Source organism: Sphingomonas phyllosphaerae (assembly GCF_036946485.1).
GTDB lineage: Bacteria > Pseudomonadota > Alphaproteobacteria > Sphingomonadales > Sphingomonadaceae > Sphingomonas > Sphingomonas phyllosphaerae_E.
The window spans coordinates 114,858-172,528 of the sequence record NZ_JAQIJA010000006.1; the positions used below are offsets into that span (position 1 = coordinate 114,858).

The 57,671-nt window shown below is 64.1% G+C and carries 50 protein-coding genes (1 of these 50 only partly in view); 22 read left to right on the forward strand and 28 right to left on the reverse strand.

The window, feature by feature from the left end; all coding sequences use genetic code 11:
• A protein-coding gene (locus tag PGN16_RS16395; protein WP_335310973.1) for an aldo/keto reductase crosses the window boundary here: on the reverse strand, positions 1-9 show its beginning. Its footprint begins 195 nt before the window's first position; only the first 9 of its 204 coding nucleotides appear in the window; its start codon is at positions 7-9; the stop codon falls past the left edge of the window.
• A 176-nt stretch (positions 10-185) separates the two neighbouring features.
• Here PGN16_RS16395 and PGN16_RS16400 point away from each other — a divergent pair, with 176 nt between their 5' ends.
• On the forward strand, positions 186-1,247 hold the full coding sequence (locus PGN16_RS16400; RefSeq protein ID WP_335310446.1) for an energy transducer TonB: 1,062 nt from the start codon (positions 186-188) through the stop codon (positions 1,245-1,247).
• Between the two features lie 125 nt (positions 1,248-1,372).
• Here PGN16_RS16400 and PGN16_RS16405 read toward each other — a convergent pair whose 3' ends face one another.
• On the reverse strand, positions 1,373-2,017 hold the full coding sequence (locus tag PGN16_RS16405; protein ID WP_335310447.1) for a ZIP family metal transporter: 645 nt from the start codon (positions 2,015-2,017) through the stop codon (positions 1,373-1,375).
• Positions 2,018-2,954: 937 nt separating this feature from the next.
• Between PGN16_RS16405 and PGN16_RS16410 the strand changes: the two genes are divergently transcribed.
• The 3 genes from PGN16_RS16410 to PGN16_RS16420 all read left to right on the forward strand — a co-directional run bounded on the left by PGN16_RS16410 (position 2,955) and on the right by PGN16_RS16420 (position 6,027).
• Complete coding sequence (locus tag PGN16_RS16410; RefSeq protein WP_335310448.1) at positions 2,955-3,161, forward strand: TOBE domain-containing protein; 207 nt, start codon at positions 2,955-2,957, stop codon at positions 3,159-3,161.
• A gap of 1 nt (position 3,162) precedes the next feature.
• On the forward strand, positions 3,163-3,534 hold the full coding sequence (locus tag PGN16_RS16415) for a winged helix-turn-helix domain-containing protein (RefSeq protein ID WP_335310449.1): 372 nt from the start codon (positions 3,163-3,165) through the stop codon (positions 3,532-3,534).
• A 99-nt stretch (positions 3,535-3,633) separates the two neighbouring features.
• Positions 3,634-6,027, forward strand: a complete 2,394-nt coding sequence (locus PGN16_RS16420; protein ID WP_335310450.1) for a TonB-dependent receptor — start codon at positions 3,634-3,636, stop codon at positions 6,025-6,027.
• Positions 6,028-6,100: 73 nt separating this feature from the next.
• Here the strand turns inward: PGN16_RS16420 and PGN16_RS16425 are convergent, their stop codons facing one another.
• The 10 genes from PGN16_RS16425 to PGN16_RS16470 all read right to left on the reverse strand — a co-directional run bounded on the left by PGN16_RS16425 (position 6,101) and on the right by PGN16_RS16470 (position 13,831).
• Complete coding sequence (locus PGN16_RS16425; RefSeq protein ID WP_335310451.1) at positions 6,101-7,891, reverse strand: thiamine pyrophosphate-requiring protein; 1,791 nt, start codon at positions 7,889-7,891, stop codon at positions 6,101-6,103.
• Positions 7,892-7,980: 89 nt separating this feature from the next.
• Positions 7,981-8,169, reverse strand: coding sequence for a lysozyme inhibitor LprI family protein (locus tag PGN16_RS16430; RefSeq protein WP_335310452.1), 189 nt, complete (start codon positions 8,167-8,169; stop codon positions 7,981-7,983).
• Positions 8,166-8,333: a hypothetical protein gene (locus PGN16_RS16435; RefSeq protein WP_335310453.1), complete on the reverse strand. Its 168-nt coding sequence runs from the start codon at positions 8,331-8,333 to the stop codon at positions 8,166-8,168. The genes PGN16_RS16430 and PGN16_RS16435 overlap by 4 nt, the downstream gene beginning before the upstream one ends.
• Positions 8,334-8,450: 117 nt before the next feature.
• Positions 8,451-9,980, reverse strand: coding sequence for an FAD-dependent monooxygenase (locus PGN16_RS16440; RefSeq protein ID WP_335310454.1), 1,530 nt, complete (start codon positions 9,978-9,980; stop codon positions 8,451-8,453).
• A gap of 450 nt (positions 9,981-10,430) precedes the next feature.
• The gene (locus tag PGN16_RS16445) at positions 10,431-10,628 is read right to left on the reverse strand and encodes a hypothetical protein (protein ID WP_335310455.1); all 198 of its coding nucleotides are present in this window, start codon (positions 10,626-10,628) and stop codon (positions 10,431-10,433) included.
• Positions 10,629-10,814: 186 nt separating this feature from the next.
• Positions 10,815-10,970 (reverse strand): hypothetical protein, encoded by a 156-nt coding sequence (locus PGN16_RS16450; RefSeq protein ID WP_335310456.1) that lies wholly within the window; start codon positions 10,968-10,970, stop codon positions 10,815-10,817.
• A gap of 251 nt (positions 10,971-11,221) precedes the next feature.
• The gene (locus tag PGN16_RS16455; protein ID WP_335310457.1) at positions 11,222-12,124 is read right to left on the reverse strand and encodes a dihydrodipicolinate synthase family protein; all 903 of its coding nucleotides are present in this window, start codon (positions 12,122-12,124) and stop codon (positions 11,222-11,224) included.
• Positions 12,125-12,140: 16 nt separating this feature from the next.
• Positions 12,141-12,755, reverse strand: coding sequence for a LysE family translocator (locus tag PGN16_RS16460; protein WP_335310458.1), 615 nt, complete (start codon positions 12,753-12,755; stop codon positions 12,141-12,143).
• 10 nt (positions 12,756-12,765) lie between these two features.
• Positions 12,766-13,083 carry a DMT family transporter gene (locus PGN16_RS16465; RefSeq protein ID WP_335310459.1) on the reverse strand — a complete coding sequence of 106 codons (318 nt, stop codon included), beginning with the start codon at positions 13,081-13,083 and terminating at the stop codon, positions 12,766-12,768.
• Between the two features lie 124 nt (positions 13,084-13,207).
• Entirely contained in the window at positions 13,208-13,831 is a 624-nt protein-coding gene (locus PGN16_RS16470; protein WP_335310460.1) for a LysE/ArgO family amino acid transporter, read from the reverse strand.
• Between the two features lie 53 nt (positions 13,832-13,884).
• Between PGN16_RS16470 and PGN16_RS16475 the strand changes: the two genes are divergently transcribed.
• Positions 13,885-14,793: a LysR family transcriptional regulator ArgP gene (locus tag PGN16_RS16475; protein ID WP_335310461.1), complete on the forward strand. Its 909-nt coding sequence runs from the start codon at positions 13,885-13,887 to the stop codon at positions 14,791-14,793.
• 287 nt (positions 14,794-15,080) lie between these two features.
• A complete protein-coding gene (locus PGN16_RS16480; RefSeq protein WP_335310462.1) occupies positions 15,081-15,833 on the forward strand; it encodes a B3/B4 domain-containing protein in 753 nt (250 codons plus the stop codon).
• A gap of 102 nt (positions 15,834-15,935) precedes the next feature.
• Here the strand turns inward: PGN16_RS16480 and PGN16_RS16485 are convergent, their stop codons facing one another.
• A complete protein-coding gene (locus PGN16_RS16485; RefSeq protein WP_335310463.1) occupies positions 15,936-17,618 on the reverse strand; it encodes an alpha-L-fucosidase in 1,683 nt (560 codons plus the stop codon).
• A gap of 181 nt (positions 17,619-17,799) precedes the next feature.
• A complete protein-coding gene (locus tag PGN16_RS16490; protein WP_335310464.1) occupies positions 17,800-18,663 on the reverse strand; it encodes a GDSL-type esterase/lipase family protein in 864 nt (287 codons plus the stop codon).
• Between the two features lie 143 nt (positions 18,664-18,806).
• Here PGN16_RS16490 and PGN16_RS16495 point away from each other — a divergent pair, with 143 nt between their 5' ends.
• The 3 genes from PGN16_RS16495 (at position 18,807) to PGN16_RS16505 (ending at position 27,000) form a co-directional block, all read left to right on the forward strand.
• Positions 18,807-21,671: a TonB-dependent receptor gene (locus PGN16_RS16495; RefSeq protein WP_335310465.1), complete on the forward strand. Its 2,865-nt coding sequence runs from the start codon at positions 18,807-18,809 to the stop codon at positions 21,669-21,671.
• A gap of 561 nt (positions 21,672-22,232) precedes the next feature.
• Positions 22,233-25,241: a TonB-dependent receptor gene (locus PGN16_RS16500; RefSeq protein ID WP_443019672.1), complete on the forward strand. Its 3,009-nt coding sequence runs from the start codon at positions 22,233-22,235 to the stop codon at positions 25,239-25,241.
• A gap of 73 nt (positions 25,242-25,314) precedes the next feature.
• Positions 25,315-27,000 carry a GH35 family beta-galactosidase gene (locus tag PGN16_RS16505; protein WP_335310466.1) on the forward strand — a complete coding sequence of 562 codons (1,686 nt, stop codon included), beginning with the start codon at positions 25,315-25,317 and terminating at the stop codon, positions 26,998-27,000.
• A gap of 246 nt (positions 27,001-27,246) precedes the next feature.
• Here PGN16_RS16505 and PGN16_RS16510 read toward each other — a convergent pair whose 3' ends face one another.
• The gene (locus tag PGN16_RS16510) at positions 27,247-28,029 is read right to left on the reverse strand and encodes a FadR/GntR family transcriptional regulator (RefSeq protein ID WP_335310467.1); all 783 of its coding nucleotides are present in this window, start codon (positions 28,027-28,029) and stop codon (positions 27,247-27,249) included.
• Positions 28,030-28,519: 490 nt separating this feature from the next.
• Here PGN16_RS16510 and PGN16_RS16515 point away from each other — a divergent pair, with 490 nt between their 5' ends.
• Genes PGN16_RS16515 through PGN16_RS16530 form a run of 4 tightly spaced genes read left to right on the forward strand, consistent with a single transcriptional unit; the run spans position 28,520 to position 32,571 of the window.
• The gene (locus tag PGN16_RS16515) at positions 28,520-30,250 is read left to right on the forward strand and encodes a tryptophan-rich sensory protein (RefSeq protein WP_335310468.1); all 1,731 of its coding nucleotides are present in this window, start codon (positions 28,520-28,522) and stop codon (positions 30,248-30,250) included.
• Complete coding sequence (locus PGN16_RS16520) at positions 30,247-30,609, forward strand: thiol-disulfide oxidoreductase DCC family protein (protein ID WP_335310469.1); 363 nt, start codon at positions 30,247-30,249, stop codon at positions 30,607-30,609. The genes PGN16_RS16515 and PGN16_RS16520 overlap by 4 nt, the downstream gene beginning before the upstream one ends.
• A complete protein-coding gene (locus tag PGN16_RS16525) occupies positions 30,606-31,100 on the forward strand; it encodes a DUF427 domain-containing protein (protein ID WP_335310470.1) in 495 nt (164 codons plus the stop codon). The genes PGN16_RS16520 and PGN16_RS16525 overlap by 4 nt, the downstream gene beginning before the upstream one ends.
• A gap of 55 nt (positions 31,101-31,155) precedes the next feature.
• Complete coding sequence (locus tag PGN16_RS16530; RefSeq protein ID WP_335310471.1) at positions 31,156-32,571, forward strand: deoxyribodipyrimidine photo-lyase; 1,416 nt, start codon at positions 31,156-31,158, stop codon at positions 32,569-32,571.
• 216 nt (positions 32,572-32,787) lie between these two features.
• Here PGN16_RS16530 and PGN16_RS16535 read toward each other — a convergent pair whose 3' ends face one another.
• The 5 genes from PGN16_RS16535 to PGN16_RS16555 form a co-directional block, all read right to left on the reverse strand.
• Positions 32,788-33,549 (reverse strand): SDR family NAD(P)-dependent oxidoreductase, encoded by a 762-nt coding sequence (locus PGN16_RS16535; RefSeq protein ID WP_335310472.1) that lies wholly within the window; start codon positions 33,547-33,549, stop codon positions 32,788-32,790.
• Positions 33,550-33,630: 81 nt separating this feature from the next.
• A complete protein-coding gene (locus PGN16_RS16540; protein ID WP_335310473.1) occupies positions 33,631-34,716 on the reverse strand; it encodes a catalase family protein in 1,086 nt (361 codons plus the stop codon).
• A gap of 11 nt (positions 34,717-34,727) precedes the next feature.
• The gene (locus PGN16_RS16545) at positions 34,728-36,758 is read right to left on the reverse strand and encodes an L-dopachrome tautomerase-related protein (protein WP_335307769.1); all 2,031 of its coding nucleotides are present in this window, start codon (positions 36,756-36,758) and stop codon (positions 34,728-34,730) included.
• A 172-nt stretch (positions 36,759-36,930) separates the two neighbouring features.
• On the reverse strand, positions 36,931-38,013 hold the full coding sequence (locus PGN16_RS16550; protein WP_335310474.1) for a catalase family protein: 1,083 nt from the start codon (positions 38,011-38,013) through the stop codon (positions 36,931-36,933).
• A gap of 60 nt (positions 38,014-38,073) precedes the next feature.
• Positions 38,074-39,036: an alpha/beta hydrolase gene (locus PGN16_RS16555; protein ID WP_335310475.1), complete on the reverse strand. Its 963-nt coding sequence runs from the start codon at positions 39,034-39,036 to the stop codon at positions 38,074-38,076.
• Positions 39,037-39,294: 258 nt separating this feature from the next.
• Here PGN16_RS16555 and PGN16_RS16560 point away from each other — a divergent pair, with 258 nt between their 5' ends.
• Entirely contained in the window at positions 39,295-40,041 is a 747-nt protein-coding gene (locus PGN16_RS16560; protein WP_335310476.1) for a Crp/Fnr family transcriptional regulator, read from the forward strand.
• Positions 40,042-40,385: 344 nt separating this feature from the next.
• On the opposite strand, the gene PGN16_RS16565 is transcribed toward PGN16_RS16560, so the two are convergent.
• Positions 40,386-40,781: a response regulator gene (locus PGN16_RS16565; protein ID WP_335310477.1), complete on the reverse strand. Its 396-nt coding sequence runs from the start codon at positions 40,779-40,781 to the stop codon at positions 40,386-40,388.
• A gap of 15 nt (positions 40,782-40,796) precedes the next feature.
• Positions 40,797-42,152 carry a sensor histidine kinase gene (locus tag PGN16_RS16570; RefSeq protein WP_335310478.1) on the reverse strand — a complete coding sequence of 452 codons (1,356 nt, stop codon included), beginning with the start codon at positions 42,150-42,152 and terminating at the stop codon, positions 40,797-40,799.
• Between the two features lie 788 nt (positions 42,153-42,940).
• Between PGN16_RS16570 and PGN16_RS16575 the strand changes: the two genes are divergently transcribed.
• From PGN16_RS16575 to PGN16_RS16585, 3 genes are all read left to right on the forward strand, one after another.
• Positions 42,941-43,420 carry a nuclear transport factor 2 family protein gene (locus PGN16_RS16575; RefSeq protein WP_335310479.1) on the forward strand — a complete coding sequence of 160 codons (480 nt, stop codon included), beginning with the start codon at positions 42,941-42,943 and terminating at the stop codon, positions 43,418-43,420.
• Between the two features lie 35 nt (positions 43,421-43,455).
• Positions 43,456-43,998, forward strand: coding sequence for a TetR/AcrR family transcriptional regulator (locus tag PGN16_RS16580; protein ID WP_335310480.1), 543 nt, complete (start codon positions 43,456-43,458; stop codon positions 43,996-43,998).
• A 104-nt stretch (positions 43,999-44,102) separates the two neighbouring features.
• Positions 44,103-45,125, forward strand: coding sequence for a VOC family protein (locus PGN16_RS16585; protein ID WP_335310481.1), 1,023 nt, complete (start codon positions 44,103-44,105; stop codon positions 45,123-45,125).
• A gap of 79 nt (positions 45,126-45,204) precedes the next feature.
• Here PGN16_RS16585 and PGN16_RS16590 read toward each other — a convergent pair whose 3' ends face one another.
• The gene (locus PGN16_RS16590; protein WP_335310482.1) at positions 45,205-45,756 is read right to left on the reverse strand and encodes a TetR/AcrR family transcriptional regulator; all 552 of its coding nucleotides are present in this window, start codon (positions 45,754-45,756) and stop codon (positions 45,205-45,207) included.
• A gap of 153 nt (positions 45,757-45,909) precedes the next feature.
• Here PGN16_RS16590 and PGN16_RS16595 point away from each other — a divergent pair, with 153 nt between their 5' ends.
• From PGN16_RS16595 to PGN16_RS16605, 3 genes are all read left to right on the forward strand, one after another.
• The gene (locus PGN16_RS16595; RefSeq protein WP_335310483.1) at positions 45,910-46,332 is read left to right on the forward strand and encodes a nuclear transport factor 2 family protein; all 423 of its coding nucleotides are present in this window, start codon (positions 45,910-45,912) and stop codon (positions 46,330-46,332) included.
• On the forward strand, positions 46,325-47,167 hold the full coding sequence (locus PGN16_RS16600; protein ID WP_335310484.1) for an NmrA family NAD(P)-binding protein: 843 nt from the start codon (positions 46,325-46,327) through the stop codon (positions 47,165-47,167). Before PGN16_RS16595 ends, PGN16_RS16600 begins: the two co-directional genes overlap by 8 nt.
• A 65-nt stretch (positions 47,168-47,232) precedes the next feature.
• Positions 47,233-48,384, forward strand: a complete 1,152-nt coding sequence (locus tag PGN16_RS16605) for an epoxide hydrolase family protein (RefSeq protein ID WP_335310485.1) — start codon at positions 47,233-47,235, stop codon at positions 48,382-48,384.
• Positions 48,385-48,647: 263 nt separating this feature from the next.
• Here the strand turns inward: PGN16_RS16605 and PGN16_RS16610 are convergent, their stop codons facing one another.
• Genes PGN16_RS16610 through PGN16_RS16620 form a run of 3 tightly spaced genes read right to left on the reverse strand, consistent with a single transcriptional unit; the run spans position 48,648 to position 52,976 of the window.
• Positions 48,648-50,423 (reverse strand): methyl-accepting chemotaxis protein, encoded by a 1,776-nt coding sequence (locus PGN16_RS16610; RefSeq protein WP_335310486.1) that lies wholly within the window; start codon positions 50,421-50,423, stop codon positions 48,648-48,650.
• Between the two features lies 1 nt (position 50,424).
• Complete coding sequence (locus PGN16_RS16615; RefSeq protein ID WP_335310487.1) at positions 50,425-52,470, reverse strand: TonB-dependent receptor plug domain-containing protein; 2,046 nt, start codon at positions 52,468-52,470, stop codon at positions 50,425-50,427.
• Positions 52,470-52,976, reverse strand: a complete 507-nt coding sequence (locus PGN16_RS16620) for a YfiR/HmsC family protein (protein ID WP_335310488.1) — start codon at positions 52,974-52,976, stop codon at positions 52,470-52,472. Before PGN16_RS16620 ends, PGN16_RS16615 begins: the two co-directional genes overlap by 1 nt.
• 293 nt (positions 52,977-53,269) lie before the next feature.
• Between PGN16_RS16620 and PGN16_RS16625 the strand changes: the two genes are divergently transcribed.
• Both PGN16_RS16625 and PGN16_RS16630 read left to right on the forward strand, forming a co-directional pair.
• Positions 53,270-53,800: a YfiR/HmsC family protein gene (locus PGN16_RS16625; RefSeq protein WP_335310489.1), complete on the forward strand. Its 531-nt coding sequence runs from the start codon at positions 53,270-53,272 to the stop codon at positions 53,798-53,800.
• A 3-nt stretch (positions 53,801-53,803) separates the two neighbouring features.
• Positions 53,804-55,855: a TonB-dependent receptor plug domain-containing protein gene (locus tag PGN16_RS16630; protein ID WP_335310490.1), complete on the forward strand. Its 2,052-nt coding sequence runs from the start codon at positions 53,804-53,806 to the stop codon at positions 55,853-55,855.
• 44 nt (positions 55,856-55,899) lie between these two features.
• On the opposite strand, the gene PGN16_RS16635 is transcribed toward PGN16_RS16630, so the two are convergent.
• Entirely contained in the window at positions 55,900-56,250 is a 351-nt protein-coding gene (locus PGN16_RS16635; RefSeq protein WP_335310491.1) for a hypothetical protein, read from the reverse strand.
• Entirely contained in the window at positions 56,250-57,659 is a 1,410-nt protein-coding gene (locus PGN16_RS16640) for a methyl-accepting chemotaxis protein (RefSeq protein WP_335310492.1), read from the reverse strand. Before PGN16_RS16640 ends, PGN16_RS16635 begins: the two co-directional genes overlap by 1 nt.
• Positions 57,660-57,671 lie beyond the last annotated feature (12 nt).

Sequence of the window (57,671 nt, forward strand, 5' to 3'; positions counted from 1 at the left end):
ATTTCTGATCTAAGCACGGGCTGCCGCATATCCGCTTTATGCAGGCTGGCCGGGTTGCTGGGCATAGCGCCCGTCGATACGCTTAGGCTCTAAACGCGCTGTTGAGCGGCGTGCGGGAGTCGAAGATGCTTCTTAGGCAGTTGAGCGCTGTTGCAGCGGCGTCAGTCGCAATGCTGTCTAGTGCAGTGGTCGCGACCGTGCCGGCACCTTTCCAGCCCGGCGATGCACCGAGGCCCGATTTACAGAGCTGGTCACCCGGCGACGTCCGTTGCGGCGACGTCGTGCTCCCAGCCAATGCCGTTAGGCGACCTTACACCGCGCTACGTTGGGACACCTCGGCCGCGCCGCCGCGAACCTATCGCTTCCGTCTGGATGCACATGGCGCGCCCTTCTCCATCGATGGTCCGGCGGGCACCTACGAGCCCAGCGTTTCAGACATCACGCCCTCTTTGGCGGCGACCCGGTTCACGGTGTCCGGCCCGCTAAACGGCTGCGAGGTAACCTACACCTCCAAGACGACGTCCTTCGGCGACGCTCCGATTGGGGACCTGATCTCCTACAGCATCACGCCGCAAAACGGGCCGCTGCCAGACGCGGGATGGGCGCGCATCAAGCCAGTAGGGGGCGACTGCGACCGAGAGCCAAGGGCACAATGGCTGCGCGCCGTGTCACCGGACTACATCCATCTCGGCGGTGAGCCTGGGGCACGGGACTGGAGCTTGGTGTCCTATGACCTGGACGCCAAGGGGCGGCCTACCTCGGTCCACACAGCGGAGAGCACCCGCAATCTGGCTTTGGACCGTGCGGCACTCAAAGCCATGGCTGATTCACGGCAGACGGAAGGTCCTCGGCGAGGCTGTCTTAATCCTTTCGTTCGGATTGCGACCCGACTCCCCGCGCCCGCAGAGGTGAACCTTGACACCCTTCGCCCAGCGGGTTCGACCTGCCCAAAGCAGCTATCTTGGAAGACGAAGCCGGCGCTCGTGTATCCAGACAATTGGCGTCGGCGCGCCATCGAGGGCTGGGCAGTGATCGCCTTCGACGTCGCTCCTTGGGGCGCGGTCGGCAATGCGCGTGTGCTCGCAGCCGAGCCGTCCAGCGAGTTTGGTATGGCGGCAACGCAGATCATCTCCGGAGCGAAGATGCCGGCTTCGCAAAGCGGTTACGCCGGTTGCATCGAGCGGGTAGAATATAAGATGGGACCGGGCACCCCCGAGCCTTCATCTCCCCCCAGAACAGCGACATGACACAAACGAAGACTCGGGTCAGGTTGCGGACATTGCCCTGACGCTAAGGTACGATGCTTGACGCACGAGAACGGTTGATGACAGAGGGTATCGTCGCCTTGCTCCGGGCATGGGCTCCGCCGCGGTCACCCGCTCTTCGTCAGGACGAACGCAATGAGGAAGCCGACGACGGCGATCAGACCCGAATAGTCGTGCGTCGCCTCCGTGGCTTCCGGGATCATGGTGTCGACCAGCATTGCGAGGATGGCACCCGCCGCGACCGCGGTAACGCCCGCGATCAGATCTGGACTACTGCCCGCCAAAGCGATGTTCCCGACCATGGCGGCGATGGCGGACGCGACAGCTATCCCGCCCCAAACGCTGAAGATATAGGCCGGCGATCGCCCCGCTGCCTTCATACCCGCAGCACTCGACAGCCCTTCCGGCACGTTCGAAAGGAAAACGGCGGCGACAGTTACCGCGCTGACGCCAGCGCCGCTGAGCAGGCTGATGCCGATCACGACCGACTCCGGTATGCCGTCCAGCAACGCACCAATCGCGATCGCTGCGCCAGAATCGCTTTTCGCGTCGGGTTGACTCTCGTGCGGGTTCGATCCCGAGCGTTTCCGATGCTTCGCGCCGCGACGAGACACGATGATGTTGGCGGCTGTGTAGACCACAGCGCCCCCGAGAAAACCGGTCGCGGTGGAATCGAAGCCGCCCCGATGGAATGCCTCTTCCATCAGATCAAACGCGACTGCTGAGATCAGGACGCCCGCGCCGATCGCCATGATGGAAGCAATCAGGCGCTGCGGCAGTTTTGCGAACCAGGCGATGGCAGCCCCAAGGACTAAGGCCGATCCACCGACAAGCCCCCAAAAACCAGCCGCCCAAACACCTGACATCGCACGCCTCCCTTGTGGCTGAGGTAACGTGATCAGAGGTCGGGCGCTCCGCGCGAGCCTCTAACAATTCGATGCATCGATCCCGATCTTCGGTCAGCGCCCGCCAACTCTCACGATCGCAGAACCGCCATGATCGCCTTGCTTATCCAAGTTGCCCTCGCGGCCCAATGCACCCCCGCGGACTACCTCTGCAATTTGGGTCGAGCACCCACTTACAGCGAGCAAGAGGCGGGCCGGATGGAAGTTCAGCGTCAGCAAGCGGAGCGGGAGCTAATCGACCGGCAGGTTGCCGCCACGAGGTCCGCGACTAATAGCCAGGCAGAGGCTGCGCGCGTGCTCCCGAACAGGGTTGACGGCCTAATCGCTGACGATCGCTGTGAGGCTGCCGCTGATGCGGCCCTTGTTGGCGGCGATGCAGGTATGGCTCAACAGGTTCGCACGCGCTGCAGGCGGTAACGGCTTCGTTGCGAAGCCCGCCGACGCATTGAGCAAGCGCCATATTAGACGCTTACCGGCGCCAAAAGTTATCTAGCATGTCGTGACAAATCGGGTGCCGCATCATGCCGCCATCAAACCGCCTCAGCGCGTTGCCGCCCGACTTCGAACATAAAAATGAACGAACGGCGGCAATTGGCAGGCGCATACGGTGCGTGGAACGTCCGAGTATGGGTCGACAAGCCTGCTGGGTCGCTCACAGCGGGCGTGACACTCTAGATCCAGCAGAAGGCAATTAGGACACCGTGCTGCGGGGCGGCGCTAGCCGTTTGTAGCCGTGGGCGGCTTAGCGAGATAGAATAGGGAGCAACCCACCCGAGAGGCAAGAATGAAGCTCAGCGCCCGCAATCAGATTTCCGGCACGATCGTCTCGATCACGCCGGGTGCCGTCAATGGCTCGATCAAGGTCGACATCGGAGGCGGCAACATCGTCACCGCCAGCATCACCGAGGAGGCGATCGCCGAGCTCGGCCTGGCAGAAGGCGAGACCGTCACGGTCATCGTCAAGGCCAGCGACGTGATGATCGGCAAGTAACATGAAGCTCGGCCCGCTCTGGCTCAAGATCCAGATCGCCTGCGGCGACGCCCTGGCGATGGGGCCGGGCAAGGCCGACCTGCTCGAAGCCATCATTACCGAGGGTTCGATCAGCGGCGCAGGTCGTGCCCTTGGCATGAGCTATCGCCGCGCCTGGCTGCTGGTGGACGAGATGAACCGCTGCTTCGACCCCGTGCTCGTCGAGACCCTGAAGGGCGGTGGGCGGGAGCGGGGCGCCAAGGTCAGCGCCGCTGGTCTCGAGGTGCTAAAGGCCTATCGCGAAATGGAGCGGGACGCCGTCAAGATCGCCGATCGCGCGGCCTATGCACGCCTCAGCGCGCATCTGCGTGCGGCACCGCTGGCGGTAGAGTGACACCACGATCCTCGATCAATCTCTATATACGATCGAATATACCGTCGATATACGCCCGAACATAGAGCGGTGACAGGGCCGTCAGTTGGGGTATCGTCGATGTCGAAGCGGTTCGCAGTCCTTCTGTGCGCAACAGTCATGTCCGCGATCAGCGCGCCAGCCTCGGCGCAGACCGCCGCAACCCCGAGCCGCGACGATGATCGAGATCAAGTCTCAAAGGATGGTTTGCCCGACGTCATCGTCACCGCGCGCCGCCGCGCGGAAAATGCGCAGCGCGTGCCCGCAGCATTGTCGGTGGTCGGCGGCGCGCTGATCGACCAGAGCTACACGGTCAACACACAGGGACTGACCACGCTCATCCCGACGCTCAACTACAGCTCGGCCAACCCGCGAAACACCGCCTTTACAATCCGCGGGCTGGGATCGAGCGTCGTCGCGGTCAGCCAGGCAAACGACGGTCTGGAGCCGGGCGTCGGCTTCTACGTCGACCAGGTCTACCACGCCCGGCCGGCCACCGCCGCGTTCGACTTCGCCGACATCGAGCAGGTCGAGGAATTGCGTGGACCGCAGGGCACGCTGTTCGGCAAGAACACGACGGCGGGCGCGCTCAACATCACCACCCGCGCGCCGAGCTTCACCCGCGAGGGCTTCGCCGAGTTGTCCTACGGCGAACATAATTTCGTACAGGCCCGCGGCTGGGCGTCAGGTCCGATCACCGACACGGTCGCCTATCGGATCTCTGGTGTCTCGACGCGGCGCGATGGCGTGCTCGATAACGTGCGCACCGGGCGCGCCGCCAACACGATCGGGACGCAGGCGGTGCGTGGGCAGCTGCTGTTCAAGCCTGACGACACGATCCAGTTGCGCGTCATCGCCGACTTCACCAACTTCCAGGCCTATTGCTGCGGACAGGTGTATCTCCGCACAGGCACGTCGCTGCGCACCGCCAATCGGCAATTCGGCGGGCCGAACGGGCTGGCCGCGCAGTTCGGCTATGCGCCGCCCAGCACCAACGTCTACGATCGCAAGACCGACATCGACGGCCCTCTCGGCGTCGATACCAACGAAGGCGGCGTTAGCGCGATCACCGACTGGAACCTCGGCCCGGTCACGCTGACATCGGTCAGCGCGTGGCGCTTCTGGAACTGGGATGCCGAGAATGATCGCGACTATACCGGTATCCCGGTCCAGCTGTCGCAGCACATCCCTTCGCGACAGGATCAGTACAGTCAGGAGCTACGGCTCGCGTCGAACGGCACCGGGCCGCTCTCCTATGTCGTCGGCCTCTATGGCTTTCGCCAGCGGCTGACCGGACGGCCGATCAGCATCTATGGCCCGGCCGCGGCGCGGTATCTGATCGGCGCGGTGACCGGCACGAACAACACGCCGGTCCCGTCCAATCTGCTCGACGGCTATGGACAGGACGGGCGCACCGACTTCCGCAGCCTGAGCTATGCCGCGTTCGGCGAGGTCAATTACCGCTTCTTTGATCGCCTGACCGCGACGGTGGGTCTGCGCTACACGCAGGAGGACAAGGACGGCTATTACACCACCACCGTTTCCGGCGGCCCGGCGACGACCAACGCCGCGCTGACCAGCGCGCGCCTTGGCGTGCTCCGCCCGCAGAGCTATGAAGCGCACGACAGCGATGGCAGCCTGTCAGGACGTGGGAACCTGGCGTGGCAGGTGACCGATCAGACGATGGCCTATGCCAGCTATGCGCGCGGCTTCAAATCAGGCGGGATCAACATGTCGGGCTTGCCGCTCGACAGCAACAACCGTCCGGTGCTGGCGACCGCCGTGGTGCGCCCCGAACGCAATGAGACCTATGAGACTGGCCTGAAGAACACGCTGTTCGACAACCGGCTGATCTTCAACATCGACGTCTTCTACACAAAGGTCCGCGACTTCCAGGCAACCGTGGTGGAAAACTCGCTGACGCAGACGGTGCAGCTGCGAGGCTACCTGTCTAACATCCCCGAGGTGACGGTGAAGGGGATCGAGGCCGATGTGACTGCGCTGATCCTGCCCGGGCTGAGCGCGCGCACCAGCTTCGCCTATTCGGAGGGCGAGTACACCAACTATCCCGCTGGTCCGTGCCCGCTGGAGGTGCAGACGGCCGCGACCACCCGGTGCAGCCTGACCGGACGCCGCCTTGCCTCGTTGCCGCGCTTCGCGCTTACCGCCGGTCTGGACTACGAGACGCCGGTGGGCGACGGGGCGCTCTTCATCCATGTCGACACCGCCTCGCGCAGCGGTTTCAACGGCGATCCCAGCCTATCGCGGTTCACCTACATCCGCGGTTACAATTTGACCAACGCCAACATCGGCTACCGCTTCCACGATGGGCTTGAGCTGATCGTCTGGGCACGCAACCTGATTGATGCCGACTACATCCAGAACCTGACGATCCAGGCGGGCAACTCGGGCCTGATCGTGGGCACGCCGAGCGACCCGCGCACCATCGGAGGGACAATCCGCTTTCGCATCTGATCTTTGTCCGGGAGGATGAACGAACGGCGGAAGTGGGGAAGCCGACGTTAGGTCACGAACGTTCGGTATTGGGTCAAAGCCGCTCGCGTAGCCCGCCGATGATCTGGCGTGCTGTATCCGCGACGACCTGCGCCGTGCCGCGATCCCCCTTGGCCATCGAGGACAGGAACGCCTTGGCCTGTTCCATTGTGACGTGCGGAGGCAGCGGGGCGACGTTGGCATCGGTCTTTACCTCGAGCACGACCGGGCGATCGGCGGCGAGCGCCTCGTCCCAGGCAGCGCCGATGCGATCGGGATCGTCGACAAAAATCCCCTTCAACCCCAGCAACTCGGCGAAGCGGGCATAGGGTACGTCAGGCAACGACTGTGTGGTCGGGAAGCGCCGATTGCCCTCCATTACGCGCTGCTCCCACGTCACCTCGTTCAGATCCTCGTTGTTGAAGACGCAGATCACCAGCCGCGGATCGGACCAGCGTTGCCAGTATTTCTGGATGGTGATCAGTTCGGCCATGTTGTTCATCTGCATCGCGCCGTCGCCGACCAGCGCGATGACCGGCTTCGTCGGATGCGCGAACTTGGCGGCGATCGCGTAGGGGACCGCCGCGCCCATCGAGGCGAGCCCGCCCGAGAGCGAGCCACGCTGCCCACGCTTCACCTGCCAGTCGCGCGCGTACCAGTTGGCGCAGGACCCGGAGTCCGACGTAACGATGGCATCGGCCGGTAGCCGCGGCGACATTTCATAGACGACGCGCTGCGGATTGACGGGGAAGGCATGGGCGAGCGCACGCCCCTTCAGCGTATCGTGCCAGGCGGTCATGCCTTGGGCGATCCCGTCCTGCCAGTCGCGGTCCTCCTGCTGCCGCAGCAACGGCAACAATGCGCGCAGCGTCTCGCCAGCGTCGCCGTGCAGGTTCACCTCGACCGGGTAGCGCAGCCCCAGCATCTCGGGCGCGATGTCGATCTGGACGGCGCGCGCCTGCCCGTCGGCTGGCAGAAACTCGGCCCAGGGAAAGCCCGTGCCAATCATCAGCAGCGTGTCGCAGCCTTCCATCATGTCCGACGACGGCTTGGTGCCGAGCAGGCCGATCGCGCCGGTGACGAAGGGCAGCTCGTCGGGCAGCACGTCCTTGCCGAGCAGCGCCTTGGCCACCCCGGCGCCCAGCCGCTCGGCGACCGCAACGACCTCGTCCGCCGCGTCGCGCGCGCCCGCGCCGATGACGATCGCGACCTTGCGGCCGGCGTTGAGTACCTCGGCCGCGCGGGCGAGATCGATGTCGTGGGGCACGATCCGCGGCTTTGCGTAGCCCGGACCCGATCGGGTGAAGCCGTGCGCGCGCTTCGGCTCCTCCCAAGGCATATCCTGCACGTCCTTCGGCAGCACCAGCACCGTGACGCCGTTCCTTGCGGTCGCGACCCGCAGCCCGCGATCGACGAGATGACGCAGCTGCGCCGGGACGGCGGCCTCCTGCACGAAGTCGGCGACGTCGGCGAACATTCGGTCGAGGTTCAACTCCTGCTGATAGCTGGCGCCGCGCACCGTCGTTTCCGCCTGACCGGCGATGGCGAGCACCGGAACGTGATCGCTTTTCGCATCGTAGAGGCCGGTGATAAGGTGCGTGGCACCTGGACCGCCGGTCGACAGGCAGACGCCGAGCTCGCCGGTGAACTTCGCATGTGCAGTGGCCATGAAAGCCGCCATTTCCTCGTGGCGCACCTGGATGAATTCGATCCCGGCGCCGGTTCCCTCGACCCTCTGGAGAGCGCCCAGCACGCCGTTGATGCCGTCGCCCGGATAGCCGTAGATGCGCGTGACGCCCCAGGCTTTCAGCCTCTCGACGAAGAAGTCGCTGGTGAGCTGCGCCATCGTCAATTCCTGTCGTTGATCGTTAGGCAACATGGAACGCGTCGATGGCGCTTGGGTTCGCTCGGCGGCTAGTGGCGATATCGAGGCGGTCAGTGAAACCGGGTGAGCCACGTAATGCGGAGCCTGGTCTGCTTGGCCAGGCATGCCGGATGGTTCGACATCTCGATCGTCCCCGCGCCTTCGCTGGTGTCAAGCGGGCACGCGCGGTCGCGCCGGATCAGCCAGGCGCGCTGCGACCTCCGCAGGGCTGCCTTGCGCGCGGCCGGAAGGCGCTTCATCGTCGATCGATAGAATCGTTCAGCCGAGCGTCGGCTCGTCGGTAATCAGCGACGAAGCACGCCGACATCGCCGAAGTGACTCCGCGCGCCGCTTCGCCGGTGTCAAGGCAGCGGCCCAGCTGGTCGAGCGCGGCAAGCGCCAGGACAAGTGCGATCATCAGCAACCTCCACTTTGTTGGCCAACGTGGCTGGCATCGGGAGGTTGCCGGTGTACGGCGGACGATCCCTTGCGTTCAGCCGGGCTGCGGAGATGCGGTGCATCGCCGGGTCGATGATCGATCCTACGCAACGAGCTGAGGATCGAGCAGACGTGCAACGGCTCCGCCAACTGCGGCGTGGTCGCTGGTCGAATCCGCCCAGGCGACGATGCCATCCGGGCGGAAGAGCAGCGCGGCAAGCCCCGGATCGAAGCGCATTCCGGCGATGGCGTAGTCGAGACGGGGAAATCCGCCGGCGATCTCGGCTAGGGAATCGGCGGGATCGAAGTCGACCAGCAGCGGCCGGCCGCTCCGCAGTGCCTCATTGAGCCTACGCCCATCCGCCAGCATCATGTCGGGGGCGCTGTGGCCGATGAGAGGATGGGTGGCAGCGAGCGACGCGTAATGCAGCCCGACGCCCCAAACGCGTCCGGCGAAATAGGTCGAGCCATCACAAGTATCCATCAGATCGCGAACGACGTCCCGCAGTGCCGCCGCGCCGGCATCCGGTCGGAGCAGCGGCACCTGCGCTCGCGACCAGTCGAGCACCTGTTCCGCCACCGGGCGGCGTTCCTGGCCGTAGCTTTCGAGCAGCGACGAAGGCCCTTTGCCGTGGATGACCGCGGCCAATTTCCAGCCGAGGTTCATCGCATCGCCGATGCCCAGATTGAGTCCTTGTCCGCCAAGCGGTGCGTGAACGTGTGCGGCGTCGCCGGCGAGGAGCACGCGCCCTTGCCGGTAGCTGGCCGCAATAAGCGCGCGATCGGTCCAGGTCGTGGCGAGCTCCACCGCGTCGACCACGACGTCGGTGCCGGAGACACGCCGCAGCACGGCCTGTACGTGATCGCAAGCAAGCGGTGTCGTGCGGTGGCTCGCGCCGCCGTCGAAGTCGATCATGGTGACGGTGCCAGGCGGCGCGTAGGTGTACATGCCCGTCGCGGTATGCTGGCGGCCGGGGCATAGCGGGTTCGTTTCGTCGAGGTGCAGCGCCATCGAATAGCCGGTAAATTCCGGCTCGGTCCCGGCGAAGCCGATCCCTGCCGCCTTGCGCACGGTGCTGCGGCCACCGTCGCAGCCGACCAGCCAGTCGGCCTGGTGCAAAACGCCGCCGGCATCGACCTGGACTCCGTCGAGGGACGCGGCCACGCGAGCGACGCCGCAATTGTAGAGGATCGCGACCCCCAACTGGCTCGCCCGCGCCGTCAGAACATGCTCGACATCCGCCATGGTGACGGCGAGCATCTCGGTCGCGCTGTCCGCGCGCCACGGCCACGCATCTTCATCCACCATGTCGCGGAAGAACTGCAGGCCGGCGAAGTGTCCCGCGGGGCGCCGCGCGCCGTCCACCCAGGGCACCGTGGCCGACGCGTCGCTTGCGCCCATGCGGGCTCGGAGCGGTTCGAGCAGGTCGCGGCGATCCAGGCTCTCCATCGTCGGCAGGTTCAGCCCGCGAAGGCCGAACGGCAGCCTCTTGAGCACAGACGCGTCGGCGTCGCCTTGCTCGAGCACCAGCACGCGACACCCGGCAAGTCCGAGTTCGCACGCCAGAAACAGGCCAACGGGCCCGGCGCCGGCGATAATGACGTCGTAGGTGGAACGGTGATCGGGTGACATGGCAACGGCTCCTTCAGTCGATTGTTCGACCGGAGCGTTCCTCAAACAGGCACCCTCGCAGACGAACGGCCGGGCGCCGCAACCGGCGTCCTCTGTTCGTCGTGGGGATCCTGGCTAAGGCCAAAGACCAGAGCTTCCGTTACCAGAAGGGCTTGGGCTGACCACACCAAGCCTGCCTTTTCCGACGATGTCAGCCTAGACGATCTTGATAGTCGGGGGAAGATAGGCCGACGCCTGGAAGCGGACACGGTGATAGCCTGTCGCGGCAAGTGTGGACCGACCGCTTCGCCGCGCCGAGCGGCAGCGAAAATGAGCGGCGGTTCCATGCGCATGTCAATCAACGGGGTACGATGAACGAATGTCCGCTTGCGGGGAGCGGCGAGCGTTATTTTGGCGACCGCTTCTGGGGCGATGCGGCCCAAAAGCTGCCGGACGTCGACGAAAATTGGATCACAGGTTCGAGACGAACCATAGGACGAACGCCGCCACTCCCACCACGATAAGCGCGAGGGCGGCACGTACCACCGGCGGATCCTGCCGTGCGATATCGACGGGCCAAGGGACCGTGAGGGCGCGCAAAGGAGCAACGAAGGCGGCAGCCGCGCCCGCTACCCGGAGCCAGTCAAGCGCAATCCAGCGCTGTGCCATCGCGATCGACTAAGCGTCAGTTATGGTGTTCTTCGACGAATGGATGCCGTGATAGTAGAGCGCAGCGTTCATCGGCCAGAATGCAATCACCGTCATGATGAGCAGGAGCAGGATGCCGACGGAGGGCAGACAAAGAAGCCAGCGATAGCGCCAGGGAGTTCGCCATCCAGCTACAAGCGCTCCAAATCAAGCGACGAGCATGGCTGCCGAGAACGGGATGAAGAACACGCCGGTATCGACTGGCCAAGCCTTGCCGTACGGCATCATCGCGAGAGACGCGGGCGGATGAGCGCTCCAGGCGCCGGCAAGGACGAGGAGGTCGAACAGCTTGGCCCCAAGCAAAGGTCCGCCTGTTAGAACGGCCAGCCAAAGGAATGCCCGTGTGATACGCGCTCTATTGTCCATTCTGTGGCCCCGCCCGAGTTCCAAACTATCCGCTTAGACGGATCATCGCCCCGACGCTGGCAGACTGCAATCCACCACTCCCTCCGTTCACGCCGCGCAGCAACGCGCAAACATCCTTCTTTCAATCCCGACGAATGGGCGGCCGAAGTTGCGGGCTGCTCGGAAGCCGCCGAACGGCGGATCACGGGTCAATTCAAGTAAACACCCAGATGATCTAAGGCTGCATCGACGGTTGCCGTGACGTCTGTCCGCGCGCGCATGATGGGCGGTGGCGGATCACCGACTGGCAGCGAAAGACGATCGCCAATCGTGTACATGAGGCGCAGACTGCCGTGTGTCTTGAACAGCGCCCATAGCGGCGCGAAGGCTGCATCGATCGCTGTCGCCTCGCTCGCATCGCCACCCTGCGCAGCGCGGGTCAAACGCAACGCCAGGTCTGGCAGTACACCGGCGACGGCGCTGTACCATGCGTCGCCCCCCGCCAGAAGTGAGGCAGCAGCGCCCCAATCACCGCTGTAGCCGATCGCGAATGTCTCTGGTGTCGTGGCGCGCAGCCGGGCCAGTTCGCCGGCATAGTCATCGTCCGCCGGCAGTGGCATCTTGATCGCAGCGATGCCGGGCACTGTCGCCAGATCAGCGATCAGCGCCTCGGAGAAGGTAAAGTGGGTGGTGCCGGGATTGTTGTAGATGCACAGCGGCAGCGCTGTGGCGCCAGCGACCGCCCGATAGTGCGCCGCAGCCTCGCCCTTGGTCAGCGCCGCATAGGAGACTGGCGCGAGCAGCAGCCCGGACGCCCCCGCACGCTCCGCGTCTCGCGCAAGATCAGTTGCCCAGCTCGTTCGAAGCGCGCCGATACCGACCATCAATGGCACACGACCACCCGTCGCCTCCATCGCCGCTGCGATAGCCCTGCCGCGCTGGACGCGATCGAGATAGGCGTAGATGCCCGTGCTGCCGAGCAGCCCGATCGAGTCCACACCCGCCGTAACCAAGCGGTCGACCAACGTGCCGAGGGCGGCAGTATCGACAATCCCGTCGGGATCGGCCGGGGTCAGCGGAAAGGCCGACAGGCCGGTGAAGAGCTTTGGCATGAGCAGGTCTTTCAGATCAGCGGACGGTCAGGAGCTTGAGGCCAGCACCGGCGAAAACCACCGCCAGCGTCCCCTCAATCCAACGGCGAGCGCGCGCGTAACCGCGCACCATCGGCGCGGTAGAGAACAGCAGCGCATAACCGCCGAATAGGACGACGCCTAGCGCTATGCAGCCCAGGAAGGCCGCCGCAACATGCCCCGTTGAAGCTCGCGCGCCGACACCGAGCGTCATGATCGCCAGCCAGGACAGCACGGACTTCGGGTTGCCGAGGTGCATCAGCACCCCACGCCGGTAAAGCGCCTTCGCACTCGGGCGCTCGGGCGGATCCGATACCGCAGCGTTATCGCCGCGCAGCGCCGACCGCGCAGACTTGGACGCCAGCCACAGGAGGTAGATGCCGCCCGCGATCTTCAGGATGACAAGCGCTTGCGCATAGCGCGCCAACAGCGCCGACAGGCCGGTCGCCGCGACCAGCCCCCACACGAACGACATGGTAATGACGCCCGCCGCCAGCGCCAGCGCCGGACGACGCCCCTGTCCCATCGCGACCGACATGATCGCCATCGTGCTTGGGCCAGGACTGCCCGCGGCGATCACATAGGCGACATAGACCAGCAGCAGCTCTTTCATCGTTTCCCCTTCATGGCGTCGCCAGCTTCATCATGACGAGGCCGCTCAGGATCAACAATGCCGAGACAAGCCGCATCGCGTTGGCCGGCTCGCCCAAAATCACGATGCCAACCGCGAAGGCACCGATTGCGCCGATCCCGGTCCAGACCATGTAAGCCGTGCCGAGTGGCAGCGTCCGCATCGACCATGACAAAAGCCCGAGGCTCAGGATCACGCCAGTTACCGCGATCATGCTCGCCCAGAACCGGGTGAAGCCATGCGACTGCTTCATCGCATAGGCCCACACCACCTCGAACAGACCGCCGACAAATAGGACCACCCACGCCATGACAAACTCCACACTGATGCTGCCGGGCCGTCCCGGTCTTGAGGCTCCAGGTGGAGGCGGGAACGTGGTCACCGCTCGGTGGTCGTCTTCGACTGTGTCATCGCCGGACACGCCCGGGTCAGGATTATACTGGCAGCGCGTGCAGCAGCAGCGACGCAGCCAATGTCAGCATGACGATGCCGACGAACGCATCCAGCACGCGCCACGCCGTAGGCCGCGCAAACACCGGCTTCAGGAGGCGCGCTCCGTAGCCAAGTGCTGCAAACCAGGTGAAGCTCGCGGTGGCCGCACCCGCCGCGAAGATCGGCCGGACAGCGGAGGCCTGTGTCGAGGCGGCGGTTCCCATCAGCAGCACCGTGTCGAGATAGACGTGCGGGTTGAGCAGCGTGAACGCCGCGGTTGCGGTCAGCGCCCGCCCCAGTGTTACGCTGGCGCTGTCACCGACCACCATCGCGTCTGGCGCTGCCATGCGTCGCAGTGCCTTAACCCCGTACCAACCGAGGAACGCGGCTCCGCCCAACGACAGGGCAAGCGTGAGCTGGGGAATGGCGGCCAGAAACGCGCCGACACCTGCGACGCCGGCGATGATGAGCAGGGCGTCAACGCTTCCGCAGAACAGCACGACAGGACCGACATGTTCCTGCCGCAGCCCTTGGCGCAGCACGAAGAGGTTTTGCGCACCGATCGCCATGATGAGTGCGGCTGACAGGGCGAAGCCGGTGAAGAAGGGGGTGACCGCGTTGACCATGCCCCTCAATGACTAGCCACGGCGGTTCAGTGAAGCTTGTTTGCCTTAACGGGATGAAGCACAACTTCATGATGTTGGATTATGCTTCGATCGCGGCGGTTGCCGCCATTGTTCGGGAAGGGACATTCGAGCGCGGCGCAGCCTCACTCGGCATCACCCCATCTGCCATTTCGCAGCGGGTGCGTGGCCTCGAGGAACGGCTTGGGGCAATCCTGATTGTGCGAGGTCAGCCGTGTGAACCCACCGAGCTGGGACGCACGCTTTGCGCCCACCTCGATCGGGTTCGCCTCCTTGAACATGACCTTGCGCCTTCACTCGGTCGTGGTGCGGCAGAGGCCGATGCACGGATGACGCTCCGGATCGCGGTGAATGCTGACAGTCTCTCTACCTGGTTTCCGGCCGCCATCGCGGCGTTCGATCCCGGATCGGGCATCACGCTTGAACTGACGCTCGACGACGAGGCACGGACGGCCGACCGGTTGCGCGCGAACGAAGTGCTAGCGGCCGTCACCGACGATCCCGAGCCGGTGCAGGGTTGCAAGACCATCGCGCTGGGCGCCCTGCAATATGTCGCCTGCGCAACGCCGGCGTTCGTCGACCGCTATTTCAATGATGGGGTGAATGCCGAAGCCCTCACCCGCGCACCGCACATGAGGTTCGATCGACACGATACCATGCAGGCGCGTTGGACGCGCGAGGCGCACGGCGTCGACCTCACCAGCCCGATCCATTGGGTGCCCTCAACCCACGGCATGCTCGATTTCATCCTTGCCGGTGTCGGATGGGGAATGAACCCAATGCAGCTCGTTGCCGACCATCTGTCGTCAGGGCGGCTTGTCGAGTTAGAACCTGCCTTGCGTCTCGACGTGAAGCTCTACTGGACGGTTGCCCGTCTCCACGCCGCGACGCTGCGCCGTTTGACCACGGCTATACGAGAGGCTGCAACAAGCGACCTGCAATGAAGCTTGGCTTCATTGGATAAACAAGGATGAGTTTAACTTATCCGGCTCTAAGGGCCAGATAGCGGATGACTCGGTATGGGCTGCACCCTGACCCGGAGTTTGCAATGTCTGCCACTACCTTCCGCACATCGAATAGCCGCGTCCAACCAGCGCCGTCGCGCAACGTGAAGCCGGACGGATTTAGGAAGACGATGTTGCGGACGTCAGAGGCCGCAGTCAGGCACAACTATGCAGCGCTGTGGCGCAATGACGCCCGCAAATGAGCATTTTCGTTGAAAGAGCCATCCATGTTTCCGCGCCCGATTATTGATCCGCTAATCTCGACGATCGCACCCGGCTTCAGAGCGGTCAGCCTGTTCGTTGATGCGCATGGCGTGGCCACGATGCCGCTCGACCCGGCGGTTCTCGCGGATGCGTGCCGTGTGGTTCAGGAAGGCGTGCCGACATGGGCGGAGGCGCACCTTTCAAGCTGGTCAGATGTCTATGCCGGGTTCGGGGCGAAGCCGAACCGCACGCCCTGTTCAGCGCAGGCGCTTCGCAAGCGGGTGCTGAAGGACGGTGCGCTGCCGACGATCAATCCCGTCGTCGACCTCTACAATGCCGTATCGCTTCGCTTCGCCGTGCCGGTGGGCGGCGAAAACATCGACGCCTATGTTGGCGCGCCTCGGCTCACGGTTGCGGATGGCACAGAGCAGTTCGACACGATCGCCAACGGCGCACCTGCGATTGAGTATCCTGCGCCCGGCGAGGTTGTCTGGCGCGACGACGTTGGCGTGACGTGCCGGCGCTGGAACTGGCGGCAGGGCACCCGCACCCGTCTTGATAGCTTTACCGGGCGAATGTGGTTCGTTCTCGAGACCCTGCATACCATGCCGATCGACGGGCTGAATGAGGCCGCGACGGCCCTTGAGGCAGGACTGCGGACGCTGATCCCCGGCTGCTTGATTACGCTCGATACTATAGCGACCGCAAAACCATTTCGAAAAAGCTTTCCTTTTTTGCAATGCCGAACGGAAGCAGGAAGGACCGAGGCTCAGTAGCTGCTCTGCTGCTAACATGAATGGATGGCAGAAGTTGGGGAGCCAAAACAAGGTCGCGGACGACCGCAACTGGGTCTGATCAAAATCAGCTGCATAGAGAGCCTAGGCCACAAGGCCGTCACCTTCGATCACAAGCGCGAGTCCAATGCGATTGTGCAGGCTGTCAGGCAAACGCACTTCAAGAGCGTCGGCCGAGCGCGTAAATGGCAGTGGATCTGAACTTCCCGGGAAGGTCACTTTGCTCACTGTGCCTCTGCCGATCGGATTACCACGTCCCAACAACGTCAGTCGGACAGCGCCATCAGCGGGCCAGCCCAGCACCAGGGCATGCACCGCAAGGTCGCGTTTCACGTAGCGTATATCTGTGGCAGTGTAGGTGGTGTCCTGCCCACCTTCGGAGAACGCGCCTCCTGCTCCGTGGCTCGATCCTTCTCCGTTTATGCGCCATGGTCTGGTGCCGTAGATCGCCTGGCCGAACGTCTGCATCCACACGGCAATCTCCTCGACGATCTGTCGTTCACGATCGTCGATTGTGCCATCACCGCGCAGCGGGACGCTGAGCATTAGGTTACCGTTCTTCGAGACGACGTCGCACAACGTGTGCAAAACCTTCGCTGGCGTTTTATACCGGTTCTCGCGGTAATATTGCTCGCCGTAGAACCAGTTGCCGAGGCAGGTCTCCGTCTGCCACGGGAAACGGTCGATGTAGCTCTTCTGTCCGCGCTCGACCACGTCAACAAGACCCATGCGCCGCTGGGGAGCCGTTTCCTTCGCCGTGACCACTCCCTCTAGGCGGCCATTATGCCACGCCATGTTGCGATTATAGAAGTAGGCCGCCATGTCGAGACCAGCCTGACCGAGCGGTAGATCGTGGTTGTCGAAATAGAGCATGTCGGGCCGGTATTTGTCGATCAGCTCGCGGCAGCGCAGCGACCACCGCCGCACGAACGCCGGGTCTCGCGGCGCGCCCTCATCCCAAAGTGCATCGGTTGCCGCATGCCACGCGTTTGCTTCCGCAAGTGATCCGATCCCGTCGGGCATTGCCATGCTGCGCCCAGTATACAGGTCCTGCGGGTCAAGCCCCTCCCACCATCGGCCGCGACCGTCCGATTGGCTTAGACGGAAGGCATCATAGCGCTGACCCTGTCGTGGGCCTTCCGGGTCATAGCCGTACGCGACCTGGTTCCAGTGCCAGGCGTGACCCGAGTGGTTGGAAACAGCGAAACGCAGTCCGCGGTCGCGCGCGAGCTTCTCCCATGTTCCAACGATATCCCGCTTCGGCCCCACCCTCGTCGAGTTCCAGGCATGATGCGACGAAGCGTAGCAATCGAAATTGTCGTGGTGGTTTGCGATCGCCATGAAATAGCGCGCTCCAGCTCGCTTGTAGAGATCAAGCAGTTCGGCAGGATCCCAGCGCTCGGCACGCCAACGGTGCTGGATATCCATGAAGCCGGTATCCGCGGGATGCCCGTAATGCTTGAGATGATGTTCGTAGGAGGGATGACCTTGCAAGTACATGTCGCGCGCGTACCAATCGTCTCCTACGCCCGGCACGGAAGCTGCACCCCAATGAGCCCAAATTCCGAATTTCGCGTCACGAAACCAGTCGGGTGCGCTGTAGCCGCTGGTGAGCGAGTCCCAATTGGCCTCGAAATGCCGGGGTGGCACGACCGTAACGGGCCGAAGCTCGCTTTGCCGAAATGGCCCACTGGCACGCACGGAAGCCGCCGACGTTGCGGCGGCTGTCAGCCCGCCGCGAAGAACTGTTCGCCTCGACATGTACATCGTTCTGTCTCCGGTTACCGCTCTAGCCTACGTTTGGCGATCGGGCACATGCACCGACAGTCGGCGGATGGGGTTGGCAGGCCGGTCGATCAAACTAGGTATACGTTTCGCTCGAGGAGGAACGGCCACTCGCACTTGGGCTCTGGCAACGTCTGGTGAGCGCGCCAAAACCGTCGATCGTTCAATGTGTCTCTTCATGGTGGATCGGAGTTGCCAGCGCGGCGGCGATCGCCTGCTCTGCCACAGGAGCCATACGCGCATACCCGGCGGCGAGCGGATGAACGCCGTCGTCTGTGTAGCGGGCGTCGAGCAGACCATTTCGATCGACAAGCGCCGCGTAATAATCGGCGTAGGCATAGCCGCGTCGCTCACAGAAGCTCCGTAGCCAGTCGTTCAAAGCGCGTAGCGTTGCCGGCTTGCGCTCGCGAACGACGTTCCGGGCGGAGGGTGTGTAATCGTTGACCGGCAGCAGCGATCCGAAGACCACCTTGACCCCATGTGCGTCCGCTAGGTCTGCCATGGCTTCCCAGTTGGTTTCAATTTGCTCCGGGGCTTCTTGCTGCAGGAAGCCTTGCACATCGTTGACGCCAGCCAGGATGACGACCGCCTCCGGCTGAAGCGCAATTACGTCCTGATGGAAGCGCAGGAGCATCTGCGCAGTCACTTGGCTGCCAATGCCCCGGTTGACATAGGGCCGGCGCGGAAAGCTTCGCGTTAGATCCCAGCGATCTGTGATTGAATCGCCAAGGAAAACGACCCGCCGCTCATCACGTAATGGTGGACCCAGCAGACGGTTGGCGGGCTGGTAGAGGTAGCGCTCTCCAAAATCGCGCATTAGGCTGGGTACCAGTCGTGCGCGGAAGGGGCCCAGCCATGGTCCCCAATCGCGTTCGGCCATCACCCGCCGATCTGCAGAGCTCTGGTATGGAGCGGGAGCTTCGGCATAAACCGGAGCGATCAACGTCAAAAACGCGGCGGCGCTAAGGCCCATTTTTGACCTCTGCACGTGTCGCCATGACCGCTTGCCAATCAGGCCGCCGACCATTCGCCTCTCCCGTCTCTGCTTCGCAGCGCAGGATCGCCGCAACACCCCGATAACGCTACCAAATTATGCTGGTAAAATACCATTTTATATTTCACAACCCTCGGCAGGGCTCGAGACAGGGTCGTTCGAGGAGGGAATTCGATATGGTCAACACCATCTTGCTGCGTCGGCGGTTTGCAGGCGCGTCGACTGCCGCGTTGCTCTTGGGCTCCGGCGTTCCGGCGTGGGCGCAGACTTTGCCGGCTGGTGCTTCTCAAAGCGGTGTCGTCTCGCCGAGCGGCGATCAGGGTAGCGGGAGCGAGGTGTCTGATGCCGGAGACGACGAGATTGTTGTCACAGGCACGAGGGCGAGTCTGTCGAGCGCCCAGGCAATCAAGCGCAATGCCGACCAGATCGTCGACTCCATCGTGGCCGAGGATATCGGCAAATTGCCCGACCGCAACGTCGCGGAAGCATTGCAACGCATCACCGGTGTGCAGATCCAGCGTAGCTTTGGCGAAGGCAGTTCGGTTGCAATCCGCGGTCTCAGCCAAGTCCGTACCGAGGTTAATGGTCGCGACATTTTCACGGCCAACAACGGCCGCACACTGAGCCTGGAGGACGTCCCCTCCGAACTGCTAGCCGGAATCGACGTGTACAAGAACCCATCGGCGAACCTGATCGAAGGCGGGATTGGCGGATTGATCAACCTGCGCACCCGCAAGCCGTTTGACTTTGACGGTTTCCGCCTGTCGGCAAGCGGCAGTAGCAATTATTACGACCTGTACGATACCACCAAGCCACAGGCGAACCTGTTAGTGTCCGATCGCTGGAACACTGGGATCGGCGAGATCGGCGTGATGGTCGATCTGGCATATCAGCAAACCGCGTTTCGGCAGGACCAGATTTCCAGCCAGCCAATGTTCCTGCTGCAGGACGGGCTGAATGCCGACGGCACGCTGGTCAACGCATCCGATCGACAGGTCGCAACCGGGCTGAACCGGCTCGGCACGCCGACCTATCTGGCGCACGGCGTTGGGATTGGCCAGTATCTGGGTGATCGTCGTCGCCTGGGCGTCGATGCCGCGGTGCAGTGGCGCCCAACCGATACGGTTGAGGTGACCGCCGAGTACATCCGCTCGGACTACAAGTTCCGCTACGGCGACTACAGCTTCTTCGCCTATACCGGCCTGAACCCGATCATCCCGGACTACACGCAGCCGTTCACCTATGACTCGGAGGGCAATTTCCGCAGCGGCACATTCGTTGACGTACCGGTCAACGCCAATACGAGCCTCGAAAGCCGCCGCTCCGTCACCAGCGACTACTCGCTGAATGTGAAGTGGCGTCCGTCAGATAGAGCCACGATCACTGCCGACGCGCAGTACATCAAAGGCACCACCGACGGCCAGCGCTCGATCGTGATCCTGGCGTCAAGCGCGGAGCGGCTCTACCATTCGGTCGCCGAAGATGGTCCGCCGACCTTCTTCATCACACCCGACGGCAACGCCGGCAACGGCAATGGACTGGTCACCGATCCAGCGAACTACGGAAGCGGCGCGGGATACCTCGACCACATCGACCGCTCGGTTGGCGACCAGTACAGCGCGCGTCTTGATGGCGAGTACAAGTTCGACGGTAGCTTCCTGAAATCTGTAGCGGCTGGCTTGCGCTATACCGATCGCTCGGCGACGACCGACAGCTCGACCTATGCCTATTACGGCCTGAACCGGCCGCTTGCCGCCGACTTGCTGGAACTCCGGCCGTTCCGCGGCAACCTGTACCGTGGCTTTCAAGGCGTTCCAGACGGTGCGATCTTCTTCAATCGGGGGGTCACGCTCGATTACGATCGTACACGTGCTGTACTTGCCGATTACGTCGATCCCTCACAGCGTCAGTCGTTGTTGGACGGCGTCGGCTACGGTCCTAACGACCGCAATGTACAAAGCGAGACAACCTACACCGCTTACGGTCTTGCGCGGTTCGGCACCACCGACTTCGCGCTGCCGTTCGACGGCAACCTTGGCGTGCGCGTCATCCGAACGCAGACCAGTTCTGCCGGCTTCCGCGGTGAATCTCCGCGCATCCAGACCGGCGTCGATACAACCACAGGTCTGCCGATCTTCGGCAACGGTCCGGTCACCTTCGTGCCTGTGGCGGTCGACTCCTCCTATACCAAGGTGCTGCCCAGCCTGAACCTGACATTTCACCTGACCGAGCCGCTGCAACTGCGCCTCGCGGCGTCCAAGGCGCTGACGCGTCCCGGCTTCGATCAGCTTAATCAGAACATCACGATCAACCAGAATGTCCCCACCAACGGCATTCCGACCGCTTCGTCGGGCAACGCCAACCTGCGCCCGCTTACCGCAGACCAGCTCGACGCCAGCCTCGAATACTATTTCTCGCGCACTGGCTCGCTGTACGCCGCAGCGTTCTACAAGAAGGTTGACGGCTTCATCACCAACGGTGTCTTCGACGAAAGCTACACTTTCGGCAACGAGACTGTGACCTATCAGGTAAGCCGTCCCGTCAATGGCGACGATGGCCGGATTAAGGGGTTCGAGGTTGGGGGCAACACCTTCTTCGACTTCTTACCGGGCTGGCTCTCGGGCTTCGGAGCGCAGGCCAACTTCACTTATGTCGACAGTAAGGCTCCGTCGCCGGATGCACAGGACACCTCCGGCGCAAGTCTTTCTGTGCCATTGGAGCAGCTGTCGAAGTACAGCTACAACCTCGTAGGAATCTACGACAAGGGGCCGCTATCGGCGCGCGTCGCGTATAACTGGCGATCGAAATATGTCGTGACGACGCGTGGTAACGGGTCTGGCAACCTGCCGATCTTCAACGATGCGCGCGGGCAACTGGACGCGTCGATCACCTATACCGTCGCACCGCATTTCGCGCTGACTGTCGATGGCACCAACCTGAGTAATTCTGAGAACCGAACCTATTACGGGGTCGCAAGCCGCCCGCAGTCTGCGGTTCTCAACGATCGGCGCATCAGTGTAACAGCTCGATTGACCTACTAAACGGGCAATTTATAGTTGTAGAGGGTAGAAGAGCTTGCCCTCTACCCCTCATCACCTGCAACAATTTTTATTTGGCGTTCCGCAAGGTCGTGTTTTCGGCCGGCCTTATGCGGCAGGTAGACGTCCTCAAAGACGGAGGATCGTCCGGTGTTTGATGATGGTGAACGAGCGTCCGCTTGGGAGATGAGGTTTAAGGCTCCCGATTTACCGGTTGTGAGTCGCCGTACTAATACCTGCACTAGAAGGGTGGTGTTGATACTGACCCGCCCCATCATCACCTCTTCTTATTTGTCGGACGGCTGAGGCAAAGCCGATCCAGCGGTCGTTTAAGCAACGCCGTCTCACGGCTTTAACTGCGGAGGGCGTCAGTTCTGCAATCGTTTGCTTGCATTGTCTCGACACTGGGAGACATTTAGGTGGGAGTTCCGCCATCTTGTCAGGCCAACCCTGCACAATCGTCTTGACCGATTGGCTAAGGTGTCATACAAAAGGCGGTGTTAGCGCTACCGGCGCGATAGAACCTGCTGGCACCAAGCAGGCGTTATTTGGAGGAGAGGCATCGTGCTCGTTAGCCATCATCGTACCGTTCGTCTTTCTCTGCGCGCTGCTGTGGCAGTTACTGCTCTCATTGCCGCCCATGCACAGGCGCAAAGTGCTGCCGCCTTGGGACCAGAAGGCCAGCAGCGTTCCCCAGCAACGCAGGTCGACACCGGCGCGAACTCCGATGCGCAAGTGCCGCAGAGTTCAGTGCAAAGCGTCGAACAGGCGACCGACACTGGCCAGCCTGCCAACGATATCGTGGTCACCGGCATCCGCGCCTCACTGCAGAGTGCGACCAATGCGAAACGGAATTCGGTCGGCTTCGGCGACTCGATCTTCGCGGAGGACATCGGCAAGCTGCCGGCGACCAACCTCGCCGAGACGTTGAACCGCATCCCAGGTGTGCGGCTGAACCGCGACATCAGTGGCGAGGGCACGCAGGTGTCGATCCGCGGTCTCGGACCCAGCTTCTCCAAGGTGCTGCTCAACGGCACGCAGTTCGCGGTCGCATCTGACGGCGGCACCAACGGCGGGCAGGGCGACAACCGCCAGGTCGATCTCGACTTCTTCCCCTCCGAGCTGTTCACGCGGCTCGACGTCGCGAAGTCCGCGACCGCCTCGACGCTGGAGGGTGGGATCGCCGGCACCGTCAACCTTCGCAACGCGCGGCCGTTCGACAAGCCGGGCACGCACGTCACGGTGGTGGCGCAGGGTGCCTATACCGACAGCAACGACAAGGTCGGGCCGCGGGGCGCGCTGGTCGCCAGCCACACCTTCGGCGATACGTTCGGTATCCTCGTCGGGGTGGCAGGCGTGCGGCAGAAGACGCGCATCGATGGCTACGACACCGTCGGCTTCACCGACGCCAACCTGGCGTGCGGCAGCGGGTGCAACGTCTCGCCGCCGGAGAGCAACGGCTTCAGCTTCGCCAGCACGACCCCGGCCAATGTCGGTCGCGGGCTGGTGACCGGCGCGCCCATCGACCTCACCGCCACCTCGGGGCTAACGCTGTCGCAACTGTCCAAGGCGATCCTGCCGCGGCTGGCCCGGCCGACGCTGACCGAGGGCACGCGCTCGCGGATTTCGGCGATCGCGTCGATGGAATGGCGCCCGTCCGACACATTTCACTTCGCGCTCGACGGCATCTACGCCAAATCTACCCGCGATTACGTACGCTCGAACATGAACTGGCAGGTCCGCAACTCCGGTCCGGGGACGTCGCCGCAATCGACCGGCGGCATGGTCCCGTTCGACGTCACTGTCGACCAGAACAACGTCGTCACCTCGGGCACGTTCGCCAATTCGTCGTTCTTCTCGGAAAACAGCCTGTTCAACCAGCGCACCGAATTCTGGAACGTCACGCCCAGCGCGTCGTGGCGCCCGACCGAGCGCGTCAAGGTCGACTTGTCGGCCAATTGGGGAAAGAGCAACTTCTTCCGCGAGCAGCCAACCTTCGCTTTCCAGACCGCGCCCAATTCGGGAGTGGAGGTCAGCTACGACAACACGACCGGCAGCCCGCAGCCGATCATTTCCGCCAACCGCGACCTCGGCGATCCCAATCTCGGCTGGCAATGGTATCGCGTGAACGTCCAGAACATCCGCCGCGAAACCGAGACCAAGGGCGCGCACCTCGATTTGTACGTCGGCGACGACCAGCTCAACTTCAAGGCGGGGGCCGCCTATGACGAGGCGCAGCGGAGCATCCGCGCGTTCGACAACACCAATGCCTATCAATTGTCAGTGTGCGGCAGCCCGTGCACGGGCAACACCGGGACGGTGCCGACCAGCGCATTGTCGCAATATCTGATGCGGACGCCGGTCACCAATTTCGGGCATCTGTCGGACGGCAAGTTTGGCGTCACCAGCTTCATCATGCCCGACTTCGATGCGTTGAAGCGCGCCACCAACTATGCATCCTTCCGCGACACTGCGCCCGAGGCGCGCGGTTCGGTGACCGGCGGCGCGACCGGCGACATCTACGAGACCGTCTGGGGCGGCTATGCCGAGATGAACGGCGTGTCCGAGATCTTCGGGCGCGAGCTGCACGCCAACGCCGGCGTCCGCTATACCTATACCCGCCAGAAGGTGGTCGGGCCGAGCCAGATCGGCACCGCGATCGTCGACATCACCGCGCGTTCCAATTACGTGCAGGTGCTGCCTTCGGCCAATTTCGCCTACGACCTGTTCGACAACCTCAAGCTGCGCTTCGCGGTGTCGAAGTCGATGACGCGCCCTGACGCCAACCTTGTGCTGCCCGGAGTCACCTTCTCGGACCCGAGCGCGCAGATCGCGAGCGCAGGCAACCCGGCGCTCGAGCCGTACACGTCGGACAATATCGACCTTGGCGGAGAATTTTACACGGGCGGTGCGGGCTATGTCGGCGTCTCGTTCTTCCGCAAGAACATCAAGGGCTTCACCGCGACGGTCCAGCAGCAGAGCCCGTTCGGCGACCTCAACATCCCGCTCGATGCGCTGCAATCAACGCAGCGGCAGGCGCTGCTCGACCGCGCCGCGGCGGCCGGCGTCGCTCCCGCGCAGGTGGCGATCACCGTCAACCGTCCGGTTAACCTCAACAACCTCACTATTCAGGGCGTTGAGGGGACGTGGAACCAGCCGCTCGACTTCCTCTTCAAGGGGCTGGGCTTCCAGGCGAATGGCACCCATATCACGCAGGATTCAGACAGCGGGCTGGTGGCGCCCGGGGTGCCCAAATGGGGCTATAACGTTCAGGGCTATTACGAGAATTACGGCCTCTCGCTCAGCCTGAATTACGTTTGGCAAGGCGCGGTGATCGCCGCCAACGCGCCGCAGAACAATCTGCCCCTCGGCCTGTTGGCTGATGCGCGGGGGCAACTCGACCTGTCGGCCGGCTATCAATTGCCGTTCCTGAACAAGGCGATGCGGCTGACGCTGGACGTGCTGAACATTACCAACGCGCCGATCCGCACCACCTTCGGCTACGATAATGCGGCGTACAGCGTCTATTATCCGGGGCGGCAGGTGCTCTTCGGCCTGCGCGCCAGCTTCTGATCGGATGCGGCACGTCGGCTTCCCGACCGAGGCCGGCGCTTTGCCGAAAACGCGACTTACTTGGGGAGCTGCGATGATCAGCCTGTTGTCCGCCGTCCGAATGATCCTGACCGGGCTCGCCTTGCTGGTAGGCACGGCGGCACACGCGCAGTCGGCGGGCACGCCGCACCTTGAGCGGCGCGGGAAGGCGACGCAGTTGATCGTCGACGACAAACCGTTCCTCGTTTTGGGCGGCGAACTGCATAACTCGAGCAGCAGCGATCTCGCTTACATGGCGCCGATTTGGCCGCGTATGAAGGCGATGAACCTGAATACCGTGCTTGCGCCCGTCGCCTGGGAGACGATCGAGCCGCGGGAGGGCCAGTTCGATTTTAGCAATGTCGATGGCCTGCTGAAGGGGGCACGAGCCCAGCACTTGCGCCTCGTGATTCTCTGGTTCGGGGCGTGGAAGAACACCTACTCAAGCTACGTGCCGGGATGGGTGAAGCGCGATCAGCCGCGCTTCGCCCGCGCGCAAACCAGCGACGGGCGCGGGACTGAGCGGCTCTCGCCCTTCTCGACCAATACGCGCGATGCCGATGCGCGAGCCTTTGCCAAACTGATGCGCCACCTGCGCGATGTCGACGGAACGCAGCACACCGTGTTGATGGTGCAGGTCGAGAATGAAGTTGGCGTGATCCCGGAATCCCGCGACCATTCGGCTGTGGCCGAGGCTGCGCTCGCCGCGCCTGTACCGGAAGCGATCGTGCGCTACCTCGCCGCGCATCGCACCACTTTGCACCCAACGCTGCGCACCGCATGGGAGAATGCCGGCGCCCGCACCGCAGGAACGTGGCGCGAAGTGTTTGGCGAGGCGGGCATAACGGATTCACTGTTCATGTCCTGGGCGTACGCCACCTTCATCGAGAAGGTGGCGGCGGCGGGAAAGGCGGAATATGTGCTCCCGATGTTCACCAATGCCGCGTTGATCCGACCTAATTACGAACCCGGCCAGTATAATTCGGGCGGTCCGCTGCCGTTCGCGATCGACATCTACAAGGCTGGTGCGCCGTCGCTCGACTTTCTGGCGCCGGACATTTATTTCGAGGATTACGGCAATTGGGCTTCGCAATATACTCGTGGCGACAATCCGTTGTTCGTGCCGGAGGCGCGCGGCGGGGCCGTCGGCGCCGCAAACGCTCTCTATAGTTTTGGTTCGCTGGCTGCGATCGGCTTTTCGCCTTTCGGGATCGATGGCGAGGGAGTCGTGCTGCAGGGCGACGCGAGTATCGGCCTGAGCGCCGCGGGTGAAGGCGATCCGGCTATGACGGCGCTTTATGGTCAGCTTGCATCGATAGCGCCGCTTATCCTCGAGAAGCAGGCGCAGGGGGGGCTAACGACCGTACTGATGGAAGGCGGAGCGCAGCGCGCCGGGCGCGGCCGTATCGGCGACTACATCGTCAACATGACGCGCGCCAGCGGCTCGAAGGGCGACGTCGACCAGAGCAGTCGCATCGCCGCAATGTTTCTGCAGAACGGCGCCGACGAGTTCCTGGTGATCGGCAGCGGCGACGCCCAACTCAGCTTCACCACCGATCGGCCGGGTGCTCCCATCGTCGGGGTGGAAAGTATCGACGAACAGTTCTTCCGGAACAATCAGGCGGTGACCGGGCGGCGACTGAACGGCGACGAAACCGGACAGGGGCAGTCGCTGCGATTGTTCTCGAAGGATGCCGCTGACAACAAGGCATACCGGGTCCGACTTTATCGTTATCGCTAGCCTTCGCTGAAGCGTATGCGCTATTAGGCAACGGATGGTCGAAGACGATGCAGGCCAGCGATGCGGTCACCTACATGCATGCGACTGCAGCGATTGCGATTTGCTTGCCTCCACGATCAATCTGGGTGCCGCAAAATTTTGTCGGCCGAGGCGAACGGCTTCGCGCGGGCAGTTGACATGGGCAGAAACAGCACATTGGCATCATGCCGGGCAAACGTCGCTGTGGGGGCTAGTGCTTCGCGTCAGTTACCCGGCGAGTTCGGACACGCCGGCACGCCGCGCGAAAACATGACGGCGTTCGTCCATCTTCAGCCTCGTTCGCTCGCGGGCGTCGTGCTCGGTCGCCAGGTAGAGGCTTTCCGTGACACGCTTCAGGTGATCTCGCATCGCCGCGCGGGCCCCGTCCGCGTTCCGGGCACGTAGCGCATCGAGAATGCGTCGATGATCCTCCACAGCGGGCTGGATCCCGAGCTGACGCGCGAGCGAGAAGAGGTAGCTGCATAGCGGGGAACTATATCGCTTGTCCCAAAGCGTTCGAACGACGCTCACGATGGCTTCGTTGCGCGTTGATCCGGCCAAAGTTAGATGGAACGCCCGATCAGCCCGTTCTCGAATAGTCTGATCCAAGTCGTTGTCCGCCATTTTCGAAAGCAGGCTTTCAAGCTCGGCCAACTCGTTCCGGTCAATTGTAGCGGTTGCTAAAGCCGCGGCCTCGCCTTCAAACAGGCGACGTGCCTCAGTGACTTCAAAGGGGCCGACATTATCAGTCAAGTACGACGCATCCGCTTCGCACTCAGTGGCGACCACATAAGCCCCGGCCTTGTGACGCATTTCAATAAGGCCACGCACTTCAAGTACAATAGTAGCTTCACGAACAGTGGGCCGGCTGACCCCAAAGCTATCCGCGATCTCACGCTCAGATGGTAGCCGGCTATTTACGGGATAGTGCCCCAACCTTATTGACTGTTCGAGACGTCTTGCGACATGCATATATAGGCGTTCAGGTTCGACCTTTGGCTGATCAGTCATTGGCGTCGCATCTTCCTACTTACTTTGAAGCGACTACTCTGGCAACTAGAGTGCCGCTCACATCTATATCGATCCCGTTGGCCTTACCATGCATGCTGACAATGCCACAAACGATCGTTCGCGACCAGCAACTGCATCGTCGGGAGATACGCGAAGATGTCAGCGGGTCCGAGATCGTCCCACGCAGACTGTATGACGCAAGGCCCTTGGATTGCTGTTCCTGAGTGATGCGATGCGCGTCGACGGTACGCTGACGGCTAATCGTTGTGATGAAGATGAACAAACGTCGGCTGTTGGGAAGCCCCGCAAACCGATCGAATGTCCAGAATTGGGTCAAGGCAGCAAAAGGCTGGGGCTTGGTGCGCTAGAGCCGGGACCACATTCATCGCGAACATCGAGTCTCGTACCATCGATCGATGGCAGGCGGGAATGACTCGGCTGGGCGACTTATCCGCTCCCGATCGTTGTACGGGCGAGGAGAAGCCTATCCATGTCCCGTCGCATCCTGATCACCGGCGCGAGCGTTGCCGGTAACACCGTCGCCTGGTGGCTGGGGCGCGCGGGCTTCGACGTCACGGTGGTCGAACGGACGCCTGCTTTCCGCGATGGTGGTCAGAACATCGACGTGCGTGGTGTCGGTCGCGAAGTGCTGCGCAGGATGGAGCTGGAGCAGGTGGCGCTCGAGCAGGGCACCGGCGAGGAGGGCACCGCTTGGGTCGAGGAGGACGGCAGAGTCGCGGCGCAGTTCCTCACCGCCGACACGGGCGCAGACGGGCCTACGGCCGAGATGGAGATTCTGCGCGGCGATCTGGCGCGACTGCTCTACGAACCCGCCAGGGAGCGAGCGACCTTCCGGTTCGGCGACAGCGTCGCGAGGGTCGAGCAGGACGGTGACGGCGCGACCGTGACCTTCGCGAGCGGAGCCGTCGAGCGATACGACGCGGTCGTCATCGCCGAGGGGGTGGGATCGAAAACGCGGGAGCTGGTCTTCCCGGGCGAGAACGAGCCACGCTGGATGGATCTGACGATCGCCTATTTCACCATCCCGCGCCGTCCCGACGACGACCATCTGTGGCGCTGGTACAATGCCCCCGGCGGCCGCAGCGTATCACTCCGTCCCGACCGGCACGGCACCGCGCGCGCCATGCTCTCGGTGCAGCAGCGGCCGGGCGGCGAGCAGGACTGGGACGTCGAGCGACAGAAGGCGTGGCTGCGCGACCGCTTCGCCGACGCGGGCTGGCAGAGCGACCGCGTGCTGGCCGGGATGGCGACGTCCGACGATTTCTACTTCGACGTGCTGCGCCAGGTGAGGATGCCGCGCTGGTCGAAGGGTCACATCGTGCTCACCGGCGACGCGGCATGGTGCGCGACGCCGATTGCCGGCTACGGCACGACGCTGGCGATCACCGGCGCCTACGTCTTGGCGCAGGAGCTGATCCGCTCGACCGACGTGCCGGCTGCCTTCGCAGCCTACGAGATGGCCATGCGGCCGATGGTCGAGGACGCGCAGGGCGTGCCGAGGATCGCGCCGCGGCTGGCGAATCCGCACAGCCGCCTGGGCATCCGGCTCCTCCACGGCGCGCTGAGCGTGGCGAGCCGCCCTGCCGTGCGCGGCGCCGTGGGCAAGCTGTTCGGTGGGCGCTCGAAGGACGTCGACCTCTCGCGCTACGACACGCCAGCGTCCGAGAGAATTCCGGCCCTCTCAAGAGCATTATCTCCGACGGGCCTGCCGCCCCTGCTGGCGCTAGGCGCGGTCGGCGTGGTGCTCGGTGCCAGCGCACTCGTCGGGCGGCGCAATGCGCCCGACCCGTCTCACCCCGGCATCCGTGGCTGGTACCGCCGGCTGGACAAGCCGGGCTACACGCCGCCCGACGCGGCATTTGGCGCGGTTTGGCCAGTGCTGGAAACCGGCCTAGCGGCTGGGGGCTACCGACTGCTGCGACAGCCGTCAGGGAGCGCGCGCAATGCGGCGGTTGGCCTCTGGCTGCTGAACACCGCCATGGTCGGCGGCTGGACGCGCCTGTTCTTCCGCGAGAAGCGGCTGGGCGCGAGCGCAGCCGCGTCCGGCGCGATGGTTGTCACAGGCGCAGCCTACGTCGCCACCGCGGCCAAGGTCGATCGGTTGGCCGCGGTAGCGGCGGTGCCGTTCGTCACCTGGCTCGGCTTCGCGACGCTGCTGGCCGAGCGCATCTGGCGCGACAATCCGGAGAAGGGTCGTTGAGTAGGGTCACGGTCTGGCACGACGGAAACTGCCCGCTCTGCCGTCGCGAGATCGCGCTGATGCGCAGGCTGGACCTTCGCGGCGACATCGAGTTCGTCGACGCGACCGGCCCGTCCACGTGCCCGCTCGACCGTACCGAGATGCTGGCGCGCTTTCACGCGCGAGAAGCGGATGGACCCCTGTTGTCGGGTGCGGCTGCCTTCGCCGCGATGTGGCGTGCCATCCCCGTGCTGCGGCCGCTCGGCGAGGCGGCCCGCAACCGGTTGATCCTTTCGGTGCTCGAACGCCTCTACCTCCGCTTCCTTCGCATGCGACCGCACCTGAAGGGGGGGCTGTCACGGCGGGAGGCGCGGGCATGAGGCCGACGCCCAATCCCGTCGCCCCCGGGCAGGAGAGCGTGTGGCGCTACCCCCGTCCCGCCATCGCCAAGCCGAGCGATCGGCATGTCCGCATCGACCATCGCGGCGTCGTCGTCGCCGACACGCGCGCGGCGATCCGCACGCTGGAGACCAGCCATCCACCGAGCTGGTACCTGCCGACCGCCGACCTCAATTCCGGACTGCTCCACCGTTCTGAGCGACGGTCGTTCTGCGAGTGGAAGGGCCACGCGGTCTACTGGCACCTGGCGGTCGGCGACGAGCTGCTGCGCGATGTGGGGTGGAGCTATCCGGAACCGACACAGGCCTTCTCGATCCTCCGCGATCACGTCGCCTTCTACGCCGGGCCGCTCGACCGATGCACGGTGGATGGCGAGCAGGTCCGCCCGCAGCCCGGCGGCTTCTACGGCGGATGGATCACGTCCGATCTCGCCGGACCGTTCAAGGGCGTGTCGGGCAGTATGGGATGGTGACGGCGGCTCTCCCTCCGGGCTTCATGACTGGCGCGAGGCGCCGCGCGTTCGCGTGATGAACGACCGCGTGCCGGTTCCCGACGGCAGCTATGTCCTGTGCTGGCTCCAGCAGGCGCTGCGGGCCCGCGACAACCCGGCGATCGACGCGAGTGTCCGCCTTGGCAACGCCCTTGACCTGCCCGTGCTGGTCTACCACGGCGTGCGCGAAGACTATCCCTACGCCTCCGACAGGCTGCACCGCTTCATCTTGGGCGCGAGCGTTGACCTCACCATCGGCTGCCGCGAGCGCGCGCTCGCATGCGTGCAGCACCTTGATCGCGCCGAGCGTCGAGAGAAAGGCCTCGTCTACCGCTTGGCCGCAGAGGCCGCAGCGGTCGTGCTGGAGGATCAGCCAACCTTCGTCGCTCGCTGGCAGGCGGAGCGCGTCGCTGCACGGGCGCAGGTGCCCGTCTATGCGGTTAACGCGGCCTGCCTGGTGCCGCCGGCGCTGATTGGCGACGAAGTCCGTGGTCGATCCGGCTTCCTCCGGCGGCACGAACCGGAGCGCGCCGCTTGGTCGGAGTGGAAGGACGAGCAGGCCAACGTGGCGCCGTATGCTGGCGAACTACCGTTCACGCCCGACCGGCTTGAGGAGCTCAACCTCGACGCACTGGTCGCGACCCTCACTATCGACCACTCGCTTTCCGTCAGCACGATGCATCCGCCCGGCCGTGCCGCGGCCGAGGAGCGGCTCGCGCGCCTGGTCACCGACGTGCTGCCCGGCTACGCCTCCGCACGCAACGATGCCACGCGGAGCGAAGGCGCGAGCGGCCTCTCGCCTTACCTCCACTTCGGCGTGCTCGGCCCCCGCGAAATCATGGCCGCGGTAAACGGCGCGATCGCCGGAGGACAGCACAAGCAGAAGTTCGCCGACGAGCTGCTCGGCTTTCGCGAGTGGTTCCACTACCAGGCGACGCAGCTGGCGGCACCAGAGCGGTACGACCGCATCGCGGGCTGGGCTCGTCAGACGCTGGCCGATCATGCTTGCGATACGCGATCCGAGCAGGAGACGCTCGCCGCCATGCTGGCGGGCGAAACGCGCGACGAGACGTGGAACGCGTGCCAGCGCCAGTTTCTCATTGACGGCTGGATGCACAACAACCTTCGAATGTACTGGTGCAAGCGGCTTATCGCATGGACGCCGACCCCGGAGGCGGCATGGGCGACCGCCTGCTACCTCAACGATCGTCTCAGCCTCGATGGCCGCGATCCGAGCACCTACGGCAACATCGCCGCGATGTTCGCCGGATCGCCGTCTGACCGCGAAAGAGAAATCTACGGTCGGGTGGCGAAGCGCGGCGATGGCTCCACGCGTAACAGGGTAGGCGGCGAGGCGTGGCTCGCAGCAGCGGCTTCGCGGCCGGCGCCGCAGCCGTCGATCCCTGCGCAGGTGCCGGTCGACCCGTACTTAACCGGTGAAGCGACCGTCTAAACTGTCAGGCACCCGGCGTCTCGGATCATGCATCTGGGACGGCTGAACGGATGTCTGCTTTCGGGAAAGTGGTTAGGGCCGCTGAATGTCGCCTTCTGGGTCAAATTGCTGCGACGTGACTCCACGGCTTGAGCAATTCGCCCGTGATGAATCTGGTACCCGCGGCATGGTCCGATCCCGAACATTGGGCGGGCGCAAGGGCCCACCTCACATTCATTAAGACAGCGGCGGTTGCCCGTTTGACGCGGTAAGGCCGCCATCGACCGGCAGATTCACACCCGTCACGAAATGCGCATCCTCGCTCGCCAGGAACGCGATCACCCCCGAGATGTCGGCGGGCTCGGCGCCGCGACCCATCGGGATGCGCTCTTCGAACTTGGCGATCAGCTCAGGCTGTTCCTTCATGCCCGCGGTCAGCGCGGTGTAGGTGAGCGACGGGTTGACCGCGTTGACGCGGACGCCGTGCTTCGCCTCGTCCATCGCTAGCGCACGGGTGAAGTTGCTCACCGCCCCCTTCGCCGCGCAGTAGAAGCTGTGGTTCCAGTCGCCGCCCAGCCCGGACACCGACGAGACGTTAACAATGCAGCCCTTCGACCGGCGCAAGTGCGCGATCGCCGCGCGGCTCATATGGACCACGCCGTACAGGTCAGTTTCGATGACCTTGGTGAATTCGGCGAAGTCGCCCTCGTCGACCTTGCCCAGATGATCGACGCCGGCGTCGTTGACCAGCACGTCGATCCGACTAAAGCGATCGACCGCAGCCTGGACGAGCGCCTCGCATGTCGCGCGGTCCGACACGTCGGTCTCGCGGGTTTCGACTGTGCCGTGCAGCTCGCCCGCCAACTTGTCGAGCGCGGCCTTGTCGATGTCGCCTAACACCAGCGCTGCGCCTTCCTCGGCGAAGCGGCGCGCCGCGCCCTCACCGATCCCCGAGGCGGCACCGGTAATGACGATGACCTTGTCGGAAAAGCGCGCCATCACGCGTTCTCCGCCTGAACGGTGTTCCTGCCTTCAAGCTTCATAACTGTCCTTTCATCATCAGCAGCACTGGCGTTCAGCTCAGGCTGGAATGTCTTGGATGGTGGCGGTGTTCGCAGCGGCGATGCCGTTTTTGCGGTGGCGGAAGTCACTTAGCGCCTGGTAGACCTGCATGCGTGCGCGCATCACGCCGCCCAGCGGGCGATGCACTTCCAGGCTATGGGCCGGGCGGAACGTCATCACCTCGTCGAAGTAGCGGACGCGATCGGGACTATATGCCGACTGCCGCGGCAGTCGGATCGTGGCGACGGTGCGGTACGCGCTTTCGTTCGTCGGCCAGTCGACGGAGGTGTCTTCGATGGGCTGCGTCCCGGCATCGGTCCATAACTGCGCCCGAAGCTCGAACACCGCATCGTTGCCCTCGAAGTAATCGACCGCGGCATGGCGAAAGCCATCCTCATCCTGATGCGGGTCGAGCTGCCAATCGGCGAGCGCCCGCTGCTCGGTTGAAACGGGAAAGGCCCCGATCTTGGCGACATGGTCGCCGAAGCGCACCGGGCACTGGCTGAAATATGCCTCGACCAACGGGTGGCTGAAGGGGTGGCCATAGAAGTCCAGCGTCGGGCTTGGACCCGCGCCGACCGCATCCAGTACCTTGTTGATGTTGCGGGCGACAGAGGCGGCCGCGCTCTTCACGCCCTCGTGCATGGGAACCGCCAAGCCTATCTTCTTGGCTTGCGAGAGAAAACCCGCGGCGGTCCCCGCAGGGAAGGTCGTGCCACTGGCGAGGACGAAGTTCTGCGTCGGTGCATCATGGCCGGGCAGCTTCGCGCCCTCGACGCCGAACACCTTGATCGACATGCCACGATGGGTCGAGACGCGATCGCCGAGCTTTTCACCGGGTCCTTGCGCGAAGCGGACGGCAACATCGAACGCGCCGGGTTCCGCGAATAGGCCCTGTGCGAGTTCGGGCGGCAACCCGGGCGCGACGATGAGCTGGCCGATCACGCAAGCCGTGCTCTTGGCATGGCTCGCCCGCACGGCGTGCCCGTCACGCTTTTCGACCGTCTGGCTCTCCTGGGTCATGCCCTGGATGATGCCGTCGATGTTCTCCTGTTCGTCGGGCTCTGGTGTTTCGATGTCGGGCGAATAGCGCAGGTAGGTCATGGGATGTCCGATCACTTGGCGGGCGCGAAGGAGAACAGTTGCGTCCTGATCGACGGCGGTGCGCCGGGCGTGAACCAGTTCGTGTCCTGGATATGACTGGCGGTGACGTACATCGTCCCGTCGCGCCCTTCGGAAAAGGTGTCGGGCCAGCGCAGGCGGCGATCGGTCAGCACCGTCTCGACGGTCGTGCCGTTCAGCCGCTTGATGGCATAGTCAGTGGGCGAGGTTAGGTAGAGCACGCCTGCCTTGCTCATCCATAGGCCATCAGCGACGTGGGTCTGCGCGACCGTCTTCACAGCTGCCGCCCTGTCGGCCTCACTGATGTCCGACCCCAGCTTGGCGGTGTCGATCGCGTACAGCGTCTTTCCGGTCAGCGCCTGGTAGTACAGCGTCTTGCCGTCTTTGGAGATCGCGATGCCATCGGCGGCGAAGGCTGGCTGGCGGCCATCGGGACGGACGAGCGGCTTGCCGTCGAGCGTGACCTTCACCGTCTTGTCGATCTGCGTCGAGGCGTGCCCGTCGAGCGCGCGGTGGCTCTTGCCGCTTTCCAGGTCGACGACGATGATCGCGCCGCGCGTGCCGCTGTCGGTGATGTAGCCGGTCTTGCCGTCAGGCGAGAAGCGGATGTCGTTGAGGTAGGTGCCCTGCAGGGCGACGTCGCCGGGGACCAGGATCGTCTTCGTCACCGTGTTCGATGCCAGATCGATGCGGACGAGTTTCGGGGCACCTTCGAGGATCTTCTCGTTGCCCGGCGCACCGGGATCCAGCACCCAGAGGTTGCCATGGCCATCGGGGACGATCGACTGCACGCAGACGAAATAGTCGCCGACTGGCAGTTCGTTGGCGCGGGCGTTGCGCCAACTGTTCCACTTGGCGTTGGGATAAGGGCGCAAGCTGCCGTCCTTCATTACCTCGGCAACCGAGATCGGTGCGTCGTCGGTCCAGCGGGGGAAGTTGACGAAACGACGGCCATCCTCGGTCACGGCGACGCCGGTCGCCTGATGGTCGAACTGCGCCACCTGCGTCAGCTGTGCGCTGCGTCCTTGGGCATGGGCGACGCCGGCTGCGGCAGCGGCAACCAGGCCGATGGCGGCAATCCCGGCGGCATAAGGTGCGGCTTTTTTAATGGTCAGGCTCCTGTCGATCGTATCGGTGAGCGCGGCGGGATCGCCGGCGAAGAGGGTAAGGAGGTGGCGCACCACCGCTTGTGGGTTCTCGCGCTGCGGAAAATGGCCGACCCCGGTCATGGTCATGCGCGCGAACGGGCCGGCGAATTTCGAGGGTACGTCTTCAGCAGTCGAGGGCGGATTCACGCCATCGGCATCGCCATGGATGTAGAGCGTCGGCAGCGACAAGGTCTTGGTCGCCTTGACCTTGTCCTCCAGCCAGGCGCTTCGTGGATCGGGTTCCGCTTCGTCCCAGCGTGCACGATAGCTATGGAGCGTCACGTCGACCCAGTCGAGATTGTCGAACGACCGGGCGACACGGTCGAATGTCACCTCGTCGAACCATCCCGGTGGCGACCAATTGACCCAATGCAGATGGGTGAACCCGCGCCGGTCTGCACGTATCGCTTCTGCCCCGCGCGCGGTCGCCATGAACCAGTGATACCATTGCCGCTGAGTCTGCTCGAATGGTGGCGTCGGCATGCCGCCGAGCCGGGGCGGGGTCGACAGCATCGCCATCCGCTCCACCCGATCGGGCCACCCGACCGCAAGCGCCTCGGCGGTGTTCGATCCCCAGTCGTGCCCGGCGACCATGAAGCAGTCGATGCCGAGCGCGTCGAGCAGCGCGATCATGTCGGTCGCCAGCATCGCGCTGTTGCCGGTGCGGGGGATATCGTCGTCAAGGAAGCGGGTGGCGCCGAACCCACGCAACGTAGGGACGATGACGCGGAACCCTTCCGCCGCCAGAGCGGACGCCACCTGATCCCACGTCGACGCATCATCCGGCCAGCCATGGATGAGGAGCAATGGTTGTCCCTGCTCCGCACCGTGAAGCGACACCTCCATGTTGAGGTCGCCAGCGGTAATCATCGGCATTCGTCAGCCTCCTGGCGGTTCAAACCTTTGCGGACGTTTCGTCGGCTCCGCCGCTTCACCTCTGGTGTGCAAACATCGACGCGACGGCGTTCAGAACGACCAAGCGCCCAATTCGCCTCCCAGCCGATCTGCCCACGGTCAGCGTCAAGGGACCGAACGCCACCTTCGCCGGTCAGGCGCGACCGCCAACTGGCTCGTGGTAGGGGCAGCCGTTTACGCGAGCGCGGAAGTCGGCGGAGTGGCGGTAGGTCTCGTTGCGTGCCCGATTGATGTTGCCGAGCGGCTGGTGCGCGGCAAGACCGGTCCAGATAGAGAAGCGCATTTCCTCGTTGATCTGCTGGAACTTGTCCTCAGTTAAACTGTCCTGCTTGGCCGCTCGGATCGTCGCTACGGTCTGGAATGGCGCATCTTCCTGCTTCCACTCGGTGGTGGGGTCCTCGATCGGCTGCTTGTCGAGGTCGCGGCACAGCTGCACACGCAGTTCCCACTCCATATCAAACACCTGCGTCTCGGAGCGGATCACGTCCCGGAGGGCGTCCGGGCGGCCGGCCGCGTCGATCGTGGTGTCGGTCTGATCGGTCAGATCCTTGGACACGGGGAAGACCGCGAATTTGGCGATGTAGTCGCCATAACGGAACGGCGTGACGCTGAAGTAGGTCTCTCCGAGCGGATCTGAGTTGGGCGCCCCGCCGAGCGTCTGTACCTTCGGGCTCTCGATACCGACCGCGCTCAGCACAGTGTTCACGCCGCGCAGCACCTTCGACATCGCCTCCTTGGTGCCCTCGAGCTTATCGGTCGTGCCTGCCAGGAGCTTCAGGTTGCCCAGGAACTGGTCTGCGGTCTTGTTCTGGAAGACCGGGCCGTTCACCATGACGAAGTCCTGCGTCTGTCCGTCGGCACCGGGCAGGCGCTCGCCTTCGACGTCTATGACCTTCAGTGCCAGACCACGCGGCAGGCTGATGGTGTCCGGCAGAGTGTCGCCGGCGTTGGTCGAGAAGCGCATGACGATCTTGTGCTCGCCCGGGGTGGCGAACATGCCTTGGGTCAGCTCAGGGGGAAGGCCGTCACGGACGGTGAGCGTCCCCTCGAGGAAGCCGTGCGCTTTGGCGTGGACCGAGCGGACGGCGTGATCATAGTCCTCCGCCGTCTTTTCGAGGATCTTGTCGAACGTCTGGTTGAGCTGCGCGATCGTCTCGGCCTCTTCCGACTTCACGTTCTCGACGTCGGTGGAGTAGCGGACTGGTGCTTGGGTCATGGTCGCAAATCCTATCGAACAGAGGAGGGGCGGCGACCGATAGGCCGCCGCTCCGTGGGCTCAACGCCGGGGCGCGGGCGTCGCGAACGCTGCTCGCAGTCGAGCAACCGCAAGGTCGTTCGCCTGCTTGGCGCCGTTCACGACCTTGGCCATGCCGAAGAACTCATGGGTCACGCCTGGATAAGTCTTGTGCTCGACCTTATCGCCCGCCGCCCGCAGCGCGGCCGCCAACGTCTCGCCATCCGAGCGCAGCGGATCGATCTGCGCGTTGATGATCGTCGTCGGCGGCAGACCACGCAGGTTGGCCGCGACCAGGTTCAGGCGCGGATCCTGTGCATCCGCCTTGCTCGTCTGGTAATAGTAGCCGAACCACGGCAGCATCGCGCCATTCAGCGGCTTGGCGTTCGCCGAGTCCCGCCGCGAGGGCAGCGTCATGCTGCTGTTCGCGATCGGATAGACCGACACGATATGTCGCGGCACTGTCAGGCCGTTGTCGCGCGCGTAGATCGCGGTCGCGACCGCGAGGTTGCCGCCGGCGCTCTCGCCGACCGTTGCGATCCGCGCAGGATCGCCGCCCCAGCTCGCCGCATTCTGCAGCGTCCAGCGATAGGCGGCGGCCGCATCGTCATGCTGCGCCGGAAACTTGAATTCGGGCGCATGGCGGTACTCGACCGACACGACGATCGCGTTCAGCGCCTTTGACATGGCCCGCGGCGCGGCATCGTAGGTATCGACGTCGGCGATGACCCAGCCGCCGCCGTGATAGTAGACGATGACCGGCATCGGCTTACCACCGGCGGGCGCGCTGGCCGGCTTGTAGATACGTGCGAACTGCTTGGGGTCGCTGCCGTACGGCAGGTCCTGCGTCGTCACCGACGGATCAGGCGCGGTCGACATTCCCTTCTTCTGCATCGCCGCCTTGGCGCCGTCCGCGGCGGAGGGCTGCATGCGGGCTTCTGCGGGCGTGAGCGTCTCGATCGGCTTGCCGCCGAGCGACGCGAGCGCGTCCAGGACCGTTTGCATGTCAGGCGCGGCCTTCGGGGGCTGCACGGATGTCGCGGGCGGCGGTGGAGGAGGAGGGGCGGTAATCGAGCGGGCTGACTGGGCCACAGCTGGAACGCCTGCGATCGCGGTCGACGCAGCGATCAGCAAGGAAATGGTTCTGCGCAAATATCCCTCCTGAAACTATCTGTTTCACAACCATCGGGCGACCTTCAGCGTTTCGGTACGAAAGTAGACCCAAGCGTTCGGACAGCGGGGTTGGGCAGTAGGGGCGACGGCATGGATGATATGGCTTCGATGGTAGATGAGACGCGCACGCCTAACGCGCTGCCGTGTGAAGCGAATTCGCTGCTAGGTCTTTTAAATGACGCTGACCGCGCCGCCCTTGTGCCGCATCTGGAACTGGTGCCGTTTCGCAACGGCGACATGATCGCGCGCGCCGGCGATGCGGCAGACAGCATCTGCTTCCCGTTGACCGGGATCGCTGCGATACTCGACTCGCTCGAGGGCGACCGCCGCTATGCGGTCGCGCTGGTCGGCAGCGAAGGGTTCATCGGTTGGCAGCTGATGCTCAGCAACGAGCGCTGGTCGCACGACGTGGTGATGCGGGCCGAACACGGCACGGCGATGAGGCTGTCGGCCACAGTGTTGCACGGGATCCTGGCCGAACGTCCGGAGATCCGAACAGTCCTGCTCCGCTTCGTCGACGTGGTCATGACCCAGATGTCCAGGACGATTGTCTCGTCGCTCGCGCACTCGATCGAACGGCGGATGGCGCGATGGATCCTGCTCTACCACGACCGCGTGCGCGAGGACGACATCTGCATGACGCACGAGGAGTTCAGGCTCATGCTCGGTGTCCGTCGTAGCAGCGTGACGGATGCACTCCACAAGCTCGAAGAGGATGAGGCTGTCCGCTCCGTACGCGGACGCGTCATCGTCCGCGATCGCGAGCGGCTGCTGCGGCTCGCTGGCGACACATACGGGTTTGCCGAGGCGGAGTATCGGCGCCTTCTCAGCCTTTGATCCTACAGATGCGTAGACGACGGCGCCTAGGGCGACCTCAGTTGCTGCTCGAACAGTCCGCATCGCCATCGGTTCGTCCTCAAAATTGGACGAGCAGTAGAGATTGAGATGAACGAATGGCCGCAGCTGGGAAGCGATAAATATGTCGCGAATGGCCGGGATTGGGTCAAAAACGATTACTAAGCCAGCCAGACGCGCTCAAGTGTCATCATCGGGAGACATGGCGTCAGAGCCTGCCGCAGCATGCCTCTGTGTATCACCCGTCTGCCTGCCGGGAAGACCGGCCCTCCGGCTGCAGACATGTGAGGCGGGCCGCCTCTCGCACCTGACGCATACGTCAGGGGTCAGTCGGTGCCATCGGCAGCGGGGATCAGCCTCTGCATCGCCGCAATCACCTCGTCGTGCCTGATCGGCTTCGGGTAAAACTCGGCTCGCTCGGGCAGGTCGACGCTTTCCCGTGTGAAATACGCCGCTGTCAGGATAATCTCGATTGGCGGCCAGCGCTTGCGGATGGCAGCGGCGATCTCGATACCCTTTCGGCTCCGCGGCATGTCGAGATCCATGTAGACGAGGCGGATGTCCAGCCGCTCCTCGAGAATGCGAATGGCCTCGGCGCTGCTCAGCGCCTCGACGGCCTCGAACCCTGCCTTCTCGACCATGCTGATCGCATCCAGGCGGAGGATCGGCTCGTCTTCGACCACCAACACCGGCCAGCGCTTGAAGGGCTGTGACTGTCCCATGATCTACGCCGGACCTTACGCTTCCTGGAGCTGATACAGCGGCGCTGTTGCCCGCACCGTCAGTCCGTCTTCTTCATAATCCTGCTCAACGCCTCCCGAGCCACTTAGACCCATCCGAATGATGCGGGAGCCGAAGCCCTTTCGGCTCGGCTGAACCGCCGGCGGACCGCCCCGCTCAACCCAGCACAGTTGGAGTGTCTGCTGATCGTCGATGTGGCACAACGTCCAGCTGAGGGTCACATGACCGGTCGGAACATTGAGCGCTCCATATTTCGCCGCGTTGGTCGCCAGCTCATGGAGCATCAGCGTGAGGGCCAGCGTCGCGCGGGGGCCGATGGTTACAGCCGGTCCATCGATGAGGAAGCGATCCTCGCCGAACGTCGCCAACGCACTATTCGCAACATCGGTGATCGTGGCGCTCGAGAAGCTGTCACGCGTCAGCACGGTGTTGGCCGAGGCAAGCGCGGAAAGCCGGGCGCCGAACGTCGCCACAGCTTCCTGATCTTCCACCTTGTCGAGCGTCTGATGAGCGATCGCCTGAACAACGCTGATGGTATTCTTGATCCGGTGCGCCAGCTCGCCGTTGAGCAGCTCCTGCTGCTCCCGAGCCCGGTGAAGCTCGGTGTAATCTCGCGACACCGACAGGATGCGAGCAACCTTGCCGTCGGAACCCGCTATGGGTGACACCGAGATCGACCAGTGCTTCGCCCGCCCGGCAACCGTATCGGCCGGCGCTTCAAAGTGGGTCGTCTCCCCACGCTTGGCGGCGTCCATCGCCCGCCGTGCCTGCTCAGGGCCATTCCCGTTCAAAAGCTCGGGCCAAGGGCAAGCGCGGATTGCGTTGAAGTCGCTGATGTCCATGGCCTCCATGCCGCGCTCGCTCATGAACGAGATGGTCCCGTCCAGCTCGATCACTTTGATGCAGTCGGTGGAGCTGGACAGAACGCCTGACAGAAAGGCCTCACGATCCAGAGCGCGGCGCTCGCTTTCCACCAGATCGCCGTTGAGCTGCCGTGCCCGGCGCATCGAGTCCCGAAGCGCTGCCACTAGAGCGACAAGCCCGAGCATGACGAGCAGGAACAGACCCGCAGCGACCCAGCCCTCAGGTGTCAGCCAATAGGGTTGCGACGAACTTCCGATCGAAAGAATGCCTGATACCGTAGAGAGGCCCGCCGCAAACAAGCCGGCGCGTCTTCCGGTGACGAGCGAGATGCCGATCGTCGCGGGGATGAAGAGCAGCCATGGCAAGCTGTCGGGGACGAAAAGCACCCGAGCCACCGCCACCGTCAGGATAACCAGAGCCGTAAGAAGATACTGCGCGGCAGCGGACAGCGGCCGGTCGAACGACCATGCGACGAGTCCGTCAATCAAGCTGGTGGGTCGCGACCGGGTCATCGTGTATCCAAAGCGCGGATGCAGCCCCAGCCGATCCCGGGGAGCCCGCTAACATAAGTCGGTTTGCCGCGAAATAGCCCGGTAGCACGACCACGAGCAATACAGGTCGGGCGATCGACGGGTGCGGCTCTGTTCGCTCGTGGCGCCTGTGGAGTTATATCCGCTCTCCGCCACGCCATCCGATCCCAAGAGCGTAGTCACGGGCACAGAGCGGCCGTTTGCTGAGATGAACGGACGTCCGCATGCGGGAAGCGCCTCAGCATCGCTGAATGACCAGCTATGGGTCTTCGTAGCGGCTGAGCCACCGATAGCGGCATGGTCGATCTTGGCCGCCCACTGTGCCGATCGCGCTTCCGAAACGCGCTGCCGGGGCAGTTACGACTTTCTCGTTTCTCCGTTTTCACGGGGCAGTTTCTGGAAAGATGCGTTTGGGAGCAGATTTCGGGAAAGTGGATCCCGAAGGCGTCCGCTAACACGATCGGCGCGGCGGTAATCCCGTCACCGGCTCCTAATCGGGAAAGTCGAGCTTCCGCTTGACCAAGCAGTTTCAGCCTCATCCACGGCTCTCGGCGGACGGCAAGGCAATGTCATCCGCCCGGATACGAGATAGTTGACAAAATCTGTTGTACCAATCGGTATAACAATGTACCAAGCGGTACATACGGGGCGGCGTCGGGGTGTTGAGGCATACCGGCGCATTGATGCCTGCCATACCGATCGCGATTTCGCGAACCGGCCATGGCCAATGTCGCAAAGGAGAGAAGATGTCCCGTCCGCCACTACCGCCGTTCACGCACGAAAGCGCCGTCGAAAAGGTTCGTCTTGCGGAGGATGGCTGGAACACGCGTGATGCGGCAAAGGTCGCCCTAGCCTACACCTCGGACACACGCTGGCGTAACCGGGTCGAGTTCGTCGCCAACCAAGAAGATGCCCGGGCATTCCTGACCCGCAAATGGAACAGGGAGCATGAATACCGGCTCATCAAGGAGCTGTGGGCCTTCACCGGTGACCGCATCGCCGTCCGCTACGCCTATGAGTGCTACGCCTATGAGTATCGCGATGACGGCGGGCAGTGGTTCCGCGCCTACGGGAATGAGAACTGGCACTTCGCCGAAGACGGTCTGATGGCGAACCGCCATGCCAGCATCAACGAAATGCCGATCGTCGAGGCAGAGCGCAAGTTCCACTGGTCGCTGGGCCGTCGACCGGATGATCACCCGTCGCTGAGCGACCTCGACCTGTGAGGGCAAAGCGCGTTCTCACCGATCGCGAAAGCGCGTTGCCCGCGCTCGCCGAGGCCTTTCGCGAGCATGGCTATGACGGCGCGAGCCTGGCCGTGCTCTCAAAGGCGACGGGGCTGGGCAAAGGCAGCCTCTACAACTTTTTCCCCGGTGGGAAGGAAGAGATGATGGCGGCGGTACTCGACGACATCGACCGCTGGTTCGCCGACGCGATCTTTCGGCCGCTGGAGGATATCTCCAGCCCGGCAAAGGCCATCGGGTTGATGTTCGATGTGGTCAGCGCCTACTTCCAGTCCGGCCGGCGGGTCTGCATCATCGGCAGCCTTGGTCTGAACGCCGCAGGGGAAGTCTTCGCGGCGAGGGTGAGGCAGTATTTCGCACGCTGGATCGGGGCTGTGGCCCGGTGCCTCGAACGGGGAAGCGTTCCGCCGGCTTTGGCTGTGGAACACGCCGAAGAGGCGATATCCGGAATCCAGGGGGCGATCGTCCTGACCCGCGCGCTCGGCGATGAAGCGGCCTTTGCACGGGTCGTCGATCGGCTTCGATCGTCGCTGCTGGACGCCCTTGATCGCAGCGGTTGAACAACGATGGCGCGCAACCGCGTGGTCCGATCCTGCCTCACGAGCTTGCGGGGGCCGGGTCTTGCCGATCGCCGGTCCGACAGCGCCGAGGAGGCATTCTTTTTATGGCACAAACTTTCCTGAAGACCATGTTCGGTCCGGGGTCGCGAGCCTTGCAGGCCCTTGACGGCTCGCGCGCATCCTATGCGCGGATGGAGGCGCAAGCGGGCGAGACGGACGTTCTAACCGACCGGGAAGCCGACTTTATCGCCCTGCGCGATAGCTTCTACATGGCCAGCATCAGCGAAGATGGTTGGCCCTATGTGCAGCATCGCGGAGGGCCACCGGGATTCTTGCGGCGGTTGTCCGGCAATAGGATCGGCTTCGCCGACTATCAGGGCAATCGGCAGTTCCTGTCGATAGCGAATGTCGCGCGCGACGATCGGGTATGCCTGTTCCTGATGGACTATCCGGCAAGGCGCAGGCTGAAGCTGATCGGCCATGCTCGCACGAGCGACGATCCCGAACAGGTCATCGCGCTGATGCCGCCGGGATATGCGGCCAAGGGCGAACGGGCATTCATGATCGACATCGTCGGGTTCGACTGGAACTGCCCGCAACACATCACCCCCCCGCTTCACGGACGCCCAGATCGAGGCGGCCACGCAACCGCTTCACGAAGAGATCGCGCGTCTTCGCGCCCGGATTTCCGCTGTGGAAGGATCATGACCATGACTGACAAACTGACGATCGGTGTTCACCATGTGGGGCTTACCGTGCCCGATCTCGAACAGGCGCGTGCGTTCTTCTGCGACGTGCTGGGCTTCGACGTGGTCGGCGGCAAGCCGGACTATCCTGCCATCTTCGTGTCGGACGGGCGGATCCTTCTCACGCTGTGGCGTGCTGCCGACCCGTCCGTGGCGCGTCCCTTTGACCGCCGGGCGAACATCGGACTGCACCATCTGTCGCTGGCGGTCGCAGACGATGCCGCTCTGGACGCGGCGTGGGCAAGGATGGGTGCGCATTCCGATGTCGTGGTCGACGTGGCCCCCGAACCGATGCAGCCCGGCTCCGCTACCCGGCACTTTCTCGTCTTCATCCCGGGCGGCATTCGACTGGAGTTCGCCACCCCCCTCGCGCCGGCTTGACGGCGTCGAAGCGGCAGAGTTGGCGGCTGCGGGCGATGCCCGATCCCAATTTCAGCGGTTCCGGAAGGCCGGGTGGTCCTCAGGTTCGGAGGGCGGATGCGATCATGCGGGCAAGCCCTTCGACATGCGCGCGATCCGACCGACCGCCCAGCACCGCCATACGCCAGTAGAGCGGTGCGGCGATGAAGTCTGCTGCCGTTTCGCGATCAATCGATGGCTTGATTTCGCCCCGCGCGATCGCCCGGTCGATCAAGCCGTCGATCCGCGCCCGGCGCATGTGCTGGAACGGCCGTATCGCCCGTTCGAGCGCCGGGGTCCGCTCCATCTCCGCATGAAGGTCCAGAAGGATGCACTTTATCTGGCGATGACGGAGTGCCCGGCGGATAGCGAAGAGGACTGCCTTCAGATCGTCCTCCAGCGATCCCTGCGCACCGACATCCGTGATCGTCAGGCCGACACGGGACAGCAGATCGCTGGCCATCGCGGCCTTGTCGGGCCAGCGCCGATAGAGCGCGGCCTTCCCAACGCTTGCCGAACGCGCGACGCGCTCCAGGCTAAGTCCTGAATAGCCCGTGCGTGCCCATTCCTGGAAAAAGGACCGCGCCAGTGCGTCGGTGACGGTGACCCGCATGACAGCCGCACCGCTTGGCACGCGCGACACTGACTTTCTATCGCCGGAACGGTTGCGTTCCATCGTGGATTTCCCAATTATGGCCGGAACAGTCGCGTTCCATCCGTTTCGAGGTAGTCTATGACCGAAAACATTCAAAGCTTCTCGTCCCTGTTGCGTGATGCGCTGGGCGGACGGATCGATCCCGATGCGAACGGCTTCGTCGAGATGATGGCCGACGACGGCGTGATGGAATTTCCCTATGCGCCCGCAGGCATGCCGACGAAGCTGGAGGGTCGCGCCGCCATCGCTGCGCATCTCGAGCGCATCGGCGGCATGATCGTGTTCGACCGCATGGGAACAGCCATCGTGCATCCATCGACCGATCCCGATCTGGTCGTCATCGAGTTCGAGGGGTTCGGACGCGGTGTGGCGACCGGCGAACCCTATGACCAGCGATACATATCTGTAATCCGCACGGTAGGGGGGCGGATCACACATTACCGCGACTACTGGAACCCGCTTGTCGTGTTGCGCGCCGTCAAGGGATCGGCGCCAGTCGATGCTTTTGGCGCTTTGGAGGCCGACCATGGCTGATCGTGTGTTGGTGACGGGCGGCACCGGCAAGACGGGGCGGTTGGTTGCGGACGGGCTTGTTTGGCGTGGGATCGATGCGCGGAGCGCGACCCGGCGACCCTTCTCCGCCGATCAGGTCCGGTTCGACTGGGCGGACGATACCACCCATGACGCGGCGTTGGATGGCGTATCATCGGTCTATCTCGTGGCCCCGACCGACCGGATCGACCATCTTGCCGCGATGCGCCCCTTTCTGGAACGGGCGGTGGCGCGAGTGCCCGGGCGACTGGTGCTGCTCAGCGCTTCGTCGCTCGATCGAAATGGCCCGATGATGGGAGAGGTTCACGGCTGGCTCGATGCCCATACGTCGCGCTGGACGGTGCTGCGCCCAAGCTGGTTCATGCAGAATCTGACGACGCAGCATCTGCCGTCGATTTTGGAGGACGGGTGCATCTACTCCGCGACGGCGGACGGACGCGTGCCGTTCATCGATGCCGCTGACATTGCGGCCGTGGCGGTCGCGGCGCTATGCGATTTGGTTCCGCCTTCCGGCGACCATGTGCTGACCGGACCCGAAGCGATGAGCTACGACGAGGTGGCGTCCGCGATCACCGAGGTGATCGGGCGGCCGGTGCGGCACTGTCGCCTGACGACACGGGAACTGGCGGCTCGCTACACTGCCTTCGGCCTGCCCGAGGATTATGCGACGACGCTGGCTCTGATGGACGAGACGATCGCGACCGGGGCCGAGGATCGCACGACCGGGGAGGTTGAGCGGATGACCGGTCGACCAGCGACGACGCTCGCAAGCTTCCTTACGGGACAGCGAGCCGTGCTGGGCAGCGCGGGTTTCTGATCGCACATGGGAAGGCATCGGATGGACCGAGGACCGGATTTCTTCTGAAACGAGGAGGAATGACGATGGCACCACAGGCGTATCGGATCGCGATCACGGATGCGGCGCTGACCGACCTGAAACGTCGCCTGATCGCGGCGCGCCTCGTCAATCCCATCGATCCGGACAGCAGCGACGACGGCACGAGCCTGAGGCTGATACGGCGTCTGGCGGATCGATGGATCGATGGCTTCGATTGGCGTGCGGTGGAAACACGGTTGAACCGGCTTCCCCAGTTCATCTCCCGCATCGATGGGCTGAACCTTCATTACGTACATCAGCGCGGTGTCGGCCCCGCACCCATGCCGCTCATCCTGACCCATGGATGGCCGGGATCCTTCATTGAGATGGAGCAGATGCTGCCGCTCCTCACCGATCCTGCAGCCCATGGGGGCGAGGCCGTGGATGCGTTCGACGTGGTCATACCATCGCTGCCGGGATACGGGCTGAGCCAGGCACCATCTTCAACCGGCGTGAGCGCCAAGACCATTGCAGGCTTGTGGGCGAAGCTGATGGCCGGTTTGGGCTATAGTCGCTATGGCGCGCATGGCGGCGACATTGGCGCGGGAGTGTCTATGTGGCTTGCACGGCAGTGGCCAGAGGCGCTGACCGGCATCCACGTCAATTATATTCCCGGCAGCTATTCTCCCCCTGTAGACGAGGAAACCGGGCCGATTACGTCGAATGAGCTGGCCTTCCTCGAACACGCGAGGACGTTTGCAGCGGAGAACGGCGCGTACGAGGCGTTGCAGAGCACCAGGCCACAGACCCTGGCCTATGCGCTATCCGACAGCCCGATCGGACTGGCCGCATGGATGGCCGAGAAGTTCGATGCCTGGAGCGACCATGATGGCAATCTTGAAGATGTGATCCCGCTGGATACGGTGATCACCAATATCGCCTTTTACTGGTTCTCCGGTACAATCGACGCCTCCCTGCGGCTCTACAAGGAAAACAGGCTTGAGCCGCTGGCGTTCATTGCCGGCGAAAGGGTGCCGGTGCCGTTGGGCGTGGCAGTCTTTCCGCGCGAGCTGCCGATGCCTCCCCGCAGCTGGGTCGAACGCGTATTCGACGTCCGGCGCTGGAGCATGATGCCCAAGGGAGGGCATTTTGCGGCGCTGGAGCAACCGGCGGCTCTCGCCGCAGACATACGCGCCTTCTTCAGACCACTCCGCTGACCAGCGCGACCGATCGGCTTGCCGATGGCAAACGCCCGGCATCACTGCGGGATCGGCGCGGGCTGGAAAGTCCCACATGACGCCACCTGGGACGCCTGAAGCCGTCCCGTTATTCGATCGTTTTTGGGACAGCCGAACGGCAGCGGGCAGCGCCGAGGCTCAGCACCTGCTCTGCTGCCAACATGAATGGATGGCAGAAGTTGGGGGCCAAAGAGAGGCCGCGAACGACCGCAAGTGGGTCTCTTCGTTCGAGCGCTCTTCAGTCAACCACCTCGTAATTCTCGCGTGAACGATTGTGCATCCTTGCCAAGCAGGCTCAGCGCGCTGCCGAGCAACTGGCTGTTCTCCCGGAAGCGATGGACGGAGGCGACGTTTTCCTCCGCCGCGGACGAGATCTGCTTGCTCGCCTCTGCCAGCCGGCGGCTACGCTCGCGCACGCTTTCCAGCAAAGCGTCCAGGTGACGGACCGAGGAGGTTTGACCGCGCGTCATCCCGACGACGTTCTGCGCGACCGTATCCAGGTCCGCGATCAGGCTATTGAGGCTGTCGGTGCCATCAACCACCGCCACGATCTGCTCCTGAACCGCGTCGATCTTGGCACGTGCGTCATTGGTGGACATGCTCGTACGGCTGGAAAGCGACTTGATCTCGGTCGCGACCACCGCGAAGCCCGTGCCGGCTGGCCCCGCGCGTGCGGCCTCGATCGTGGCGTTCAGCGCGAGCAGGTTCGTCTGCTGTGCGATCGCCTCAATCACGTCGACGATCTGCTCGATCGATTCCGCCTGCGCCTGGGTCCGCGCGACCGCGCTCTGCGCCTTTACCGCGTGTTCGTTTATCGAGCGGGCTGCCCGGCTTGTTCCCGCCACTTCTGTATCGATGCTGGTAAACGCGCACGCCATTCGCTGCGTCGCTTCGTTCGCCTCCCGCATCTCCTTGGTTAGCTGATGCGCGATCACGTCAAGATCCTGCGCGAGCTGTTGCTCCGCGCCGGCCGACGACAACAGGCTCTCGGCATGATGATCGAGATGCACCATCGCGCGCTGTGCTTCGCGAATTGCGCCTGCCACCCGGTCCTCGAAGGAACTGGCGAGCTGCGCCATGATCGCGCGGCGTTGCTGCTCCGCCTGTTCCTCGGCGTGGCGGATCGCCGCCGCGTTGCGCTGCTCACGCTCCTGTGCCTCGTCGCGCAACGCCGCCGCTTGTCGCTCGAGCTGTCGCGCCGTGTCGCGCTGCGTCTGGAATGTTTGCAACGCCGTGACCATCAGGCCGAACTCGTCGCGTCGATGATAAGAGGACAGGTCCAGATGGTCCTCACCATTCATGACCGCTCGGGTCGCACCGGCGATCTCGGTGATCGACCGCACCGTCGACCGGCTTATGACATAGGCGAAGCTCAGTCCGAGCAGGATCGCCACAGCCGACATGATCAGGATCAGCAAAATCGTGCTGCGCGTGGTGAACACCGCTTCGGCGGCGCTGGCGTCGGCATGGGCAACCCCAGCCGCGGACACCTGCCTGATCCGTCGCTCGACCAGCGCAGCATGGGCGCGAAAGGGTGCGATCATGGCGGCGGTGCTCCCGAAATCGAGCTCAAGCATCGACGTGATGACGCCGACGGTTTCGCGGTAGCGATCCAGCACGGCAACGGCGCGCGCGATCGTGTCGCGATCGGTCGGGTGCCCGGCGCGATAGCTGAGCAGATCGGCGCGCACCTGCGACAGGCCGTCCTGGATCTCCGCGGTATCGCGGGAGACGTCGAAGGTTGGGTTGGCGGCCTTCGCGACGAGCAGACGGTAGACGCGTGAATCGTTCGCGCCGAAGCGACGCTCAATCGCATTCAGCTGCCCGACGTCGTGCATGTCGCCGCGGACGATCCCGCTGACGCTGCGATCAGCGACCAGCAACGCGGCTGCACTGAGCGCCGCAACCGCGACGAACAGCCCCAGCATCAGCAGCGGCGTCGCCGCCACCTTGGTGGCCAGCGAGCGATCAGCGAGCCGGATGCGGCGTTCGATCCAGTCTGCCAGCGTTGGGATCATGTCAGATGCTCAGCCGCAGGCCGGCGCGAATGCGGCGATCCGCCGGGATCGGGGAGCCGGCGACCCCGCCCGCGAGCGTGAGGTTTTCGGCTGCCACATAGGCGGCAACGTGCTGAGAGAAGCGGTAGCCCAGCCGCGCATCGATCCCCAGCGCATCGCGGACGCGGAACAGCGCGAGCTGCTGTCCGGTCGTGAAGGCGAACTGGTGAGTCGTGGAGGTGTAGCGGGCCAGCATGCTCGTGTACCAGCGCGCGCCGGCATCATAGCCGAGCTCGAAATTGGCTTTGTGCTGCGGTGTCGTAAATCGCGGTGAGAAGGCCAGCGCGATCGGTGCCGCCAGGCTGCCGACCTGTTCGTCGGTGTGGGTCCACGTATAGTTGCTGCGCCACACCACGGCGCCGCGCGTGCCGGAGGCGGATAGCTCGACGCCATAGGTGTCGTAGTCACCGGCCACCTGGAAGCGGGCGACCGCCACCGGACCTGGCACGAAGTGGAACTCGAGCAGGTCCTGCAATCCGTCGCCCGGCGATGCGATCGCCTTGTCCGTGCGCGTGTAGAAGCCGGTCATATCCAGGCGCGCACTGCCCAGCGCATGCTCGTAGCCGATCTCGCCGCTCCATGTGCCGACCGGGTCGAGCGCGGGCGCGCCCGCCACGAAGACCGGGAAGGGCAGGGGCGTGGCGGTCACCAGCGGGATTCGGACCCCGAACGTGGTCAGCGACGGTAGTTGGTATCCGCGCCCGCCATTGACGCGCAGCCGTCCGCTCGTGCCCACCTGCACCAGCAGCGCAGCGTTGAGGCTGACGCGGCTGAACGCACGATCAAAGTCGTGCGGATCGTTGAAGGCCGGCTCCGCCACTGCGCCGCTCACCTTCAGCCACAGCCGATCGAGCCGCGCTGCGGTGGTAAGCGCGACACGGTCGCCGAAATGCAGGTCGAGCATTTCGTCGATCGACGCCACGTCATAACTGACCTTGTCGGCGAACTGCGCCTCGCCGGTGATCCGGTTGTTGCGATATTCGCTTCCCAGCCGGAAGACGTTGTTCTCGCCAAAGCGATAAAGTCCGGCCGCCTTGAGGGAGACGATGCGGTTGCCGATATCGAGCGTGGCTTTCGGCTGGTCCTTGACCGCGTCCACCCCGTAAGTGGCATCGAGCCAGTTGACGAAGCCGTTGAACGTCAGACCGCCCCAGCCGGTATCGCGCGACACGGTCGCATGCAGGTTGCCGCTGCGATAGTTCTGGTTGGAGAGGATCTGGCTGGGCAGATACTCCATCTGCTCGTTTGTGGCGTAACCGCCGCCGATCGCTGCCGTCAGCGGGCCGACCCGCGCGTAGAGTTCGCTGGCCACGTGCGAAGCGGCCACGTCCCGGATGCGCCCGGGGGGCAGCAGCGTGTCGGGAACGCGCCGCTCGTCCTCGCGCATGTGCTGTCCGGACAGCTTGACGCCGACGCCGGCCGCGATCGGTACCATCAGCGATCCGGCCAGTCGGGACCGGTCGTGATCGCCGATCGCGGCCACCGCCGTCGCAGCCAGCGTGTCGTGCGGCTTCTTGGTGATAATGTTGACAACGCCGCTCGCGGCGTTGAACCCGAAGAGCGCGCTGGCGGGCCCGCGCACCAACTCGATCTGCTGAATATCCTCGATCGGTACGCCCAGCAGGTTCCAGTCCGTCATGCCGTAATGGTCGAGATACACCTGGCGCCCGTCGACCAGCACCAGCAATCGCGCATTGTAGCTCTGCACGCCGCCGCGAACCGCGACGTCGCTTTGCCCCGCAGTCCAGCGGTTTACATCGATGCCGGCATATCCCTTGAGCAACCCTGGCACGTCATGCGCCGGCGAGCGAGCGATCTGCTCCGCGGTGATGATGACCGTGGAGGCCGGCACTTCGGAGGCACGTTGCGGCCGGCCGGTGACGCTGGTGGTCACCGGCTCGCCCATCACTCCCGCCAGGGCCGAATAATCGACGGTCTGGGCAGCCGCGGGAAGAGCGCCCGGAGTGAGCACGGCCAGGCCCAGCACCATGCGCAATAGGCGCATCATCAAATCTCCTTGACCAGCATCAGGAATGCCGATCCGAACTTGGCATCGACGGCGCGCGCGGCGGCGCGATTGACGGTGATCTGCACCCGCGGGCTCGTCGCGATCGCGACGACGCACCGGCCAGAGGTCACGCAGGACTGGTCGGAGGTGATCGTCACCGTATGCGCGCGCGTCGCCGCCTGCGCGATCTCATCCTGCTCCGCGCGCAGGCCGACGGTCACGAAGGCGACCTGCGCGCCGGGCAGTCCGGCGAGCGCGTTCGCCGTGATGCGCCTGGTACGAAGGCGTCCCTTGCTGGCGCCGATCGCCCGCTCGATTGCGGCCGCTTCTGCCACCGAATCGTCGTTGCCGGGCGCGAAGATGATCGCGGCCTGAATCGGTCCCGAGGGTGGCAGCTGGAGGAACGAAATGACCCGTGTCGCGACGGGCACATTGAGCTCCGCCGCCGTCGGGGCGGCGAGGCTCACAATCCCGATACTGGTGATGGTGATGAAAGAGGCGCGCACCTGTAAATTCCCGTCGTTGCGCTCACGGCCTACGGAGGGCGCCTCACCATTTGGTTAACAAGGGAATTTGTTGACCGCGGCGCTTGCAAGCTCGGGAGGCGCAAACCGACCGGGTCGGCAGCGGGAAGGCTCGGACTGCCGGCCGCTCTCAACATGCGAAGAACGCCGTTTCAAGCGCCCGCGCGGGCCCGGTCACCGCAGAACGCTACGAAAGGCCAGCGATTACAGGTTTTGTTTATGGGTGTGGATTAATCGGGTTTGCAGACGAGCACGGCGCCACGGGCTTGGAACTGATGGGAATGTCCGTGAAGCAAGGTCTATTGATCACCACCGTTTGCGTGCTGTCACTGTTCACGCCGGCCGCGTCGGCGACGCTCAACGTGCCGGTCGCGGCGCGCGTGCTGTCGTTCGTACAGCCAGCGCCGTCGGGGATCATCCCGGTCGCCATCGTCTATCAGGCGGGAAATGCCGATTCGGAATTCGAAGCGTCCGGGATGGAGCGCGCGCTATCGCGCAGCTCGGTCAGCGGACATGCGTCGATCCGCACGCGGCGAGTGCCAGTGTCGAACCTGGCGCAACTGTCGGGATCTCGCGCCGCCTTCGTCACCTCCGGACTGCACAATTACCAGAGTGATCTTGCCGAGGCCGCCAGCGCTCAGGCGATCCTGACGATAACGTCGGACACTGGCTGCGTGGTGGCGGGTCGATGCGTGGTGGGCATTTCCGAAGGCGCCAAGACACAGATCGTCGTGAGCAAGGAGGCCGCGCGGCGCAGCAGGATCCGCTTTGGCTCGGCGTTTCTCATGCTCGTCAAGGAAATCTGATCCGTGCGCCCACTCCATATTCTGCTGACCTCCACACTGGCGATGGTCGCGCCTGCCGCCGGGGTCGATGCGCAGATTGTAGACTATGCTGCCTTGAACGAGGCTTTCGGCGAGCCCATCACCACCAGCGTGACGGGCAAGCCGCAGCGCGCTTCGGAAGCGCCTGCCTCGGTCACCATCATCACCAGCGACGAGATAACGCGATCGCCGGCGAGGAACGTCCCCGATCTTCTAAAGGCGCAGGTGGGCGTCGACGTGAACCGCTGGACCGCCGGTCAAAGTGACGTAGCGATCCGCGGTGGTGTGCAGACCTATAATGCGCGGCTGCTGGTGCTCGTCGACGGGCGACAGGTGTATCTCGACCATTATGGCATGACGAACTGGAACCTGCTGGGGGTCCAGCTCGACGAGATCCAGCAGATCGAACTGGTGCGTGGGCCGGCAAGCGCCTTGTTCGGGTTCAACGCAGCGAGCGGTGTCGTCAATATCGTCACGAAACGTTCGGGCACCGACACACGCTTTGCCGCGCGCGCTGAGGGCGGAACGCACGGCTACGGGCGGCTGAGCGTGACGACCGAACTGCCCCTGACCCCCGACATCGGCTTACGCTTGTCGGCCGGGCATCAGGAGGAAGACGAACGCCGCATTCCGGCTCGCCTCTACCAGCCGCCTTTTACCCGCGGCGTCGGGGCAGACCAGCTCAGCGGGACGTTGTTCGTTCAGGCCGGAGCGCGGACGTCCATCGAGCTGAACGGTGGCCTTGGCGGTAACCGTCAGCTCGAGTTTCTTCCCAGTCAGATCCTCACCGAGCAGCGGTTCCGCAACCAGACGTTGGGCGCGCTCGTCAATCATGACACGTCGTGGGGCAGCCTGAGCGCGCGCAGCTACACGAACTGGCTGCAGGCCGATTATGGCATAACCACCCCGGTCACCGATCCGTACAGCGCCGTTGCGGACCTGCGTGCGAAGAACCGCATCTCCGTCAGCGCGGGCTCCGCTCTGGTGCGGCTGGGCGCGATCGGCAGCGCCCGGGTCGGCGTGGAATATCGCGACAACCAGCTATCGTCCGAGCGGCTGTATTCGAAGCGGATTGGCTACAGGGTCGCAGCGCTCAGCGGAATGCTCGATCTGCATCCGACCGACCGCGTCGCGCTGACCGGCGCGGCGCGGGTCGACAGGCTATGGCTGGAGCAGGGCGGGGCGATCCTTACCCCGCAGATCGACCCGGTCGCGGCCTATGACCGCACCATAACGCCGGTCAGCTTCAACGTCGCGGGTTCGGTGCAGATCGCCGACGCCGGTCGCTTGCGCATCAATGGCGGGCGCGGATTGCAGCTCCCGTCGCTGATCGACCTTGGTCTTCACGTCGCTATCCCTGCGCCTGACGTCCCGATACCGGTCTACCTCGTCGGCGATCCTCGCCTGTCGCCCGTCAAGGTCGACAGTCTGGAAGCGGGCTACTCGCAGGGCTTCGCCTCGGGGCTGCGCATGGATGTCACCTTGTTCTACACAAGGGTGGATCGGTTGATCGCTTCGCCCGGAGGCGCGGTCGATGTGACAGTGGCGTTCACGCCCGAACCCGTAGCCGTCGCCCGTTTCGCGAACGTCGGTGCCTACACCAGCCACGGTATCGAGCTGGCAGCGAGCGGTCGCATTCAATCCAGGATCGGCTGGTCGGCCAATTACAGCCTTGCCCGGATCGACGAAAACATCCCCGCAAACCGTGATGCGGCTTATTACGCGCTTTTCCCTAGAGCGGCGACGCCGCGCCACCGCGCTAACGTGACCGCGGATTACGCGGATGCCATATGGTCGGCCGCCGTGGTGACCCATCTGGCGACCTCCAGCCAACAGAGTAGCTTCCTGCCGGATACCAACCTCATCTCGATCGAGGTGCCAACATCAGTCAGCGTTGATGCGAAGCTGACACGTGCGGTCGGGACGCGGGCGGAGATCTATGTGGCCGGTGAGAACCTGACCGCGGCGCAAGGCGTCTATTCCTCGCCCATTCCCGCCGACCGCCGCATTCGCGTCGGCGTCAGCGCCCGGCTCTGAAGACCGCTGCTGGCGGTGATCGACCTTCAGGCGACGTGTGGCGATCATGCCAGATACGCCTCGGCCGCCTCCTGCGTGAGGAAGACATCCGAGTAGAGAGGATCGTGCGAGCGTTTCGTATGGTTCTTCCGGGCGGAATCGCGCACCACGACCGCGACGCGGTCATTCTTGCGATAAAGCACCGGCAAAACTCTCTCGATATGACCGGCGACTTCGGGCGGATGTGCCTCCGCCTTCCGCAGATCGATCATCAGGCGCACGCCCTGCGCGGTGCGGCGCTCTGCGACCAGCAACGTCGATAGCTCACGGAAGTGCTGCTGCGCTTCGGCCAGCGTCGCCAGGCCGCTGCCATGGACGAGAATATAGCTGGATCGCTTCTGGATCTGTAGCGGCATCAGAAGGACGCCCAATCTTCCTGCGCGGTCTGGCGCAGCGCAGTAATTCGCGCGGCTGAGTGCACGATCGCGAGCTTTGAATGGCGCCGGTTCGCAGCGTGGCGCTGCGGCACGGCCTGACGGCCGCTCTGCTCGGCAAGCGTGAACCGCGCGACTTCCGCTGCCAGGTTTTGCGCCTCGGATGCCAGGCTGCGCGTCGCCGCGGTCGCCTCTTCCACCATCGCCGCATTCTGCTGCGTCACGCCGTCCATCTCGGAGATGGCGGAATTGACCTGCTGGAGACCGATCGCCTGCTGCTCGGCTGAGGCGGCGATCGTCGAGACGATCGTGTTGATCTCCTCAACGCGGCCGATGATGCCGCGCAGCGCCGACCCGGTGGCGCTCACCAGCTCAACCCCGGCCTCGACCTGCACCGTCGAGGCGGCGATCCGCGCCTTGACGTCCTTGGCCGCATCCGCCGAGCGCTGCGCCAGCGCGCGCACCTCGGAGGCGACGACCGCAAAGCCCTTGCCGGCGTCCCCGGCGCGCGCCGCCTCGACGCCGGCATTGAGCGCCAGCAGGTTGGTCTGGAAGGCGATGCCGTCGATGACGCTGATGATCTCGCCGATCTCAACCGACGTGCGCTCGATTCCGTCCATCGCGGTCACCGCGCGCGCGACGATCTCACCGGACGAATGCGCCTCACCACGCGCCTGCAGCACCAGCGCGCTGGCCTTGTTCGCCCCCTCGGCGGTCTGGCGGACCGTGGCTGTGATCTCGTCCATCGCCGCGGCGGTTTCCTCGAGTGCCGCCGCCTGCTGCTCGGTCCGGCGCGACAGATCGTCTGACGCAGCGCGGATGTCAGCGCTCCCGCTGTTGATCCCGTCCGCAACCACCGACACGCTGTTCAGCGTCGAAGCCATTGCCGCCATCGCGGCGTTGAAGTCGTGGCGGACCGTCTCGAACTGCTCGGGCAGCGGCGCGTTGATCTGCAGCGTCAGGTCGCCTGACGCCATCCGTCCGAGCCCGGAGCCCAGCGCCTCGACCATCGCCTGCGAGTCCGCGGTGGCGCGCCGGATCGTCTCGGCATTGTCCCGGAAGACGCGCATCGCCCGGCTCATTCGCCCCACACAGTCGCGATGGTCGGAAAACAGGATGTCGGCGTCGAGATCGCCTGCCGCGAGCGCTTCCATCCGCATCACGGTCGTGACGTAGGGATCGCTGATCAGCTTGCCGCTGTACCAGGTCAGTAGAACGGGCAACGACGCCAGCGCCGAGCCGCCCAGCATGATACTCCACACCTCGGCAGACGGCGACATCGCCGCCATGTAGATCAGGCTGAGGCTCAGCGCCGCGACAAGGATCTGGAAGGCGATAACCACGCGGAATTTGACGCGGATCGGGGCGTTGTTTCGGAACCAGGCAATCATCTTCGTACTCCT

Coding starts and splice junctions, on each gene's coding strand:
- PGN16_RS16405 (WP_335310447.1), bottom strand. CDS start 2,017: ATGGCGATCGGCGCGGGCGTCCTGATCTCAGCAGTCGCGTTTGATCTG.
- PGN16_RS16410 (WP_335310448.1), top strand. CDS start 2,955: ATGAAGCTCAGCGCCCGCAATCAGATTTCCGGCACGATCGTCTCGATC.
- PGN16_RS16415 (WP_335310449.1), top strand. CDS start 3,163: ATGAAGCTCGGCCCGCTCTGGCTCAAGATCCAGATCGCCTGCGGCGAC.
- PGN16_RS16420 (WP_335310450.1), top strand. CDS start 3,634: ATGTCGAAGCGGTTCGCAGTCCTTCTGTGCGCAACAGTCATGTCCGCG.
- PGN16_RS16425 (WP_335310451.1), bottom strand. CDS start 7,891: ATGGCGCAGCTCACCAGCGACTTCTTCGTCGAGAGGCTGAAAGCCTGG.
- PGN16_RS16430 (WP_335310452.1), bottom strand. CDS start 8,169: ATGAAGCGCCTTCCGGCCGCGCGCAAGGCAGCCCTGCGGAGGTCGCAG.
- PGN16_RS16440 (WP_335310454.1), bottom strand. CDS start 9,980: ATGTCACCCGATCACCGTTCCACCTACGACGTCATTATCGCCGGCGCC.
- PGN16_RS16445 (WP_335310455.1), bottom strand. CDS start 10,628: ATGGCACAGCGCTGGATTGCGCTTGACTGGCTCCGGGTAGCGGGCGCG.
- PGN16_RS16455 (WP_335310457.1), bottom strand. CDS start 12,124: ATGCCAAAGCTCTTCACCGGCCTGTCGGCCTTTCCGCTGACCCCGGCC.
- PGN16_RS16460 (WP_335310458.1), bottom strand. CDS start 12,755: ATGAAAGAGCTGCTGCTGGTCTATGTCGCCTATGTGATCGCCGCGGGC.
- PGN16_RS16465 (WP_335310459.1), bottom strand. CDS start 13,083: ATGGCGTGGGTGGTCCTATTTGTCGGCGGTCTGTTCGAGGTGGTGTGG.
- PGN16_RS16470 (WP_335310460.1), bottom strand. CDS start 13,831: ATGGTCAACGCGGTCACCCCCTTCTTCACCGGCTTCGCCCTGTCAGCC.
- PGN16_RS16475 (WP_335310461.1), top strand. CDS start 13,885: ATGAAGCACAACTTCATGATGTTGGATTATGCTTCGATCGCGGCGGTT.
- PGN16_RS16480 (WP_335310462.1), top strand. CDS start 15,081: ATGTTTCCGCGCCCGATTATTGATCCGCTAATCTCGACGATCGCACCC.
- PGN16_RS16485 (WP_335310463.1), bottom strand. CDS start 17,618: ATGTACATGTCGAGGCGAACAGTTCTTCGCGGCGGGCTGACAGCCGCC.
- PGN16_RS16490 (WP_335310464.1), bottom strand. CDS start 18,663: ATGGTCGGCGGCCTGATTGGCAAGCGGTCATGGCGACACGTGCAGAGG.
- PGN16_RS16495 (WP_335310465.1), top strand. CDS start 18,807: ATGGTCAACACCATCTTGCTGCGTCGGCGGTTTGCAGGCGCGTCGACT.
- PGN16_RS16505 (WP_335310466.1), top strand. CDS start 25,315: ATGATCAGCCTGTTGTCCGCCGTCCGAATGATCCTGACCGGGCTCGCC.
- PGN16_RS16510 (WP_335310467.1), bottom strand. CDS start 28,029: ATGACTGATCAGCCAAAGGTCGAACCTGAACGCCTATATATGCATGTC.
- PGN16_RS16515 (WP_335310468.1), top strand. CDS start 28,520: ATGTCCCGTCGCATCCTGATCACCGGCGCGAGCGTTGCCGGTAACACC.
- PGN16_RS16525 (WP_335310470.1), top strand. CDS start 30,606: ATGAGGCCGACGCCCAATCCCGTCGCCCCCGGGCAGGAGAGCGTGTGG.
- PGN16_RS16530 (WP_335310471.1), top strand. CDS start 31,156: ATGAACGACCGCGTGCCGGTTCCCGACGGCAGCTATGTCCTGTGCTGG.
- PGN16_RS16535 (WP_335310472.1), bottom strand. CDS start 33,549: ATGGCGCGCTTTTCCGACAAGGTCATCGTCATTACCGGTGCCGCCTCG.
- PGN16_RS16540 (WP_335310473.1), bottom strand. CDS start 34,716: ATGACCTACCTGCGCTATTCGCCCGACATCGAAACACCAGAGCCCGAC.
- PGN16_RS16545 (WP_335307769.1), bottom strand. CDS start 36,758: ATGCCGATGATTACCGCTGGCGACCTCAACATGGAGGTGTCGCTTCAC.
- PGN16_RS16550 (WP_335310474.1), bottom strand. CDS start 38,013: ATGACCCAAGCACCAGTCCGCTACTCCACCGACGTCGAGAACGTGAAG.
- PGN16_RS16555 (WP_335310475.1), bottom strand. CDS start 39,036: ATGCAAACGGTCCTGGACGCGCTCGCGTCGCTCGGCGGCAAGCCGATC.
- PGN16_RS16560 (WP_335310476.1), top strand. CDS start 39,295: ATGGATGATATGGCTTCGATGGTAGATGAGACGCGCACGCCTAACGCG.
- PGN16_RS16565 (WP_335310477.1), bottom strand. CDS start 40,781: ATGGGACAGTCACAGCCCTTCAAGCGCTGGCCGGTGTTGGTGGTCGAA.
- PGN16_RS16575 (WP_335310479.1), top strand. CDS start 42,941: ATGTCCCGTCCGCCACTACCGCCGTTCACGCACGAAAGCGCCGTCGAA.
- PGN16_RS16585 (WP_335310481.1), top strand. CDS start 44,103: ATGGCACAAACTTTCCTGAAGACCATGTTCGGTCCGGGGTCGCGAGCC.
- PGN16_RS16590 (WP_335310482.1), bottom strand. CDS start 45,756: ATGCGGGTCACCGTCACCGACGCACTGGCGCGGTCCTTTTTCCAGGAA.
- PGN16_RS16600 (WP_335310484.1), top strand. CDS start 46,325: ATGGCTGATCGTGTGTTGGTGACGGGCGGCACCGGCAAGACGGGGCGG.
- PGN16_RS16605 (WP_335310485.1), top strand. CDS start 47,233: ATGGCACCACAGGCGTATCGGATCGCGATCACGGATGCGGCGCTGACC.
- PGN16_RS16610 (WP_335310486.1), bottom strand. CDS start 50,423: ATGATCCCAACGCTGGCAGACTGGATCGAACGCCGCATCCGGCTCGCT.
- PGN16_RS16615 (WP_335310487.1), bottom strand. CDS start 52,470: ATGATGCGCCTATTGCGCATGGTGCTGGGCCTGGCCGTGCTCACTCCG.
- PGN16_RS16625 (WP_335310489.1), top strand. CDS start 53,270: ATGGGAATGTCCGTGAAGCAAGGTCTATTGATCACCACCGTTTGCGTG.
- PGN16_RS16635 (WP_335310491.1), bottom strand. CDS start 56,250: ATGCCGCTACAGATCCAGAAGCGATCCAGCTATATTCTCGTCCATGGC.
- PGN16_RS16640 (WP_335310492.1), bottom strand. CDS start 57,659: ATGATTGCCTGGTTCCGAAACAACGCCCCGATCCGCGTCAAATTCCGC.